Here is a 54,926-nt window from a genome sequence, read left to right on the forward strand (position 1 = left end):
CCGCCGGCTTCGAGCACCGCGTACGGCAGGGCGATCGCGGCCAGTTCGCGCTCCTCGGGCGGGCGCACGTCGACGATGGTGAGGCTGCCGTCGCGGACGCGTGCGGCGGCTTCGGCGGGGGACAGGTCGCGGGTTCCGGTCGTCATGCGGGCAGTCTATTGATTCACGAAGCATTTGTAATGAACGCGGCGAGCCCGTTTTCCGGCATTTCCCTTCCCGGCAATGCCGCGCAGGGCAACGGGAATGCACCCGAGCGCGCCGGGTCCCGTCGCCACGATGCCGCATGGCATCATGCCCGCATGCCTGCGATCCGCGCGCCGCTGCCGTCCCTGCACCGCGTCCCGCGCGCGTCTTCGGCGTGGCTCTGGGCGCTGCTCGCCGCGCACCTGGTGGTGTTCGCGGCGTGGTGGCAACTGGGCTGGCGGAGCGGGCTGCCGCTGCTGGTTGTGGTGCACCTGGGGTTCCTGTGCGGCGCGCTGCGACCGCGTTCGGCGATGTACGGCCCGGTGCTGTCGCACCTGCCGATCGACGACCGGCGCGTGTGGCTGACGATCGACGATGGTCCATCCGACGACACGCGTACGCTCCTCGACCTGCTCGACGCGCACGGCGCAAAGGCGACGTTCTTCCTGGTCGGCGAACGTGCCGCCGCGCGCCCTGACCTGGTCCGCGAGATCGCCGCGCGCGGCCATGGCGTCGGCAACCACAGCCAGGGGCATCCGCAGGCGCGCTTCTGGGCGCTGGGGCCGGCGCGGATGCGGCGCGAGATCGTGCAGTGCCAGGACACGCTGCGCGCGATTACCGGCGTCGCGCCGCGCTGGTTCCGGGCGGTGGTCGGCCACGCCAATCCGTTCGTGTCGGCACCGCTGCGCGATTGCGGGCTGGCGCGCGTGGCCTGGGATGCGCGCGCCTACGACGCGGTGCGCTCGGACCCCGCGGCGGTGGTCGCGCGGCTTGAACGCGAGCTGTCGCCCGGCGCGATCGTGTTGCTGCACGAAGGCGCGCGGCATGGCCGCAGCGTCGAGATGATCGCGCTGCTGCTGCAGCGGATGCAGGCGCTTGGTTACGCGACGGTGCTGCCGGAACAATTGTAGGCGCGCCCCATGGGCGCGGTCGGCTTGCCGGCAACGCCAATCGCTCATGGGGCGCTCCTACGCACCGTGTTGGACCGCGGGAAACACATCGGGGAAACGTGTATGACCACAAGAGCAGCGCAACGCCCCAAGTTCTTCATGTACATGGCATACGCATTCTTGGTCATTGCTCTTATCGGCTTCTCTACAACCTTTTTCATCCCTCTCGCACAGGGAACATTCAGTGCGCCCCCGATAATTCACATACACGGAGCACTTCTTTTTGGCTGGCTGCTCTTCTTTATCGTGCAAGCCTCACTCATTCAAAGGCGCAGCTTCCTTACTCACCGCCAACTTGGCGTCATTGGCGCGGCGCTCTGTATCGCCATCGTCGCTTCTGGCGTTCTTATCGGACTTCACGTCACCCGGAGGGACCTCGCGGCTGGAGGTGACGACTTTGTTCTCGGTCAGTTTGTAAATATTCTCATCGAGATGTTCTTGTTCGGATCCTTGGTGGGGGCAGCCATTGCCTTCCGTCGCGACAGCGAGAGCCATAAGCGGCTGCTTCTACTAGCTACCATTTCTGCGCTCGCGCCAGCTTGGCTAAGGATGCGCCACCTGCTTCCTGGAGTTCCCAACCCGTTCGTCACCTTCTCCCTACTTGCCGACTCACTCTTACTGGTTGCAATTGCCCGCGATTGGATCGCACTTAAGCGGGTTCATCCTGTCTATATCTGGGTTGGCGGGGCAATGGTGGCAGTACACATCACTGAGCTGTTGGCCATTACTAGCCAGCCGTGGCTGCGATTGTCTCGCTTTCTGCTAGGCGAGCCCGCGGTCTAACAATTCATTCAAACCGAACCCGCTTCGCGAGTCGGCTTAATTCAGGTGTTCTGCGACCACCAGCCAGTTGTTGAACGGGGTGCGCCCCCACAGCGGTTCGATCGTCACCTGCAGCCCGCTGCCTTCGAGGATCGCGCGCAGGCCGTCGGCGCTCGGGTAGCAGCGCGGGGTCGACTGCATCCAGCCGACGAGGTTTGCCGCCCGGTCGCCGATCCGCGACACCAGGCCGCGACGACTGCCATCGACCAGCCCGGTGCGGATCACCAGCCGTGCACCGGGCGTCAGCATGGCGATCACGTTCTCCAGCAACTGCCGCTGCGCGGGCGCGGGCAGGTACTGCAGCACGTCCAGGATCGCCACGCTGCCGGCGTGATCCGGCAAATGATGGGCGAGGTCGACGAAGGCGAAGCGCGCCGACGCCATCCCGGTGCGCCCGGCCGCGGCGATCGCGCGCCGGATCTTGGCCGCGTCGTTGTCCACGCCGAAATATTCCAGCGATTGCCCGTCCTGCCGCAGCGCATGCGCGAGCAGCCCCAGGCCGCAGCCCAGGTCCATCACCGGCGCAGTGCTGCCGCGCAGCGCGCGCAGTGCGCCGGGATAGAGGGGGTCCGTGGCCAGCTTGCTGCGCGCGTAGTAGTAGTCCCAGCGGTTGCCCAGCAGGCCCGGCGGCAGGTAGCCGCGTGCGATCGAGATCGCCTGCGCGCGCGGCAGCGGCTCGCCGCTCATCGCGCCAGCAGCCTGCGTGCCACCGGCAGGGCCAGCCGGGACCAGCGCGCGTACATCGCGGCGGAAGGATGCAGGCCGTCCTCGGCGAGCATGTCCGCCTCGTCGCCGCGGTCGCGGCTGGTGGTGGTGATGTCGACGAAGGCGACGTCGTGCCGGTCGCAGGTCTCGCGTGCGACGGCGTTGTAGAGGTCGAGCTCGCGTGCGACCTGCGCGCCGTCGCGGCCTTCGCGCGCCGCGTACGGGGTCACGCCCCAGTCCGGGATCGACAGCACCAGCACGCGGCCGGCGCGGCCGCCGGCGTAGCCGATCGCGCGCGCGAGCAGGCCGGCGAACTGCCCGCGATAGTCCTCCGCGCCGCGGCCGCGGTACTGGTTGTTGACGCCGATCAGCAGGCTGACGAAGTCCCAGCCACCTTTTGCCTTTGCAGGAGCGGCTTCAGCCGCGAGCTCCTCCCCTTCGGAAGGAGAATGGCTCGCGGCTGAAGCCGCTCCTGCAAAGGCGTTGGATGCATCAAAAGCATCCAGCGCAGCCGCCAGCTCGTCGGTGGTCCAGCCGGTGGCGGCAACGATCTGCGGGTCGCCCAGCATCACGCCTTCCGCGCGCAGCGCGTGCGCCAGCTGCACCGGCCAGCGTCCCTCGGGCGCCACGCCTTCGCCGATCGTGTAACTGTCACCCAGCGCCAGGTAGCGCAGCGCGCGCAGCGGCGGCAACGGGCCGCCCGTGGTGCGGGCCGCGGTCATGCCATCGCCGCTTGCGGCGCGCCGTCGCGGCGCCCCGCTTCGGCGCGCCGCGACAGCACCCGGTCGATGCGGCGGAACACCTCGCGCAGCGCATCGGGCTGCGGCAGCAGGGTGACGCGGAAATGGTTGCGGTACGGCACGTTGAAGCTTGAACCGGGCACGATCAGCACGTTCTCGTTTTCGAGCAGTTCCAGCGCGAAGGCGTGGTCGTCGAAGCCCTCGGCCGCGGCGCCGGTCACGCCCGGAAACGCGTACAGCGCCGCCTCGGGCGCCACCAGCTCCAGGTGCTCGCTGGCCGCGCAGCTTTCCACCACGGCGCGCCGCGCTTCGTACAGCCGCCCGCCCGGCGCGCACAGCGCGGAGATGGTATCGATGCCGTGCAGCGCCGCTTCGATCGCGAACTGTCCCGGCACGTTGGCGCACAGCCGCAGCGCGCCAAGCAGGTCCATGGCGTGGTGGAAGTCGCCGCTGCGCAGCGGATCGCCCGACAGCACCGCCCAGCCCACGCGCCAGCCGCAGGCGCGATGCACCTTGGACAGGCCGCCGAACGACAGGCACGGCACGTCGCCGGCCAGCGGCGCGACCGGCACGAACTTCGCGTCGTCGTAGAGGATGCCGTCGTAGATCTCGTCGCACATCAGCAGCAGGCCGTGCTTCGCGGCGATCGCGACGACGCGTTCGAGCAGCTCGCGCGGATAGTTGGCGCCGGTCGGGTTGTTGGGATTGATCAGCACGATGGCGCGGGTCCGCGACGACACCAGCGCCTCGATCTCGTCCGGATCGGGCAGGAAGTCGTTGGCGACCTTGCAGCGGTAATAGACCGGGCGGCCGTCGTTGAGGATGGTCGCCGCCGACCACAGCGGATAGTCGGGCGAGGGCAGCAGCACCTCGTCGCCGGGGTTGAGCAGCGCGCGCAGCGACAGGTCGATCAGCTCGCTGACGCCGTTGCCGATGAAGACCCGTTCGGGCATCGCGTTGGGCGTGCCGCGCGCCTTGTGGAACGCGGCGATCGCCTCGCGCGCGGCCGGCAGGCCCTGCTGGTGGGTGTAGGGATCGGTGTCGGCGATGCGGTCGGCGATCGCGTGCTGCAGGTGCTCCGGGGCGCGGAAGCCGAACGCGCCGGGGTTGCCGATGTTGAGCTTGATCAGGGTCCGGCCCTGGAGTTCCAGTTCGCGCGCCCGGCGGGCCAGTTCGCCGCGGATTTCATAACGGACTTCGGAGAGGCGTTCGCGGGTCTTCAGGCTGGGCGGCGACATCGGGCAACGGGAGGCGGAAGTGGCCGCAAAGCCTAGCGGAAAACCCTGCGCGGCGCGCCTCGCAAGGCACGATCGCATCCGCAGGAGCGCTCCATGGGGGCGATGGCTTTCCCCGCCAACGGCGATCGCGCCCATGGGGCGCTCCTGCCCGCTTAGAATCCCGCCCATGCACATGCACGCCTGCCACGCTTGAAATCCGACTTCACCGCCCTGCGCGTCATCGGCTGGCCCTGGGCCGGCGAACCGGACGATGCGGCATGGCGCGAGATGATGGCCGCGCACCCGCAGGCGCGCCCCGCGCGGGTGGTCGAACAGCACCGCTCCGGCTACATCGTCGCCGACGGCCCGGACGCCGGTTTCGCGGTCGAATCGCTGCCCGAATGGCAGCGGCCGGCGGGTTACCGCAAGGGCACCACCTCGGCCGAACAGCGCGCCGCGGTCGGCGACTGGGTGCTGCTCGAAGGCGGGCGCATCGTGGCGCTGCTGCCGCGGCGCAGCGCGATCAAGCGCGGCGCGGCCGGCGAGCACTACAGGCAGCAGGTCATCGCCGCCAACATCGACACGGTGCTGGTGGTCTGCGGCCTGGACGGCGACTTCAACCCGCGCCGGATCGAGCGCTACCTGCTCCTGGTCAACGGCGGCGGCGCGCAGCCGGCGGCTTCTCAACCGATCGTGGTACTGACCAAGGCCGACAAGGAGGACAGCGACGTGCAGGCCGCTGTCGATGCGCTGGCCGGCGTCGCCGGGCAGGACGTGCCGGTGTTCGCGGTCAACGCCAAGGATCGCGACAGCGTCGCGGCGCTGGATCCGTGGCTGCAGGCTGGCATGACCGCGGTGCTGGTCGGCAGCTCCGGCGCCGGCAAGTCGACCTTGACCAACACCTTGCTCGGCACCGAGAAGATGAAGACCGCCGGCGTGCGCGAAAGCGACGCACGCGGCCGCCACACCACCACCCACCGCGCGCTGATCCCGCTGCCGTCGGGCGCGTGCCTGATCGACACGCCCGGCATGCGCGAACTCAAGCCCACCGGCGAGGAAAACCTGGCCGAGGGCGGCTTCGCCGACATCGAGGCGCTGGCCGGACAGTGCCGGTTCCGCGACTGCAGGCACGCGCGCGAACCGGGCTGTGCGGTGCGCGCCGCGATCGAGGCCGGCACGCTCGATCCGCAGCGCTTCGCCAACTACCTCAAGCTGCGCGACGAAGTCGCCGGCGCCGCCGACAGGCTGGCCACGCGGCTGGCGCAGAAGGCCACGGCGAAAGTGCAGGGCAAGGCGCTGCACAAGCGCCTGGACGACAAATATGGCAAGGATTGATCGACTCCTCCCGCTGCGAATGCAGGGGGAGGTGGGGAGGGGGTGCGAGGCGCAAGGCGCCGAACCTCCACGGGCGAACACGCAACCCCTCCCCAGCCCGTCCGGCCCGCCAGCACAGCTGGCGTGCGTTCGTCGGCGCACGAGCCAATGGCTCGTGAACGCGCCTCCTCACCCCCTGCCTTCGCAGGGGAGGGCGTAAGCATGTCCACCCCCGACATGGCCCACCACGCAGCGCTCGACGCGCGCATGGTCGTGGCCGCGCGCGGGATCCGTTTGCTGACCCTGGTGAGCTGGCCGGCGGACGTGCAGCAGCGCTTCCTCGAAGGCCATGCGCGCGGCCACGACGTGCTGCCGGAGGTCGCCTATCCGAAACACGATTTCAGCGACGCGCGGCGTGAACTCGACGCCATCGCCGCCGCTGCCGATCCCGCGCATCCGATCGGGGCCTACCTCGTCGAATCCACGCGCAGCTGGTCGATCGCCGCGCAGCTGCTCGAATCGCTGGGAACGCCTGCGGTCGGCGCGCATTCGATCGCGCTGTTCGGCCGCCCCGACGAGCCGTTGCCCGGCAACGGCCCCACCGCGCGCGAGGCCGCGCGCCACTTCATCGACATCGCCAACGAGCTCGACCGCGAGCTGCTCTCGCCGGCCGAGCAGGTCACCATCTCCGCCACCGCGCTGCAGCTGCAGCTGCAGGCCGAGCTCGACCGCTACTTCGGCGAGCGGGTGATCGCGGTCGAACTCGACCCGGGCATGATCGCCAAGGCCGCCGCCGGCGCGCGCCGCATCCGCCTGCGCAGCAGCGCCGAATACACCGACTACGACCACCACCAGCTGCTGCAGCACGAGGCCTTCGTGCATTCGCTCACCGCGCTCAACGGCCGCGAACAGGTGGTGCTGGGGAGCCTCGGGCTGTCGTCGCCGCGCACCACCGCCACCCAGGAAGGCCTGGCGGTGTTCGCCGAGCAGATCACCGGCAACATCGACATCGAGCGGATGAAGCGGGTGAGCCTGCGGATCGAGGCGATCGCGATGGCGCTCGACGGCGCCGGCTTCATCGAGGTGTTCCGCTACTTCCTCGGCGCCGGGCAATCGGCGCAGGAAAGCTTCGCCTCCGCCCAGCGCGTGTTCCGCGGCGTGCCGCTGTCCGGCGGCCATGCCTTCACCAAGGATGCGGTGTACCTGCGCGGCCTGATCGGCGTGCATACGTTCTTCCGCTGGGCGCTGCGCCAGGGCCAGCTGCGGCTGTGCCGGCAGCTGTTCGCCGGCAAGATGACCCTGGGCGACGTGCAGCGCTTCGCGCCGCTGTTCGAGGCCGGCGTGCTGTCGCCGCCGCGCTGGCTGCCGCACTGGGTCTCGCGCGCGAACGGGCTGGCCGGGATGCTCGCGTTCTCGCTGTTCGCCAACCGGATCCGGCTGGACAGCGTGTCCGAGGACGCGCCGACGTTCGAGATCTGATCTTCGCAGGCGCGCCCGCTGGGCGCGAAGGTGTTGCCGGCGAAGCCCCATCGCGCGAAGGGGCGCTCCCGCGGATCAGGGCGCGGCCTCTTTCCCGGCCTCGGTGTCGGCGCCGCCACCTTGCGTCTTGGCAATGTCGTCGTCACCTGCCACCGCATTGATCCGGGCCAGCAGCGCCTGCGCACGCTGGGCGATGGAGTCGCCTTCCGGGGCATCGGCCGGCAGCGCCGCAACGGCTTCCTGCACCAGGGCGCGGGCGCTCGCGGGATCATCCAGCGACAGCCGGATGCGCGCGCAGTTGAGCAGGCCGTCGCCAAGATCGGCGTCCTTCGCTTCGCGATAGGTGGACAGTCCATCGTCGCAGGCGCGGATCGATTCTCCGCGCAGTGCCGGGTCACCGGTGTTGGCCAGGGCATCGCTCAGGCGCAGCCGGCGGCTGGCGACCAGGGCATGCGTGGGTGGGTATTTCGCCAGGGTGAGTCGCAGCGCGCTGCGGGCCAGGGTGACGGCTTCCAGGGACGGGCCCTTCTCCATCAGCGTGTCGATCAGTTCGTCCATCAGCAGTGCGTTCTGATAACCATCGGGGCCGAGGATCGCCTGCACGCGCTTGAGCGCGTCGCGCTGCACGGCTTCGGCCTGCTGCAGGTGGCCCTGCTTGCGCAATGCCATGCCCCACAGGCTGGCGCTGAACCAGGTCAGGCCGGCGTCGTCGCCCAGCATCTTGCGGCGCAGCTTGAACGCCTGCTCCAGGTCGCGCTCGCCTTCGTCGAAACGGTCCAGCCGCAGGTAGACGCGCCCGCGCGCGGCAAGCAGGTTGGCCTGCTGCGACAGGTCGCTTTCGGGCGTGGCCGCCTCGGACTGGCTGAACAGTGCCAGCGATTCCTCCAGCCGCCCCTGGCGCATGCGCAGGCTGGCCTGGGCATGCAGCAGGCTGGACAGGCCGGTATGCCGCTCGCCGAGCCAGCGCCGTGCCAGCGGGATGGCGCGTTCATAGGTTGCGTCGGCTTCGCTGATGCGCGAGTCCTGCTTGAGTGCGTTGCCCAGCACGGTCAACGCCGCGATCAGGCGCGGTGATTCGCTGCCTTGCGAACGTTCGATCCGTTCGACGGCATCGCGCGCGCTGGCTTCGGCTTCGGCGTCACGGCGCAACTGGGTCAGCACCTGCGCGGTTCGCAGCAAGGCCTGCGCGGTTTCCGGGTGGTCCCGGCCCAATGCCGCTTCCAGCGCGCGGGTGGCTTCGAGGTCGAGTTCCAGCGCACGCTCGCGGTCACCGCGCACCACCATCACCATGGACATCAGCAGCTTGGCGCGCGCGGCTTCCGCGGAATCGGCCAGGCCCAGGCCGTCCAGCGTGGCCAGCGCCCGGGTGGATTGGGCAAGCGCCTGGTCGTAATCGGCCTGCAGCAGGGAGATGCCGGCCAGCTTGCGCCGGGTTTCCGCGACATCGGCATGCTCATCGCCGAACAGCGACCTGCGTTCTTCGAGTGCGCGTTGCAGGGTGGCGGCGGCGCCGGTGATGTCGCCCAGGCTGCCCTGGATCTCGCCGAAATCGTCGAGCAGTTCGGCGTGCAAGGCGCGGTCCCGCGCCAGGTCGCGGTCGATGCCGGCGACGGCGTTGCCGATCAGTTGCGCCGGGGTCCGGCTGTCGCTGCCGGGCCGCGACAACGGATCCTGTTCGCGGAACGCGCTGAGTACCAGGTCCTTGACGTACTCGGCGCGCTGGGCGGCACGCTGCGCCTTCTGTGCCTGCCACAGGGCCAGGCCGAGGCCGCCGAGCAATGCCGCCAGCACCAGCGCCGCGGTCAGCGTGCCGACCCGGTGCCGGCGCAGCCAGCGCCGCAGCACGTAGCCGGAGTTGCCTTGCCGCGCCAGCACCGGCTGGTGTGCATCGCGCCGCTGCAGGTCCGCCAGCAAGGCTTCGACCGACGAGTAGCGGTCTCGCGGGGTCTTGCGCAGGCAGCGGGCGACGATGGCATCGAGGTCGCCGCGAAGCGCATCGGGCGGCAGCGGCGACTGCGCGGGATGCTCGGCGGCAACGCGGCTGGGCGGCGGCGGCTCCTGCCGCAACAGGCGATCCACCGCCTGCGAAACCGGCGTGTTGCCCAGCGACCACGGCCGTTGCCCGCACAGCAGCTCGTACAGCAGCACGCCGAGCGCGTAGATGTCCACGGCGGTGGTGGCCGGGCCGCCGTCGAGCTGTTCGGGCGCGGCGTGGTCGGGGGTGAACGGCGCCGCCTGGGTGGCATCGCCATCGCCGCCAAGCAGCTTGGCGATGCCGAAATCCAGCAGCTTCACCTGGCCCTGCGCCGTCACCAGGATGTTGGCCGGCTTGAGGTCGCGATGCACCACCAGGTTGGCGTGCGCGTAGGCGACCGCCGCGCAGACCTGCTCGAACAACGCCAGCCGTGCGCGCAGGTCCAGCGCATGGCGGCGGCAGTAGGCGCTGATGCTTTCGCCCTGCACGTGTTCCATCGCCATCCATGCCGAACCGTCCGCCTCGATGCCGCCGCCGAACAGGCGCGCGATGTTGGGGTGGTCCAGCTGCGCCAGGATGCTGCGTTCGGTGTCGAAGCGCTCGGCGTGCTGCAGGGCGTCGCGGCGCAGCAGCTTGATCGCGGCGTTCTGCGCGAACCCGCCGGCGACGCGTTCGGCCAGGTAGACCTCGCCCATGCCGCCGCGTCCGAGCAGGCGCACCACGCGCCAGTCGCCGATGCGGGTACCGGCCTGCAGCGGCGGATCGTCTTCATGGCCGGGGTCGCCGCCGCCGGTCAACGTCAGCACGGATGCCGCATCCAGTGGCGAGGGATGCCCGGACGCCGCCAGCAGTGATTCCAGCTCGGCGCGCAGCTGCGGTTGGCCGGCGCAGTGGCGCGACAGGAAGGCGTCGCGCGCATCGGCGTGCAGTGCAAGCAGGTCGGGGAACAGTGCTTCCACCTGCGCCCAGAGTTCCGCATCGGTGCTGGGTGTCTGCGGCTCCATGTCTCTCCCGGTTCCGGTGCGGGGCGGGGTGGGTGCGGTCCCGCGCAGTATGCACGGCTTGCCCACGCAACCGTTTCAGCCCGAGTATCGCCGTGACTGCAAGAATGCGGCCATCGCACGATGCAATCGCCGGTACCGTGCCCGCGGTTCTCGTGCACGGCGGTTATCGTCCACCAGCTGCCACGGTTGCCTCGACAGTCCCGCCGAAGCAGCCGCCATCGGGTTAGCGCGCAGGGAGATGCCGGGATGGCGCGGTATCCCGTGAGAAGAGCGTGCAAACCAGGATGACGACTGTTCGGCGACGTTGGCCGGGAAGCTTCGGCGTTGGACGGTGCAGGCGGCCGCGCAATCCGGGCAAGGATGCAAACGCCGTGGCTATCCCGCAGAATCGGGGCGACTCCTCGTGCGGGTGGGGCAATGGAAGAGTCTCAGGCGATGGCCGACATCGACGTGCTGGATGGCCAGCGTGCGCCGGAAGTGCTGGCTGCGGTTGATGAATTGCTGCCGCTGCTTTACGAGGAACTGCGTGCGAGCGCGCGCCGCGAGCGGCGGCGGATCTCGGCCGGCGACACCCTGGCGACCACCGCGCTGGTCAGCGAACTGTACCTGCGGCTGTCGCGCACCAGGGGCTTCGGCACCCGCGGACATTTCCTGGCGGTGGCGGCGATCGCGATGCGCCGCATCCTGATCGAGCGGGTGCGCGCGCAGTTACGGGCCAAGCGTGGCGCCGGTGCCACGCACCTGCAGGTCGATGACGAGATCCTCGCGGTTGCCGACGATACCCACGTGCTGGCCGTGCACGATGCGCTGCAGAAGCTGGCGCTGCGCTCGCCGCGGATGGCGCAGGTGGTGGAATGCCGCTACTTCGCCGGTTATACCGAGGCGGAGACCGCCGAGGCGCTGGGAATTTCCGAGCGCACCGTGCGCCGCGACTGGCTGACCGCGCGCGCCTGGCTGCAGCGCGAGCTGGATTAGCGGAGGAACCCGCGATCCGATATCGCGGCCGTGGCCGCGATGCGCCGGTTCCGGCGATACCTTGTCGGCGTCCCCGGAAATCAGGGCGCCCCGCGTTACGGCGACCCTGGACGCATTGCGCACGCTGATCACGCAGACCGACACGTCACCTTCAACCACGAAATCGTGACCGGGGCGGCGCGCGCGCAGGCGGCCGGCATCGCCACGCGGCTGCTCGACCTGGAATCCCTGCACGATCGCGGCCTGGTCACCATGCAGGAATACGAGGCGAAGAAGGCCGAGATCCTGTCACAGCGGTGACCGGTTCCAGCCGACGGCAGTCGCCGGCACGGTGGATTGGCCGGATCGCGCCGGATTGGTCGATTGCATCGGCGTGCGCTGCGTCCCGGCAGCCGACGCCACGCCATGGAGCCGCGACATGCCGTCGATCTTGACCAAGCCCCGCGTGCCACACGAATCATCGCGACATGGGCGCGGCGGCGTCTGCATCCTGACGCTTGCGGCATGCTGCGCGGTCCTGGCCGGATGCGAACGCGGCCCTGCGCAACAAGGCCAGGCGCAGCAGGAGCCGGCGCTTCCAGCTGCTCGCGCCGCACAGGCCGGCAACGCTGCGCAGGTCGCCGCCGGGGCATGGTCGCCGCCGGACAAGGGCTGCACGGCGTTGTCGCCCGGGTTCTCCTCGCAGCAGGGCAGTTTCCGCTTGCTGGAATGCCTGCCGAAGGTTGATCCGGACACGGTGTCCGGCTTCGATGCGATGTCGCCGCCGGTCGAACTGCGCTTCCAGCACCGCGGCCCGGACGGCGAGACCAGCGAAACCTACGCCGTCGATGCGGATGCATATTCTGCGATCGTCGACGACCGGCTGCGGCCGCAGTTCTGGGGCGGGCATCTGGTCACGCTGGACCTGCGATACGAGCGCGGCGGCCTGTGGCTGATCGGCAACTGGACCGGCAGCAGCTTCGTGGTCACGCCATACGCCTATGCCAGCGGCGACGAAGACGGCCTGGACGTGAAATGGGATCGCGATGCCTTCGTCGTCACCACCGTGCCGGAGGGCGAACGTCGCGTCACCGCGCATGACAGCGGCGGCGACGCCGAGCCGGGCTATTTCATGACCGAGTCCACGACCTGCACGATGGCGACCGATGCGGCAGTGACGCACAAGCTGCACCTTGGCCTCGGCACCGATGGCCGGGTGATCGAGCTGGAGTACGCAAGCGCAGTCCCGGTCGGCGATGGCACCCACGCGGCGTGCCTGATCCAGGCCGGCCGCGGCGATTACGCCAGCGACTGGACGCGGGCCGGCAATGGCGACACCACCGTCGACATTGCCAGCGAAGACGACGGCGTGCCCGGCAGCCAGCTGCGCATCCGCCGCAACGAGGCGGGCGACACGTACACGGTGGATTTCGACGGCGTCGCGCAGGCGTTCTGTGGCAACTCCGACGCAATCGCGCGCCAGGTGGTGCTGAAGCGCGATGCGCCAGCCTGCGTCGCGGTCCGCATGCCCGGCCCGGACGAGGAAGAATGAGGTGAGGGCAGGGATCGCGCTGCTCGCTGTCGTCCTCGGTGCCTGCTCCTGCGCGGCCTCGGCGCAGTCGTTCGATCCGCCCGCCGGGTTCGATTGCAGCAAGGCGGCAAGGCCGATGGAACGCATGATCTGCGCCGACGCGCGGATGCGCTGGCTCGACGGTTCGCTGTCGCAGGCGTACCGCGATGCAATGCAGGCCGCCACCGACGCGGGCGCGCGGGAAGCGCTGCGGGCGCAGCAGCGGCGCTGGATCGCCGAGCGCGACCGCGTATACGGCCCGCGCAAGCTGTTCGGTCCCGACGCGCCCCCGGAAGCGGAACTGTTCGAAGACTATCTGCGCCAGACGTATGTCAATCGCATCAGTGAGCTGCGCTATCTTGCGCACGGAGCGATCTGGTCGCGCGATCCGGTGCGCACGCTGGCCGACGATCCCCTGCGCAGCGCGCGCGTGGACCTGGATTTCTATCGCGCCGACGGCATCTACGCCGGGGTGTTGATGGGCGCCGACGGCAGGGCGGCGCCGCGCTCCCGGTTCTCGCCGGATGGCCGCTCGTTGGCAGTGGTCATCCAGAGACGCGACCGCGAGGTGCACGACCAGGCCTGGTGGTACCGGCTCGATGATGAGCGCCTGCTCCCGGCAACGCCGGCTCCGGCTGCCGGTGGCGGCCAGCCGAGGGGCACGATCCAGTCGTTGGCATGGGATGGCCCGCACACGCTGCTGGTACGCATGGCAGGCGGCGAAGGCCGGCCCGCGCGGGTGTTCGCGACAACCGGGGACGGCCGCCGTGAACTGCGTGATCCGCCTGCCCGCGTGCTTGCGCTGCTCGATGCCGCGCAGGCCGGCGGCGTACCCGTGTTTGCCAACGCCTCGGCACCGACGCGTTGCGACGATTGCGACGTGCTTGCAATGCGCGTCGGCGATGCGCATGCGCCGTGGCTGGAAAGCCGCAGTGGCACCGTATCGCTCAAAGCCAAGGCGGCCGGCGCCGGAGCGCCGCCGCGATTGCTGGCGTGGGGATCGTGGGAGGTGCTCAACGTGTTCTACGACCCGGCAACCAGGCAGGTGGTGTTCGCCGACGACACCGGCATCGTGCATGGCGACCTCGTGGGCAACGTGCAGCGACGGGTCGCCGCGAGCCGGCCCGGCGACCTGCCGCTGGCCTTCGATCCTGTCCACGGCCTGCTGGCCTGGCGGACCCGGGGTGGCTGCGACGTCGACCAGTCCGATCCGGACCGTCCACGGTGGACGCAGCTGTGCATTGCGCAGCTGTCGATCACGCCGGCCCCCGCCGCGGATTGAAGGGCGGGCCGTTGCGGCGCGCACCGGGTCGGGACCGGTGAATGCCGAAACTCGATGGCGGGTTTGGCTGCCGTTCGGCGATTGCATTCATGGACGAGGCGCATGCGGTGCCATCGGGGAGGAGCAGGGGATGCATCTGTGGATCGTGATCGTCATCGGCGGCGTGGTGCTGGCGGCCTTGATGTCGGGCATCGCCCTGCGTGCCACCCGTGCAGTCATCCATGCCGCGAATGCTGGCGCCCGCGCAGGTGCGGCGGGTGCGATCAAACCGCATTCTTGGGCGATGACGGTGCGGTGCTGCCTGCGTCCACGCGGCCTGCCTGCAGCCACCACCATGGCGGTGATGTGCCTGCTGATCGCCGGGTGCCGATCAGCGGACGACGCAGCCGGCGTAGCCTCCGTGCCGTCCGGAACGCCGGGTGCGATGGTTCCCGCCGTCGACATCCACGAATGGTTCGCGGCGTACTACGCCTACGCGAAAGCCGATCTCCAGGCCCATCCGCAGCGCTACCTGCCGGTCATCTTCAACGCGGTGGACGCCGGCGCCGATGCCGACCGCCTGCTGGCCGATGGGCAGCTTGCGCGGGTCGAGGCGATCGACCACCGGGTCGGCTTCCTCGCCCTGGGCGGCGCGCTCGACGATAGCGAACTGACCATGGCCGTGTACCTGCCGGCACACGGTACGCCGCGGCTGCTGGTATCCAGCTCGATCTGCGTGGACGGATGCGACCAGCACGTGGAAGTGTTCACGCGCGAAGCCAGCGGGCAGCTGGCGCTGTTGCCTGGCCACGGCATGCTGCCGACGATCGCGCCGGAAGAATTCCTCAGGCCCGGCGTGGCCATGCCGCTGCAATTCCAGGGCGTCACGCCTTCGGTTGACTATCGCCCGCAGGCCGATGGCCGCGGCCTGGTGGCAAGCGCATGGTTTGGCGACGAGGCCGAGGATGCGGTGCGGCAGTCGCAGGAAACCGCCGATGGCGTGACCCGGCCGCTGGCGCTGCGCTGGGATGCTGCAAGCGGAGTGTTCGCCCGCCCATGAGCATCGCCTGCGTGCATCGCGTGATCCTCGTGCCGGCATTGGCTGCCGCGGCCGCAACCGCTGCTGCGCCGCCCGCTGACATCGGCGGCGTGTATTCCAGCCTGCGGACGTCGGAGGAAACCGGCGACACCGGCGGGATGCGGATCATCCTGCTGGCGAGCGATCGCGCCGAGTACGCGGTGCTGCAGTGCGCCGGCTCGGTGCTCGACAAGCCGGTGCTGGTGCGGGTGGACGTGGACAGGGCGGCGGGCACCCTCGCGTTCGCGGCGCACGACGACCCCGACAACGAATGCCCGATGGAGGCGTTCACCGCGAAGTCCGGCAAGCACGGGTTGCGGGTGGCTTACCCCGGCAATTACGACCCGGGTTTGCTTGAACCCACGCGAGGGTTCGAGCCATGAGCCCCGCCTGCGGCCATGCACCGCGCCTTGCCGTCGCCTGCCTGGTGGACGATGCGCGGGGAGCGACGGCATGAACGCCGACATCCTGATCCTGGTGCTGGCGGCCTTGATGCTGTCGTGGGGCCTGCTGTACGCCTTCGTGGTCGTGCGCGCGCGCCCGGCCGCGGTGCCGGTGCAGGGCTGGCGCGCGCTGCTGCAGTCGCTGTCGATGCCGCTGCTGGGCATGGGGCTGTGGATCGGATTGCTTCTGTCGTCGGCGGGCGCCGTCGTCTATCCCGGCCTGCTGGGCGTCACGGGTGCGAAACCGGATTTCAACTGCGCAAGGGCCACCACGGAGGTCGAGCACCTGCTGTGCAGCGATGAGCGCATGGGCGACGCCGATCGCCTGCTGGCCGCGCAGTACCAGCAGGCGCTGGCCGCGAATCCCGGGGCTGCCGCGCGCGATGCCCTGCGCGCAGACCAGTTGCGCTGGCTGCACCAGCGCGACCAGCAGTGCGGGGTCGCGCCGCGTGCGTGGCGCAGTGACCGGAAAATCCGTGCCGATGCACTCCACTGCCTCGGCAAGTCGCTGGCGGTGCAGCGCTGAGCGCCACGTGCAACTCGGGAACAGGCCATGCCAAAACCCCTGCGGGTCCTGATGTTCTTCCTGTATTTCTTCGGTCTCGGCATCGGATTGCCGGCGCTGGTCGGACTGGTGGTGCAACATTTCCACGGCGCGTTGAACGTGCCGCCGCCCAGCGCGTCCAACTGGGGCGTCGCCGATGGCCGCTTCGTCAACGCAGCCCGGCTGCTGGCGGCGGATGGGATGCCGACGGTGTCGCTGGGCGTGCAGTTCCCGTCCGCGCGTGCGGTGTCGCTGCTCACCGGGCGCGACGGCAGCATGAGCATGGCGGTGCTGGCCGATTCACCCGCGCAGCTGCAGCAGGCCGCGCGGCAGCTGGCGCAACGCTTCGGCCTGGAGCTGGCGGCGGATGCGCACGACCAGCGCCTGCACGCCGAAAACAGCTACCACGGCCACGTGCGACGCAGCGGCAACCGGCTGCTGCTGGTGGTCGGCATGGATCCCGCCGCGGTCGAACGCCAGCTGGCGGCATTGCCCGGCCTCGGCGACGGCCCCGACGGCGACTGGCGGGTGGCGCCCGCGCCGGTCCGCCACGCGTTGCTGGCCGGAGTATTCCTCTGGGCTGGCCTGCAGTTCCTGCTGTTCGGGCGGATCGCCTCGTGGGCCGGGGGCGAACCCGCGAAGCCGGGCGTGGCGGCGGTGTCTGCTGCCGAACTGGGCAACCGCCTGATGGCGCTGAACCAGCTCGACGTGCCCTGGGCCGTGACCCGCGGCACGCATCCGGACGAGTACGTGATCGACTGGCGTTACGCCGACGCCAGGTGGATGAACCTCGCGCGACAGGGCGGGATGTCCCGGGGCTACCGGCTGGTGCTGCGGCTGGATCCGGGCCAGCACAGTGCCCGCGCACAGGACCGCTTCGCATCGCTGGACTGGGCGGCCGGGGTGGAGGGTGCCGCGCTCAAGTGGAAGGCCAGCCGGGGCATCAGCTTCTTCGAATACCAGCATGAGCGGACCTACGGCCTGCAGTTCCGCGACGGCAGGCCGGTCATGGCGCTGCAGTACGCCTACACCTTCGATTCGCGCGAGGTGAAGGGCCCGGTCATGCGGGTGGTGCGCGATGCCGGCTGGAACTACCGCCCGGTGATCAGCTTCTTCCGCCTGGTCGGTGGCTGAGCGCGCCGCCTCGCACCGGGAGGGAAATCGAAAGCGGCTAGAATCGAAGGCCCGCCAGCCGCGCGAAGCAAAATGTCCGACCAGAAGCCTGCCACCCCCGAATCCGCCGAAGATTTCCGCCAGGCAGCACTGGATTACCACCGCCTGGCCCCGGCCGGGAAGATCAAGGTCGCGGCGACCAAGCCGATGGTCACCCAGCGCGAACTGGCGCTGGCGTACTCGCCCGGCGTGGCCTATGCCTGCGAGGAGATCGCCGCCGACCCCGCCGCCGCCTACGACTACACCGCGCGCGGCAACCTGGTGGCGGTGATTTCCAACGGCACCGCGGTGCTCGGCCTGGGCGACATCGGCCCGCTTGCCGGCAAGCCGGTGATGGAGGGCAAGGGCATCCTGTTCCAGAAGTTCGCCGGCATCGACGTGTTTGACATCGAGGTGGACGAGCGCGACCCCGACAGGCTGGTCGAGATCATCGCCTCGCTGGAGCCCACCTTCGGCGGCATCAACCTCGAGGACATCAAGGCGCCGGAGTGCTTCATCGTCGAGCGCAAGCTGCGCGAGCGGATGAAGATCCCGGTGTTCCACGACGACCAGCACGGCACCGCGATCATCGTCGGCGCGGCGATGCTCAACGCGCTGCAGGTGGCCGGCAAGGACATCGCCACGGTCAAGGTCGCCACCACCGGCGCCGGCGCGGCGGGCATCGCCTGCCTCGACATGCTGGTGGCGCTGGGCGTGCGCAAGGACAACATCCTGGCGTTCGACCGCGACGGCGTGATCTACACCGGCCGCCCCGGCCTGGATCCCGACAAGGCCCGCTACGCCAGCGACACCGGCAAGCGCACGCTGGCCGAGATCGTGGACGGAGCCGACGTGTTCCTCGGCCTCTCGGCCGGCGGCATCCTGACGCCTGCGATGGTCGCGACGATGGCCGACAAGCCGATCATCCTCGCGCTTGCCAACCCGTACCCGGAAATCCTTCCCGAGGACGCGAAGAAGGTGCGCCCGGACTGCATCATCGCCACCGGCCGGTCGGACTACCCCAACCAGGTCAACAACGCGCTGTGCTTCCCGTACATCTTCCGCGGCGCGCTGGACGTGGGCGCCACCGAGATCAACGAGGCGATGAAGCTGGCCTGCGTGCGCGCGATCGCGCGGCTGGCACAGATGGAATCGTCCGACCTGGGCAGCGCCTACGGCGGCGACGTCACCTCGTTCGGCGCCGACTACATCATCCCGCGCCCGTTCGACCCGCGCCTGCTGACGATCCTGGCGCCGTGCGTGGCCGAGGCGGCGATGGCGTCTGGCGTCGCGCTGCGCCCGATCGCCGACATGGGCGCCTATCGCGAGAAGCTCGGCCAGTTCATCCACCGCACCGGCCTGATGATGAAGCCGGTGTACGAGCGCGCGCGCGCCGACATCCAGCGCGTGGTCTACGCCGAGGGCGAGGAAGAAAACGTGCTGCGCGCGGTGCAGACGGTGGTCGACGAGCAGCTGGCGCGGCCGATCCTGATCGGCCGCCCGGACGTGATCGAAAGCCGCATCGCGCGCCTGGGCCTGCGCCTGCGCGCAGGCGAGGATTTCGACCTCACCAACATCAACGACGACCCGCGCTTCCACGAGTACTGGACCCAGTACCACGCGCTGACCGAACGCCGCGGCGTGACCCCGGACGCGGCCAAGAACCTGCTGCGCTCGCGCCCGTCGCTGATCGGTGCGCTGATGGTCGAGCGCGGCGAAGCCGACGGCCTGATCTGCGGCATGGTCGGCCGCTACCACAAGAAGCTGGGCTACCTGCGCAGCGTGTTCGACCTCGATCCAGGCGTCACCAGCACCTCGGCGATGACTGGCGTGATCAACGACCGCGGCCTCTGGTTCTTCCTCGACACCCACGTCCAGCTCGACCCCACCGCCGAGCAGATCGCCGAGAGCACGCTGCAGGCGACCTACCGGCTGAAGCTGTTCGGGGTCGAACCGCGGGTGGCGCTGCTGTCGCACTCCAACTTCGGCAGCCACGACAACGCCTCGGCGGCGAAGATGCGCAAGGTGCGCGAGATCCTCGCCCGCCGCGCCCCGCGCCTGGACATGGACGGCGAAATGCAGGGCGACACCGCCTGGCACGCCGACCTGCGCGAGCGCATGTTCCCCAACACCACGCTCAAGGGCCGCGCCAACCTGTTCGTGATGCCCAACCTCGACGCGGCCAACATCGCCTACAACCTGATCCGGGTGATGACCGACGGCGTGGCCATCGGTCCGATCCTGATGGGCATCGACCAGCCCGCGCACGTGCTGACCCCGGCCAGCACCCCGCGCCGCGTGGTCAACATGACCGCGATCGTGGCGGTGGAAGCGCAGATCAGGAAGCTGCAGCGCGAGGGCGCATAGCCCCGCACTCCCACACCCCCGCACTTGTAGGAACGGCTTCAGCCGCGAGCTTTCTCCCGTTCAACAAAAAGCTCGCGGCTGAAGCCGTTCCTGCAAGAGGTCGCGGGGCTTTCCTACCCGGCAACGCGGAGCCAGCCGATACCGGCAAGCAAGTCCGCGGCACACGCTGTTGCCATGGGACCAGGACATCACGCGCTGCGTCGGGGACGGTGGTCGGAAGCGGGGCGGATCTACCTGTTGACGTTCACGACTGCCAACCGGACGCCGCATTTTCGTGAATGGCCGGCAGCCGCCGAGGCATCGCGGTTGATGGCCGGATCGCCGGCCTGGCAGGCGAGTACGCTGCTGGCCTGGGTGCTGATGCCCGACCACTGGCATGGCCTGGTCGAGCTTGGTTGTGATGTCACGCTTGCTGATTGCGTGCGCAGATTGAAAGGCGGAAGTGCACGCGCATTGCGACAACACCACCAAGTGCTCGGTCGGATCTGGGCGCCGGGCTATCACGACCATGCGATCCGCAGGGAAGAGAACCTGCTTCCAGTTGCCCGCTATCTGGTAATGAATCCGGTTCGCGCGAATCTCGTTCCGCGCGCTGGGGACTACCCCTATTGGGATGCCATCTGGCTTGGATAACTTCCCGGCCAACCTGTAGGAGCGGCTTCAGCCGCGAGCTGTTGCTTCTTGTTCCCGTCATCGAAAAGCTCGCGGCTGAAGCCGCTCCTACAAGGTCGTGGACAAGGCCGGGGCACGCCTAGCAACCCAACAGCTCCCGCACCAGCCCCGGCAGCGCATGCAGCTCATGTTTCAGCAGTACCGCGTCGACGGAAGGCAGGGCTGCGTCTTCCTCGAGTGCGCCGGTCAGCAGCACGAAGCGGGCCGAAGGCGCGCGTTCGCGCACGATGGCGAAGGCGTGCTCGCCGCTGAAGCCCGGCATGTTGAGGTCCGACAGCACCAGCTGCGGCGCGAACTCCAGCAGCGTGGCGAGCAGCGACGCCTCGCTGTCCGCGCGCCGGCACTCGGCGGCAATGCCGGCGCCGTGCAGTTCGATGCGCGCGAGTTCGGCGTCATCCGCGCTGTCGTCGACGATCAGCACGCGCCATTGCGTCGACGCCGCGGGTCGCGACGCAGCGGCGCCGGCGCTTCCTCCTTCGTTCGGGAAGGCGGGCCGAGGGGAACCTGTTCCCGACGTTGCCATTGCGCCTCAGATGTCCTGCGGCGCCTCGTTGAACACCGCCCAGAACCGGCCGAGCGTCTTCACCGCCTCGAAGAACTGGTCCACGTCCACCGGCTTGACCACGTAGGCGTTCACGCCCAGGTCCCAGCTGCGCGCCAGGTCGCTTTCCTCGCGCGAAGACGACAGGATCACCACCGGCAGGCGCTTGAGGTGGTCCTGCTGGCGCAGCTGCGTCAGCACTTCCAGTCCATCCATGCGCGGCATCTTGATGTCCAGCAGCAATACTGCCGGATCGCCCTCGGGGCGGTCGGCGAAGCGGCCGCGGCGCAGCAGGTAGTCGAGCGCCTCGACGCCGTCCTCCACGTGCACGATCGGGTTGACCAGGTTGGCGTCGCGCAGCGCGTCGATCGCCATCTCGGCGTCGTTCGGGCTGTCTTCGGCAAGCAGGATGGTGCGGATGGTGCTCATGCGATCGGCGTGCCCTTGCTGATGGGTTCGAGGTTGGCTGGCAGGGTGAAGTGGAAGGTGGCGCCCCGGCCGGGTTCGGATTCTGCCCAGACGCGGCCGTCATGTCGCGTGATGACGCGCTTGACGCTGGCCAGGCCAATGCCGGTGCCGGAGAATTCGGAGGCCGCATGCAGCCGCTGGAACACGCCGAACAGCTTGCCCGCGTAGGCCATGTCGAAACCGGCGCCGTTGTCGCGGATGCTGAACCGATGGCTACCGTCGGTTTCGCGGGCGTGGCTGACCTCGATCACCGCCGGCTCGCTGTGCGCGCTGTACTTCACCGCGTTGCCCAGCAGGTTCAGCCACACCTGCCGCAGCATGTTGTCATCGGCGACCAGCACCGGCATCGGCCCGATCTTCCAGTGGATCACGTGGCCCGGGTTGTCGGCCTGGGCGTTGGCATCGAGCATCGAGCGGGTGTCGTGGATCATCGACTGCAGGTCCACCACCTGCGGACGCAGCGCGCTGCGGCCCAGGCGCGAGTAGACCAGCAGGTCGTCGATCAGCGCCGACATGCGCCGCGCCGAGCCCGAGATCACGTCCAGGTAATGGCGACTCTTGTCGTCGATGTCGTCGCCCAGCTGCCGCCCCAGCTTGTCGGCGAAGCCGGCGATGTGGCGCAGCGGCGCACGCAGGTCGTGCGAGACCGAATAGCTGAAAGCCTCCAGCTCGCGGTTCACGTCCGACACCAGTTCCACCTTGCCTTCCAGCTGGCGGTTGAGTTCGCGGATCTGGTGTTCGCTGGCCTTCTGCGTGGTGATGTCGCTGGCGGTCACCAGCACCGCGTCGTCCTCGCTGTCGGGCAGCGACATGCGGCGCGCATTGATGAGCATGATCCGCTCGAAGCCGTCGGCGGTTTCCTGGCGACGCTGGAAATCCCACAGCTCGCGGTCGCGCGCAATCACGTCGCCGAGCCGGCGCAGGGTTTCCTCGTCGTTCCAGGCGCCGCTGCCGACCTCGGCCAGCGGTTGCCCCGCCGCGTCGCCTTGGACCCCGAACATTTCGGCGAACGCCGCGTTGTGCATCACCACGCGCAGGTTCGCGTCGGCCAGCACGATCGGCTCGCGCACGGTGTCCAGCACCACCGCGGCGCGCGCGCTGGCGCGGCGGGTGGATTGCTCCGCGAGCACCCGCCCGGCCATCTGCCGGGTGGCGAAGAACATCACCGTCCCCAGCAGCGACAGCTGCGCCAGCATTGCGCCCCAGCGCAGCAACTCGGCGCGACTGCGGGTGCGGTCTGCCGCCGCAACGCGCCGTGCCAGCAGCTTGCGTTCCTCGGCGACCATTTCGGAGACGATGCCGCGGATCGGGAAGCGCGTCACGAGTGCCTCCAGGCTCGCCGCGGAAAACGCGCCCTCGCCGCTGCGCGCGATTTCGTTCATGCGCTGGTCGACGTTGGCGCGCAGGTGGCCGATCCGCACCTGTTGCGCGGCGTTGTCGCGGGTCAGCGCCTGCAGCGTGTCCAGCGCCGGGGCGATCCGCGCGCGGCTTTCCTCGAGCCGCACCCGCAGTTCAGCGTTGTCGACGCCGGCGGCGGTCGCCAGCACCGCCGACTCCACGTTGCGCACGTCGTAGGCCAGCGCGTAGGCCTGCGCCTCCACCTGTTGCGAGTGGTTGACCTGCTCCATCGCGGCCACTGTGTCGGTGGCGGCGTTGCGCAGCAGCACCGCCGGCACCACCACGATCAGCGCGACTGCCAGCAGCAGCAGCGCGAGGCGCCACTTCGGGGTCGGTTCGGGTTGACGGCTGGTGGGCATGCGTTTCGCCTGGACAAGGAAAGAGGCGAACGCCCACGCGTCCACGGCCCCCCGGAGCGTGATGATGGCCGGCGCGCCCGCCGATCGCAACCGAGCCGCAGGCCCGGTGCTGCACGCGCGACGGCGTTGCCGGCCGCCGCCGCGGGAACGCTGCGTGCCGGCCGGCCGCGACAGTCCCCCGGTAGGCCCCCTGATAGAATGGAAGCTCGATTCCACGACCACTGCGCGGCCAGCAGGCCGCGGCGGAGCACGCACCATGAACTGGCTCAACGAAGTCCTCGTCAACGATCCCGATCCGGCCGAATCCCAGGAGTGGCTCGAGTCGCTCAAGGCCGTCATCGACCGCGAGGGCCCGGCGCGCGCGCACCAGTTGCTCAACGGCATGGTCGAACTCACCCGCCGAGCCGGCGCCCACCTGCCGTTCGCGCCGACCACCGAGTACATCAACACCATCCCGCCGGGCCAGGAAGCCAAGTCGCCCGGCGATGCGCAGATGGAATGGCGCATCCGTTCGCTGATCCGCTGGAACGCGATGGCGATGGTGGTGCGCGCCAACCGCAAGCCCGGCGACCTCGGCGGCCACATCGCCACGTTCGGCTCGTCCGCGACGCTCTACGACGTCGGCTTCAACCATTTCTGGCGCGCGCCCAGCGCCGACCACCCCGGCGACCTGCTCTACATCCAGGGCCACGGCTCGCCGGGCATCTACGCGCGCTCGTTCATGGAAGGCCGCATCAGCGAATCCCAGCTCGACAACTTCCGCATGGAAGTCGACGGCCGCGGCATCAGTTCCTACCCGCACCCGTGGCTGATGCCCGAGTACTGGCAGACGCCCACCGTGAGCATGGGCCTGGGCCCGATCGCGGCGATCTACCAGGCGCGCAACTTCAAGTACCTCGAAAGCCGCGGCCTGATGCCGAAGACCGACCGCAAGGTCTGGTGCTTCCTCGGCGACGGCGAGACCGACGAGCCCGAGAGCCTGGGCGCGATTTCGGTCGCCGGCCGCGAGGGCCTCGACAACCTGGTGTTCGTCATCAATTGCAACCTGCAGCGCCTCGACGGCCCGGTGCGCGGCAACGGCAAGATCATCCAGGAGCTGGAAGGCAACTTCCGCGGCGCAGGCTGGAACGTGATCAAGACCATCTGGGGCAGCTACTGGGATCCGCTGCTGGCCCGCGACACCTCCGGCGCGCTGCGCCGGGTGATGATGGAAACCGTCGACGGCGAGTACCAGAACTGCAAGGCCTTCGGCGGCGCCTACACGCGCGAGCATTTCTTCGGCAAGACCCCGGAGACCGCCGCGCTGGTGGCCAACCTGTCCGACGACGACATCTGGCGCCTCAACCGCGGCGGCCACGACCCGCACAAGGTCTACGCCGCCTACCACGAGGCCGTGCACAGCGAAGGCATGCCCACCGTGATCCTGGCCAAGACGGTCAAGGGCTACGGCATGGGCGCGGCCGGCGAGTCGCTCAACCCGACCCACGGCACCAAGAAGATGGACGACGAGGACGTCAAGGCGTTCCGCGACCGCTTCCAGATCCCGGTCACCGACGACCAGCTCAAGGACGGCCAGATCCCGTTCTACCACCCCGGCGAGAAGTCGCCGGAAATCGAATACATGCAGGAGCGCCGCCGCGCGCTGGGCGGCTACCTGCCGCAGCGCCGGCGCAAGGCCGGCACCTCGCTCGAAGTGCCGAAGCTCGAAACCTTCGACCGCCTGCTCAAGTCCACCGGCGAGCGCGAGATCAGCACCACGATGGCGTTCGTGCAGATGTTGAACATCGCCCTGCGCGACAAGCAGGTCGGCCCGCGGCTGGTGCCGATCGTCGCCGACGAGGCGCGCACGTTCGGCATGGAAGGCCTGTTCCGCCAGATCGGCATCTACGCCCCGCACGGGCAGAAGTACAAGCCGGTCGACGCCGACCAGCTGATGTACTACCGCGAGGACGCCGCGGGCCAGGTGCTGCAGGAAGGCATCACCGAGGCCGGCGCGTTCGCGTCGTGGCTCGCCTGCGCCACCAGCTACAGCACCAACGACCTGCAGCTGCTGCCGTTCTACATCTACTACTCGATGTTCGGATTCCAGCGCGTCGGCGACGCCGCCTGGCAGGCCGGCGACATGCGCGCGCGCGGCTTCCTGCTGGGCGCCACCGCCGGCCGTACCACGCTCAACGGCGAAGGCCTGCAGCACGAGGACGGTCACAGCCTGGTGCAGGCCGGGCTGATCCCCAACGTGCGCAGCTACGACCCCACCTTCAGCTATGAAGTGGTGACCCTGGTCCAGCACGGCATGCAGCGCATGCTCGCCGAGCAGCACGACGAGTACTGGTACATCACCCTGATGAACGAGAACTACGTGCACCCGGAGATGCCCGCGGGCAGCGCCGAGGGGATCATCAAGGGCATGTACCTGTTCAAGGACGCCGGCAAGCCGAAGAAGGGCGAGCACCGCGTGCAGCTGATGGGCTCCGGAACCATCCTGCGCGAAGTCATCGCCGCGGCCGAACTGCTCGACAAGGATTTCGGCGTCACCGCCGACATCTGGTCGTGCCCGAGCTTCAACGAGCTGGCCCGCGACGGCCAGGACGCCGAGCGCCACAACCGCTTCCACCCCGAAGCCAAGACCCCGCGCAAGGCCTATGTCACCCAGCAGCTCGAAGGCCGCCAGGGCCCGGCCATCGTCGCCACCGACTACATCCGCGCCTACCCCGAACAGGTCCGCGCCTTCGTCCCCATGCACTACACCGTGTTGGGCACCGACGGCTTCGGCCGCAGCGACACCCGCGACAACCTGCGCCGGCACTTCGAGGTCGACCGCTACCACGTCGCCCAGGCCGCGATCGCGGCGCTGGCGGCGGAAGGCAAGATGACGGCGAAGGACGTTTCGCGGGCGATCAAGCTTTACAAGATCGATGTGGAGAGGCCGAATCCGCTGCATGCGTGAGGCATGGATGGACCAGGAAGGGCGGCCGAACGGGCCGCCCTTCTCATTTTCGGGTCTGGATCGTTGCTTCCACCGCTACAAGCCCTTACCAATCTTCTTTCGGGTTCAACCACAGAGGTGGTTGCCGAACGGGCCCACCGTAACAGGACAAGGATTGCCGATGAAGATCAGATATTTCGGTTGGCTCATGGTGGCCGCAGCTGCGGGTTGCACTACCGTCGAGGCCAGCCAAGCAGCGTCCGCCTCGCTCTGCGAGGAAGCTCGCGGCTGGAGTTCGGCCGCATCTGAAGACGCGACGCGGATCCTTCCAAGCGAAACTTCGGAAGAAGGCGGACGCACCTATCGGTTTGACCTTGCAGGGCGTGGTGGGCTCCGAGTCCTGCATGCAGAGTGCGGATGGGCGTCCTACTCGGAATGCGCATTCCAGGTCACGCGAATCGATGGCTCGCAGTACGCGTTCTCGGATCTCTCCACGTTCGGCCTGTGGGAATACCAAGGCGCGCTCTATCTCCTCTACGGCATAGTCGACCCGAAAACAGAAGTCGATGCCGGCAAGCACAGGATCACGAAGGTCAGCAATCCGCCCACCGAGGTGTGCAACGAAATCGGGGACTACTCCGACCTGATGTAGACGCCGTCCGTTTCAAAGGGAGCTTCATGTCATGGAATACAACACGCTCACCCAAGATCAGTACAACGAGCTGGTCGGTGATCTGATCAAGCTTACGGAAAGCCTGCACACGCGCGCACAAGACATCGGTGATGGCCGTGCCACCATCGGCTACGGCTATACCTTCAACCGCGACAACAATGTTGATCTCTGGAGGGACTCCGGCATTCACCTCGCGGAATCCGAATGGCGGCAGCTTGCCGAGATCGATGCTGGCAGGCCGCGTGACCGCACGGGATTGGGGCTCGCATTCAATCGCACGCTCACTGCCGCGGAGAGCGATCAGCTTCTCGTGGCTTCGCTGCCAGAGTATGAGCGTCCCATCGAGGGGCTCGACATGCCGGTGTCACAGGAGCGCGCGGCACTTGTGTCGCTGGTCTACAACCGCGGCGCGGGCGCATATCGTGCTTCCATGCAGCCGTTTCGTGATGCTGTTGCGGCCGGTGATCGCAGCGAGGCCTGGTTTGAATTGCGCTACAACGCGTGGGGAAGCAATGCCATGTATGAGGCAGGCCTGCGCAAGCGCCGCTATATGGAATCGGAACTCTTCGGCCTTTACGACGACCCGAACAATGTTTCCACCGAAGAAGCAGTTTCAAGCTATCGGATGTATCAACTGCATCGCGAGCGCATCAATGATGACGAGCAGCGTTGGGGTGTCGACATCGACGGAAACCCCGGCCAGCGCAATCTCATCGCTGAGGCCAACCGCGACTATGCCGGTATCCTGGACACACATGGAAGCGTCAAAACGGTAGCCGAAGCACTTGAGCCCGCAAGGATACGGCTGCTATCCGATCTGAGAACCAGGTATCCAGAGATTGCGGGGCAGCTTGGCGACGAAGCTTTCAACGCTGGCGCCATCCATATTGACCCGGGCCGCGATTCCGCGAACGTTGCCGTCGCCCCGACTCATGCCGCCACACTTGATGCCACACGCAGTAATGATCGTGAAGTCGATAGCAACGACCTTCTTCTCGGGGAGGGTGGAAGTGACACGCTGATCGGCGGTCGTGGCGACGACGTGCTCATCGGCGGGGCCGGCCGCGACAGGCTGCGAGGCGGCGAAGGTGACGACACCTACGTGGTGGATGATGGCGACATCATTCGAGACGACGATCTGCGCGGCGGGATCATCTGGCATGGTCAGCGCCTCACCGGCGGCTCACACCATGAGAATGACCCCGCAGACGTGTTTCGCAGCGAAGATGGGCAGCATAGCTATCGCATGGATGGCACCCGTCTGGTGATCAGTGACGGCCGAGGACAGTCGGTGATCGTGCAGGACTATCGGCCCGGCAGCCTCGGCATCACGTTAGCTGAGGCGCCCCATCGTGATCATGATCAGGTGCCGGGCCGCTCCATCGGTGAAGCCGGGCGAACACACGTCCCGACAGGCGCGCCGGATGATCATCCGCTGCTGCGGCAGGCACGCGAAGCGGTCGCGCGTCTTGACGGAACACTCGGTCGGGCTTTCGACGATGCAAGTGAACGAATGAGTGCCAGCCTCGCCGTTCTTGCGCATCGGAAGGGCATGGAGCGCATTGATCATGTCGTGCTGAGTCAGCAAACCAGCACAGCGCGCGCAGGGGAGGCTGTGTTCATTGTGCAAGGCCGGCTGGACGATCCGGCACATCTACGGGCCCATGCGACAACCGCAACTGCCGTCGAAACGCCGGTGCGGGAGTCGCTGGCGCACCTTGAATCCCTCGAGCGCCATGATCCGGCGTTGCAGCAGAGGCCGTTCGAACAGGAGCAAGCCCAGAGGCAGGTGCGCATCATTTGATTGATCAGCCCCTATGCGCACCGCTGGCATGGGAAAACGCCAGCGCGAGAACGGGTCGGGTTCACTTACGAGATCATAGAAAGTGAACCCGACTCCTCTTTTCCCATTGAGGGAAATTGAGTCCGCCTTATTCTACGGTCCCGATTCTTATAAGGCTTGGTTTGCGACAGTGCAGGATTCAAGTGCTGCCACAGAGGTGGTTTTGAACGATGAAGAGTCGGCGGTGCCGGAAGAACGCGAGGTTCCGTAGAATGGGTTGAGCACAGCGATACCCACCCTACGAGTTGATTCCAGTGGCCAGCTTCGTACTCCGTTGAACGTGGCAGGGTCAAATCCTGATCAGTAGCTCTGTAGTTCTCTTTTGACGGCCAGGCTCACTGGTGAGGGTTTGATGAGAGTAGCGGAAGTGTTCTCGCTCAATGAGAGTGGGGCATGCGCAAACCACGGGGTCAGCCGCGGGATGTCGTGAGCAGATCGAGCAAGGGGTCCGTGAGTTTCTTGAAAGCATTCTCGAATACGGCATTCCGGTGATATTCGAGATAGGTCTTTTGGTTGGTACTGAAGGACCCGCACTTCCGGCCTTGGCCCAAGTCAATGCCGATCCGGCTGATGACGTCACTGGGCAAATGTTGGGAACGAACAAGCGCGCCGTTATCCTCGAAGGTAATCCAGCCTCGATCGAACAGATGGTCTGCAGTAGGGCTCAGCAGAAGCCCGTTATTTCCGTCGACCCGCTCATCTCCAGATGCGCACTTCGACCATGGTTTGATGTGGCTCGCTCGCAGGAAGCGAAGGTCTGCGATGCGAGTGAGTCGGCACTCCTTCTCCACGATCAGCAATCGCCGTTTGAAGAGGGACTGTTTGGTTCTAACTTCCATGATTTGGCTGTTGGCAGTGGCTGCCAACTCAATTTCCGGCGCCGCTGCGTCGGTGATTGACCTCTGGAACGGCTCGAAAGCTGATTCAAGAGGCTGCAACTTGAAGACGAGTGCTTTGCGAGGCATGCCATTGGTATCGGGAACGCCGACTTGCTGATAGGTGCTCAGGAACTGGAATTCCCCCAGAAAACGATATGGGCGGCCATGCCCCATCATCTGGAAGAGAAGGAGACGCTTGCCGCTCCGTAGATGTTCGCGAATAGCCAAGTTTCCGCCAGAGAACGTCATGTCCCCGCGTTGGCCTTCGCCGTAGTAATGCAGAACGTTCTCTTCGTCCCAGAAGTCGTGATAGCCGTGCTGCTTGCCGGCCTCTCCGGTAAACAGGATCACGTATGGACTGGTGGCAGGTGTCGAGATGCCACCTTGTCGCTGGCCGCCCAAAAGACCATGGATCTGTTCGCGTCGGTTGTAGAGCGCACCGACTTCAAAAGGCAGACTGGTCGAGGGCAGCAAGCGCTCCATGGGCGCCAGGATAACCACTGGCGACACGCTTTATAACTTTCTAATGCGCACCTGATCAGCACGGGCCAGAACCGGGATCAGAGGAACTCCCGTGCGTTGATGCAGGGGTCCGGGCCGCAAGGCCGCCCCAGGATTCGCCTCCAGTGACGCAAAAAGCGCCATCACTGTCGCCGCAAGTGTCGTCGCAGTCGCTCCCGGCGGCTCCGTTGCCCCAAAAAGCGTCAGTCGCGGCACTTGTTGACTCGAGCTTGAGCCAGGAAGCGCCTCGCGTGGCGCTTTTTGCGCCAATGCTGGCAACTGGAGCGCCGCGACCGGCGCGGGAAGGGTCGGCGCTGGCGCTTTTTTCGCCTGCCCCATGACCGGAAAGCGCCATCCGTGGCGCTTTTTGCGCCAGCGGCGAGGCTTTCCGGGCCGTGACCGGCGTGGATCGGGCTTCCGGAAGGACAAAAAGGGTGTCGCGAAGCGCTTTGCGCGCGCCGATGGAACCCTTCCGCGCGGCAGCCGGGCGGGGTTTGTCGATCCCGGCCGCGCCGGTTCGTCGTCCCTGTAAGCGCGCCATGCCGGCGCCGCCATTCCGTCCCCCAAGCGAGGCTCCCCATGTCCGTCCAGTCCTACCTGTTCTTCGAAGGTCGCGCCGACGAAGCGATCGCGTTCTACGGCAAGGCGCTCGATGCCGAGCTCCTGATGCGCATGACCTACGGCGATTCGCCGGAGGGCGACGGGGAGTGCCCGGGCGGGTTCAAGCCGCCGGCCGACAAGGTGATGCACGCCGGCCTGCGCATCGGGGGCACCGAGCTGGGGCTGTCGGACGGCATGTGCAGCGGCAAGCCGGAGTTCAAGGGCATCTCGCTGACGCTGGTGTGCGCCGACGATGCCGAGGCCAGGCGCCGCTTCGATGCGCTGGCCGACGGTGGCGAGGTGAACATGCCGCTGGGCGAGAGTTTCTTCGCCACCGCGTTCGGCATGCTGGTCGACCGCTTCGGCGTGGGCTGGATGGTGATGGTGCCGAAGGCGATGGCGGGCTGAGCCCGTGCTGCGGGCGGCCGGGGCCGGGACGGCACGGCGGCCTGCCCGCCGGGCTTTGCGCCGATGCAGCCCGCAGCGCATCGGCTTGACCCGGATCAATACGGACACGCACGGTCGCGCTAGCGTAGGCGTCAGCCAAGCCCGGAGACATCGTGATGACTGCCATGCGCCCACGCTATTCCCCCGCGCTGCGGCGCCTGCACTGGCTGATGGCACTGCTGGTGGCCGCGGCCTACCTGTTGATCGAGCAGCGCGGCCTGTTCCCGCGCGGGAGTGCGCCGCGCGCGGCGATGGTGCAGGGGCACTTCTGGGTCGGGCTGTCGGTCCTGCTGCTGGTGGTGTGGCGACTGCGGCTGCGCCTGCGCGACGGCGCGCCGCCGGTCACGCCCGCGCTGGCCAGGTGGAATGCGTGGGCCGGCGGGCTGCTGCACGTGGCGCTGTACCTGTTCTTCGTGGTCCAGCCGCTGCTGGGGCTGGCCACGGCCTGGAGCGACGGCAAGGACGTGCTCGTGCCGTTCACGCAGATCGCACTGCCGGCGCTGCTGCCCGAGAACGAGGCGCTGGCGCATACGCTCGAAGACCTGCACGAGACGATCGGCACGATCTTCTACTGGGTGATCGGCGCGCACATCCTCGCCGCGCTGTGGCACCACTGGCTGCGCAGGGACGACACCCTGCGGCGGATGCTGTGATGGGTGGCGTCCACCCGCGCTGACGCGTCCTGCCCGGCGTGCCGGCGGCGGCCTGCAACGGCCGCGCCGGCACCCGACGCGGGCTGGCCGGCCGGGGCCGTGCCCGATCAGGCCTGCGCCGGATCCTTCGGCGCCCGATCCTTCGGCCCCTGGTCCATCAGCACCCGCTCGCTGGCCGTCCTTGCTTCGCCGGCATAGGGCCGCCCGTGTCCGGTCGCGACCAGGTCGTGCAGGCTCGCGATGTACGTGTTCCAGCCGTCGCTGCAGACGTCATGGCACTCGTACTCGGGAACCAGGCCGAGGTGGGTGAAGCGCAGTTCGGTCCGGCCGTCGGCCGTCGCGATCTCGAACACGAGGTCGGTGCCGGTCCATTCGGTCGTGTCTCTGGTGAAGCTGAAATGGTTGTCGAGCACGGTCCACGCGATCCTGCTGCTGGGAACCATCTGCGTGACCTCGATCTCGCAGCGGTGCAGGTCGCGCACGCGGTGGACGAAGCGGTCGCCGACGCGGTCGGCGCTGCCGGTGATGTCGGCCGACCACCAGCGGCGCACGTCGCAGATGGCGGCGAAGACGGCGTCCGGTGACTGGTCGACGGTGAAGCGGGCGGTGAAGTCGCGGCTGTCCATCAGGGTCTCCTTCAGGCGGGGAGTCGCGCGTCGTAATCGGCCTTGAGGGCGATCCAGCTGTCCCAGAACGGTTCGGGCCGCCGTCCGCTGATGCGGTCGACGAGCAGGTCGAGGTGTGCGTGCCAGCCGGCGCCGTGCATCAGCACGCGGTTGCGGCTGCCGAGGTGGCGGTGGACGAGGGTGAGCAGCACCTTGTCGCCGCGCGGTTCGAGGTCGATGGCCACGTCGCTGCCGCCGTCCCAGGTGAAGGCGAGGCGGCGCGGCGGATCGCATTCGGTGACGCGGCTTTGCAGGCGATGTTCGTCGCCGAAGCCGTCGGGATGCTTGCCCGGCGGATCGGTGAGCTCGTCGTTGCGCCAGACCAGTTCGAACGACGTGCCGGCCCGCGGCTGCACGTCGTCGCCGCCGGCCAGCCACTGGCGGCGCAGCCCGGCGTCGGTGAGGTGCTGCCAGACGCGCTCGATGGGGCCGGGCAGCACGCGCTGCAGGCGCACGGTGTCGGTGTCGCTGACGGCGGCGTAGTCGGCTTCGGCGGGGGAGGTGGTTGCGTTCACTTCTTCTTCCTCTTGTCGTGCACGGGGGAGGCGGCGCGCTTGCCGGGCTTGCCGGGGCCGTCGTCGTTGGTGCGAAGCAGGACCTCGAGGGCGTCGAGCTTCCGGTTCCAGAAGCGTTCGTAGTGGCGGATCCATTCCGCGCCGGCGTGCAGTGCGTGTGCGTCGAGATGGCAGGTATGCACGCGGCCCTGCACCTCGCGCTGGATCAGGCCGGCGCGTTCGAGCACCTGGATGTGCTTGGAGGCGCCGGCGAGCGAGATCTCGAACGGCGCGGCGAGCTCCCCGACCGTGCGGGGCTGCCGCGCCAGGTCGCGCAGCATCGCGCGCCGCGTCGGATCTGAGAGTGCCTTGAACAGGTTGTCCAAGAGCGGGCTGTCCGGGGCGTCCGGAACGTCGGATTTATTGTCAACCATAAAGTTGAATATATCCTGCTCGGTGGAATTGTCAACCGTTTGGTGAAATATATTTACGCGGGGTGGCACAGGGCATGTCCTGCCCTTCTTCAGCGGTGAGCTCCTGATTCCGGAAGCGACTCTCCGAGAAGCTCGCGGCTGAAGCCGCTCCTACAGGACGGGGCATTGACGTGCGTTGCTGCGTTTGTCGAAGACTGCAACCGCTGCGGCGGTGCGCGCATCTTTGGTTGGACATTCCCGACTGCCGCGTGCCGCCATGACCCGATGCCTCGCTTTGTTCCTGGGCTGCTGCCTGTCTTGTTCCGCCCTGGCGCAGTCCACGGCGTCGCCCGCTCCCGCCTCCACGGCGCAGGCCGTGGCGCCCGAGTCCGACCCCGCCCGCCAGGCGCTGGACGCATGGCTGGCGGCGTTCAACGCCAACGACCGCAAGCAGCTCGAAGCCTTCCGCGACCGCTACAAGCCGACGCTGGACGTCGACGGCATGCTCGGGTTCCACCGGCAGACCGGCGGCTTCCGGCTGCTCCGGCGCGAGCCGGCGGATGCCGGTTCGGCACAGGCGCTGGTACAGGAGCGCGACTCCGACACCGTGGCCCGGATCACGGCCACGGTGCAGGCGGGCAAGCCCCTTGCGCTCGCCATCGAAGCCATCGAACGTCCTGCGGACCTGCGCATCCCGCGCCTGGACCAGGCCGCGGCAATCGATGCGCTCGCGGACAAGGCCGATGCGGCGGCGAAGCGCGATGCCTTCGCTGGCGTGCTGCTGGTGGCACGTGGCGACAAGATCATGCTGCAGCGCGCCTGGGGCCTGGCCGATCGCAAGGCCGGCACGCCGGTGACGCTGGATACGAAATTCCGGCTGGGATCGATGAACAAGATGTTCACCGCGGTTGCCACGCTGCAATTGGTGCAGGCCGGCAAGCTGTCGCTCGACGGCACCGTGGGGCAGTACCTTCCGGGGTATCCGAATGCGGAGATTGCGAAGGTGAGGATCCGCCAGTTGCTCACGCACTCGGGCGGCACCGGCGACATCTTCGGGCCGGAGTTCGACAAGCAGCGGCTGGCGTTGAAGACCCACGACGACTACGTGCGCCTGTACGGCGCGCGCGGGCCCGACCATCCGCCCGGCAAGGAACACCGCTACAGCAACTACGGCTTCGTGCTGCTGGGCGACATCATCGAACATGTCAGCGGGCAGTCGTACTACGACTATGTCGACCAGCACGTTTTCGCGCCGGCCGGGATGCGCGACAGCGGCTCGCTGCCAGAGGACGTGGCCGTGCCCGGACGTGCGCATGCCTACACGCGGGAGGACGATGCCGCGCCGTGGGCCGACGCCGCCGATACGTTGCCCTACCGCGGCACCGCGGCCGGCGGCGGCTACAGCACAGCGGGCGACCTGTTGAAGTTCGCGCGCGCGCTGCAGTCGGGCAAGCTGCTGTCGCCCGCGCTGCTGGCCGAGGCAACCCGCAAGCAGAGCCCGTGGTACGGCTACGGCTTCATGGTGGCGGAGTTGGAGGGCGTGCCCGCCTACGGCCACGGCGGTGGCGCGCAAGGCATGAACGGCGAGCTGCGGATCTTCCCGACGCTCGATGAAGTCGTCGTCGCGCTGGCCAATGTCGACCCGCAGGCGGCGACGCGCCTGGTCGAGTTCTACCAGCTGCGCATGCCGCTGGCGGAATAGGCTGGAGCCGCTCCTCCAGGTTGCGTCCGGCGCTACCCGGGCGCCTGCTCGTCGCCGGCGTACTTCTCGTGCAGCTTCACCGGCGCCACCGCGCGTTCGGCGCGGCGGCGGATCCACAGGTTGATCATCTCGACGAACACCGAGAACGCCATCGCCGCGTAGATGTAGCCCTTCGGGATGTGCTGGCCGAAGCCGTCGGCGACCAGCACCAGGCCGATCATGATCAGGAAGCTCAGCGCGAGCACCTTCACCGTGGGGTGGCGCTCGACGAACTCGCCGATGGGCCGCGCGAACACGAGCATGAACACGATCGAGGCGACGATCGCGGTGACCATCACCCAGCGCTCATCGACCATGCCGACGGCGGTGATGATCGAGTCCAGCGAGAACACGATGTCGAGCACCATGATCTGCGCGATCACCGTGCCGAATGTCATGCCGGCCGCCGTTGCGGCGGCGCCCGCGGTGGAGATCGGTTCGACGGGCCCCTCGAGCTTCTGGTGGATTTCGTGGGTGGCCTTGCCGATCAGGAACAGGCCGCCGCCGATCAGGATCACGTCGCGCCACGAGAACGCATGCCCGAACAGCGAGAACAGCGGCGCGGTCAGGCCGACGATCCAGGCGATCGCCATCAGCAGGCCCAGTCGCGTGACCGCGGCGAGGAGGATGCCCACCTTGCGCGCCTTGTTGCGCTGCGCCGGCGGCAGCTTCGCGGCGAGGATGGAGATGAAGATGATGTTGTCGATGCCCAGCACCAGTTCGAGCGCGGTGAGGGTGGCCAGGGCGATCCAGATTTCCGGGTTCGCGAGTTGATCCATTGGGAGTTGTTCCGGGGGATTGGTCGATGGGGTCGGGTGGCGTCATGCGCCCGGGTCGGGCGCGGGCGGGCCGGTCAGAAGTCGAACAGTTCGCCAAGCAGCGACTGCGGTCGCTTCTTGCGGTAGTCGGGCTGGTAGCCGTGGTGGCGATCGCCGTCGTGGCGCGCGTGGCGTGCAGGTGCGTCGCGACAAGCCGGCGGCGGGCCTGGCATCGCGGACGCGGTGGCCTGTTCGGCGCGTTCGATGAGGCGGTCGAGCTCGCCGCGGTCAAGCCAGATGCCGCGGCACTGCGGGCAGTAGTCGATCTCGATGCCGTGGCGGTCGGCCATGGCCAGGTTCACGTTGTCGCAGGTGGGACACTGCATGGGAATCTCCGTCGATGGTGGGGAAGTCGCCGGACCCCCATGCCATCGCCGGGCGCATGAAGACGCGCTTCGGTACTCGACGGTTGGTTCAGGGGGTGCGGAGACTCGGCGCCACGGCCGGATTGCATCGGGCTGATGCACCTTCGCCGTGGACGGCGAAGGTCTCGCTCACAGGCCTGGGATGGCCTGCTGCCGCACCGGAGCCGAAGCTCGTAATGACGGTGGCGGCAATTGGGAGCTACTCCCCTTCGACGGCGAGACTAGCATGGGGAAAGCGCATGGATGTGACGGATCCGCGTTCATTTCCAGCTTCGGGCAAGCGCATGCGCCGATGCCCTGCCGGGCCTGCTTTCGAACCAGCCAGGCGGCCCCCATATGACAGCCATTCCCTTCCGGAGATGCGCCATGACCGCCTATCGCAAGACCCCCGAAGCCGTCGCACGCCTCACCGCCGAGCAATACCGGGTCACCCAGGAAGGCGCCACCGAGCGCCCCGGCACCGGCGAGTACCTGCACAACGCCGATCCGGGGATCTACGTCGACATCGTCTCGGGCGAGCCGCTGTTCGCGTCGTCGGCGAAGTTCGAGTCCGGCTGCGGCTGGCCGAGTTTCACCCGGCCGATCGAACCGGCGCATGTTGCCGAACTGCGTGACACCTCGCACGGGATGATCCGCACCGAGGTGCGCTCCGCGCATGGCGACAGCCACCTGGGGCACGTGTTCGACGATGGCCCGCGCGACCAGGGCGGACTGCGCTACTGCATCAACTCGGCGGCGCTGCGGTTCGTTCCGCGCGGCGAGATGGAGGCGGCCGGGTACGGGGCGTATCTCGACCAGGTGGAGGCGCCGGGAAAGCGCGCGACTGAAGCCGCGCCTGCACGATCCGGGGGTGCGTGATGGCGACCGAGCGGGCGATCCTGGCAGGTGGCTGTTTCTGGGGCGTGCAGGAGCTGCTGCGCAAGATGGATGGCGTGGTCTCCACGCGCGTGGGCTACAGCGGCGGCGACGTGCCCAACGCGACCTATCGCAACCACGGCAGCCATGCCGAGGCGGTGGAGATCGTGTTCGACCCGGCGCGCATCAGCTATCGCGAGCTGCTGGAGTTCTTCTTCCAGATCCATGACCCGTCGACGCCGGACCGCCAGGGCAACGACCGCGGTGCGTCGTATCGTTCGGCGATTTTCTTCACCACGCCGGAGCAGGCGCGCGTGGCGCGCGACACGATCGCCGACGTCGACGCCTCCGGCCTGTGGCCGGGCAAGGTGGTGACCGAAGTCGAACCGGCGGGCGACTTCTGGGAAGCCGAGCCCGAGCACCAGGACTACCTGCAGCACTATCCCACCGGCTACACCTGCCACTTCGTGCGTCCCGGCTGGAAGCTGCCGCGCCGCGCCGGGGCCGGCTGACACGCGATCCCGCTGCACGGGCCAATGCCGGGCCTTCGGTTACATTCCAGCGCGTCGATACAGTTTGGGGAGGCGATGAGGATCATCCGGCCGCGCGCCATGGTCGCCTGTGGCCTGGCCGCGGGGTTCGTCCTGTTGCACCTGCTCGCGGTGTCGCAGCAGCGGTTCGATCCCATGGTGCTGTCCTACGGCATGCAGGTGCTGGCGCCGCTGGTGGCGGCGTCGGTGGCGTGGTGGCAGGGACGCGATCCGGGCATGGTGACCCGCACGCGTTGGCGCCTGGTCGCGCTGGCGTTCGTGCTCTGGGCCGCGGGCATGGCGACGAGCCTGTGCATCGACCTTGCGGCATGCGATCCGGATTCGGGGATCGACATCGCCGCCTACGTGCTCTATGGCGTGCCGATGCTGCTGGTGCTCGCGACCTCGCCGACCGAATGGGCGTCGCCGCTGATCCGGGTGATCGACGCGGCAATGGTCGTGCTGCTGACGGTGCTGATCCTGGTCAATACCTTCCAGCTGTCGAACATGGGCGGCGACGCGCTGCTGTCGGGCTACATCACCATGTTCGACGCGGAGAACTTCCTGCTGTTCCTGTTCGCGTCCCTCCGGCTGCTGGCCGCGGCCGACAGCCGCAGCCGCGCGCTGTACGCCGCATTGACGATCTACACGGGCATCTACATGGCGGTCGCGGTGTACTACAACCACCAGGTCGTGGTCGCGCAGGGGATTGCCGCGGGCACCCGGTACGACGTGATGGTGGGGGTGCCGTTCATGGCGTTCGTGCTGGTGGCGCTGCTGGTCGATCCGGACGCGCCCGCACCGCGCCCGGCGGCACCGCGCCTGCTGCGCTTCGCCGCCGCCGTGCCGCCGTTCTTCCTGACCATCACCGTGGTCGTGGTGGCGGCGCTGGCGGCGCGGAACACCTTCCAGCTGGGGATCGCGTGCACGATATTGACCATCCTCGGCTACGGCATCCGCAGCACGCTGCAGCAGGTGCACCACATCGGCGCCGCGCGCCTGGCCGAACGCGACCGCGACGCGATGGCCGACCTGGCCTGGCGCGATCCGCTGACCGGCATCGGCAACCGCCGCGCATTCGACGCGGCGCTGCACCTGGAGTGGGATCGCGCGCGGCTGACCGAGCACAGCCTGGGCCTGCTGATGATCGACATCGACCACTTCAAGGCCGTCAACGACAACCTCGGGCACATTGCCGGCGACGAGGTGATCAATGCGGTGGGCAAGGCGCTGCAGTCATCGGCCAGCCTGTCGAGCGACGTGCTGGCGCGCTACGGCGGCGAGGAATTCGCATGCCTGCTGCCCGATACGCCGCTGCGCAAGGCGCACGTGATCGCCGAGCGCATGCGCGCGACGATCCAGGCGCTGGCGATCGCCCATCCTGCGAGCCCCGACGGGGTGGTCACGATCAGCGTCGGCGTGGCGAGCATGGTGCCGGACGGAGCGGCTTCGGCCGGGCAGCTTGTCCACGCGGCCGACCGCGCGCTGTACGCCGCCAAGGCCGCGGGGCGCAACCGAGTCGCCGATTGATCGCATCCGGCGCGGGTGCCTGCGTCCGGCGCGGCGTGCGCGGGCGCAGGGCCTGGCATTGCGGCATCGCGTGGCAGGCTATTGCGCGAGCGGTTCGGAGTATCGCAATCCGCGCCCGGCGCGGGCGGAGGAATTCTTCGCCAACGACGTCGTCCAGCCGCGCGCGTGACAGGCGCTGCTGCATCCGCGCATCGCGCGTGAAGCGTGGGCGCCGGTGCGCCGGAAGCGCCCGTTCATGTCGCCAGCATCGCCCGCACCGCGCGTGCGAACCCCGAGCCGGCGCCCGGGCCCTGGCCAGGTAGAAGTCCGGTTCGATGCGCAAGCCGTTGCGCTGCCGCCGTGCCCGGGTCGCGCTACGCGGATCGATCCTCCACGCAGGCCGCATCACTCGTCGCGGCCACTCGCGTACGCGCATCGAACCACGGCAGCATCGCCTGGATCAGCGGCCCGATCAGCAGCATGTAGGCCACCGTGCCCACGCCCAGCGTGCCGCCGAGCAGGAAGCCGGACACCAGCACGCTGCCTTCGATGATCGTGCGCACCAGGCGCACGGAGCGGCCGGTGCGTCGCACCAGGCCGGTCATCAGTCCGTCGCGCGGGCCGGGGCCGAAGTGCGCGCCCAGGTAGGCAGCCGTCGCGGCGCCGTTGAGCACGATGCCGCCGAGCAGCAGCACCGCGCGCGACGCGAGCGATGTATCGAGCAGACGATCGCCGACCCAGCCGTTGACGAGGTCGAACACCAGCCCGATCACCACCGCGTTGCACACGGTGCCGAAGCCCGGCTTCTGCCGGATCGGGATCCACATCAGCAGCACCGCGAAGCTCACCGCGATGGCGACGCGGCCCATCGGCCAGCCGCCCTGCAGCGCGATGCCCTGGTGCAGCACGTCCCACGGCATCAGCCCGAGGCCGGACTGCAGCATCATCACCATCGACACGCCGTAGGCGATCAGTCCGAGGAACAGCTTGAGCAGGCGACGCGGCATTGCACGGCCGGGGTGGAGGCGGTCGCGCATTCTAGGGCCTCGCATCGTTGCCTGCCGGCGACAGTGCTTTCCGTGCTGGCATTCGGGCTGGAATGCGCCCGCATTCATCCGTTGGAGCCCGCTTCGTTGCAGTCGCCATGCACGCTTCGCGAATCCGCGGGTGCCTGTTCGCGGTCGCGCATGCCGTAGTCGCGCAGCACCCGGGCCACGCGCAGGCGATAGTCGGCGAAGATCGCGCGGCGGCCGGCATCCTGGACCTGCCGGTGCGCTTCGGCGTTGCGCCATCGGCTGACCGCCTCCTCGTCGCGCCAGCACGAAAGCGACAGCAGCCTGCCGGGTTCGGACAGGCTCTCGAAGCGCTCGATCGAGATGAAGCCGTCGATGTCCGCCAGCAGCGGCCGCAGGCGTTCGGCTGCACCAAGGTAATCGTGCTGGCGTCCTGGTTGCAGGATCAGCTCGAAAATCACCACGATCACGACCGCACCTCCGCGCGCGCCGGCAGGGCGAATGCGCCGTCGACGATTTCCAGCCAGCTGCGCTGCTCGCGCAGGATGAAGCGCTGCTCGCGTGCGAAGCGCAGGTTGTCGCGACCGGCGGGGTCGGACTTGAGCCGCGTCCGGTAGGCTTCGTAGTCGGCAAGGCTGTCGAACGCGACCACGCCCCAGGCGACGTCGTTGCGGCCTTCGTGCGGCAGGAAATAGCCGACCAGATCGCCGCCGCAGCGAGGGATGATGCTGCCCCAGTTGGCTGCGTAGGTGGCGAAGGCGTCGCGCTGGAATGGGTCGATCCGGTACTCGATGAAGCAGGCAATGCGCATGGGTTGTGGTTCGAAGCGCGTTTGCCCGGGGCGTCGATCCCGTCCGTCATCCCGGTCTTGGCGGGAATGGCAGGCGGCGCGTTCACACCAGGCGAATGCGGTTCGTTCCTGGCTCCTGTGTCGGGGAAGCAGTCGTGGCGCATGCCGCCGCGAACCGCGGGGCAGGCAGGTGGCAGGACTGCAGGAAGTGTCGAGCGAGTCCGTGGTGCCATGGTCGCGTTTGCCCGCGGCCGATGCTTCGGCCAGGATCGAAGCATCGCGCATCGGCCAGGGCCCAGGATCGCGGCATGGACACCACCGCCAGCTTCAACCGCATCGCGGCGCTGATCGGCGACCGCGCGCGCGTCGACATGCTCACCGCGCTGATGGCCGGGCGCGCGTTGACCGCGACCGAACTGGCCGACCACGCCGGCGTCGCGCGGCCGACCGCCAGCGCGCACCTGGCGGCGCTCACCGGCGCCGGCCTGCTCGAGGTGGAGAAGCAGGGCAGGCACCGCTATTTCCGCCTCGCCAACGAGGACGTCGCGGGCCTGCTGGAAGGCCTGATGGGCGTGGCCCATCGCATCGCCAGCGCCCCGGTGTCGACCGGGCCGGTCGATCCGGCGCTGCGGCAGGCGCGCGCCTGCTACGACCACCTGGCCGGCGAATGGGGCGTGCGCATCCATGACAGCTTCGTGCGCCGCGGCTTCCTGCGACTGGAGGCCGATGCGCTGCAGCTGACCTACGCCGGCCGCGGCTTCATCGCAGGCACCGGCATCGATCTCGATGCGCTGGCACGCTCGCGCCGCCCGCTGTGCCGTGCCTGCCTGGACTGGAGCGAGCGGCGGCACCACCTGGCCGGCGCCCTGGGTGCGGCACTGCTGGAACGCTATCTTGAACTCGGCTGGCTGCGTCGCAGGCAGCACTCGCGCGCGCTGGCCGTGACCGCGCGCGGGCAGCGCGAACTGGCCGCATTCACGGAATGATGCGCCGGGCCGAGGCGTTGATCGCCCTGTTGCCGGCGGCATTGCCAGGCGTGACTGCCGCGCGTCCGCGCCAGCTTGCATCGGGCTTCCGCCCGGATGCCGGCCTAGCGTGATTGCAACGGCGCGCCGGGATCCCGATCGTCACTTGCGTCGCGCACGATGATCTCGCCGTCCGGCATCACGATCTCCGCATCCGCCGCGCCGGCATGCGTTCGTTCGTACTTCATCTGGCCGTTGCGAAAAAGCTGCGCCTGGATCGGGCTGGCGGCGCACGGCCTGCGCCCGGCGGTGATGGCGAAGCGCAGGTGGTCGAACGAAGGGGGCGAGGACGCCATGCTGACTCCGGGTCTGATCGGCCGGGGGGAGCCGTCGATGTGAAGTGTGCCCGCTCACACGTTTCGTTCTTGCGAAGACTTGCAGCGCCCGCGCAGGCGATGTGCGGCGGTACCAATGGCACTGACCGCTCCGGCAGGGGCTGTTAACTTGCCGGTGAAGTGCCGGCGCCCGCGTGCGGCGCCTGCATGCCATCGACGGAGCCGAATTCATGAAAAAGACCGCCATCGTGCTGTTGTTGATCGCCGCGCTGTGCCCGGCGGCCCATGCGGGGGAGGCGCCGCGCGACGACGCGTCGTACGCCAAAGCGAGGGACGTCGTCCGCGACCTCGAACGCATCGTCGCGCCGGAGGGGATCCAGGAAAGCTACAAGGCGCGGATCGGCGGCATCGACCAGTGGATCAACGTCCGCGGCCAGGACAAGGCGAATCCGGTCATCGTGTTCATCCACGGCGGCCCCGCATCGCCGCTGACGCCGACGACCTGGGAGTTCCAGCGGCCGATCGAGGAATACTTCACGGTCGTCAACTACGACCAGCGCGGCGCCGGCAAGACCTTCCTCGCCAACGATCCGGATGCGGTCGCCGACACCCTGCACATCGACCGCTACGTCGATGACGCGATCGAGATCGCCGAGTACGTACGCAAGCGCTACCACAAGGACAAGGTGATCCTGATGGGGCACAGCTGGGGTACGGTGGTGGGCATGGGCGCGGCGCTCAAGCGCCCGGACCTGTTCCACGCCTACGTCGGCATCGGCCAGGTGATCAACGTGCGCGACAACGAACGCATCAGCGTCGAGTACGGGCTGGCGCAGGCCAGGCAGCACGGCAACGCGGAAGCGGTTGCCGAACTCGAATCGATCTCGCCGTATCCCGGCGACCGGCCGATCACCCGCGAGCGGATCATCATCGCCAGGAAGTGGCCGCAGTTCTACGGCGGCATGAGTGCGTACCGCGACGGTTCGGCGAAGTACTTCTTCGGCGCGGCGCTGCTGTCGCCGGAGTACGACGCCGCGGACGTGAAGGCGATCGACGCGGGCAACGTGTTCACGCTCGGCAGGATCCTGCCGGAGTTCCTCGAGGTCGATTACAAGGACGTGCGCGAGTTCCCGGTCCCGGTGGTGATGTTCATGGGCCGCCACGACTACACCACGCCGTCCGCGCCGACCGCGCAGTGGCTTGAACGCGTGAAGGCGCCGTACAAGCGCGGCGTCTGGTTCGAGCGCTCGGCGCACATGATCCCGTGGGAGGAGCCGGGCAAGCTGCTGGTGAGCCTGCTGGCCGAGGTGCGGCCGCTGGCGAGCGGCACCGACGCCCCGCCGCCGCGCTGAATCGCCGTCGCGGTGCCCACGCGCCAGCCGCGCACCGCGGCGTTCGGCCACTGGTTGGCCGGGCTTATGGCACGGACGCATGTTGCGGCGCACAATATGCGGCATGTCTTCTTCCGGTTCCCCTGGCGCGGCCGCATCCGTCCCGCCTGCGGCGCGTCCGCTGTCGCCGCGCACGGTCAAGCTGATCCTGTTCGCGCTGGGCGTGGGCGGATTCGCGATCGGGACCAGCGAGTTCGCGGTGATGGGCCTGATGCCGGAGATCGCGCGCGGGCTGGGCATCAACGAGCCGCAGGTCGGCCACGTGATCAGCGCCTATGCGCTGGGGGTGGTGGTGGGAGCGCCGCTGCTGGCGATCCTCGGCGCGCGCTTGCCGCGGCGCACGCTGCTGCTGGCGCTGATGGGGTTCTATGCGCTGGGCAACCTCGCCAGCGCGCTATCGCCGGGCTACCACGCAATGCTGCTGTTCCGCTTCATCGCCGGACTGCCGCACGGCGCGTACTTCGGCGTGGCGGCACTGGTGGCGGCGTCGATCAGCCCGCCGGAGCAGCGCGGACAGGCGGTCGGGCGGGTGATGCTCGGCCTGGCCATCGCGCTGCTGGCCGGCAATCCGCTGGCGACCTGGCTCGGACAGGTGCTGGAGTGGCGTTACGCCTTCGGCCTGGTGGCGCTGATCGCGCTGATGACCGTGGCGATGGTGGCGCGCTCGCTGCCGCCCGATCCCGACGAGCCGCACCAGGACCCGATCCGGGAACTGCGCGACTTCAACCGCAAGCCGGTGTGGCTGGCGCTGGGTATCGGCGCGATCGGCTTCGCGGGCATGTTCTGCGTGTTCAGCTACTTGGCGCCGACCATGACCCAGGTGACCGGATTGCCGGAATCGTGGATCCCGCTGGGCCTGGTCGCATTCGGCGTGGGCGGCATCATCGGCACGCTCGGCGGCGGCTGGCTGTACGACCGTCTGCAGTTCAGCGCGGTGGCGCTGCTGCTGGCGTGGTCGACGGCGGTGCTGCTGGTGTTCCCGCTGGCGGCGCATGCGGCCTGGTCGCTGCTGCTGGTGGTGGTCGCGGTGGGCACGATGGGCGCGCTGGCGACAGTGCTGCAGGCGCACCTGATGGAGGTCGCCGGCGACGCGCAGACGCTGGCGGCGGCGTCCAACCACTCCGCGTTCAACGCCGCCAATGCGCTGGGGCCGTGGCTCGGCGGCATGGCGATCAGCGCCGGCCTGGGCTGGACCTCGACCGGCTACGTCGGCGCTGCCACCGCGGTCGCCGGCCTGCTGGTGTACGCGTGGGCGCGGCACGACGCCCGTCTTTCCAAGGTTCCGCTGCTCGCCGACTGAGCCGGAACGCACGCGGCATTGCATGGTGAACTGCGCTTGCACGTTCATCGCCTGCACGCGCATCCATCGCCCATCTCCACACGCACCCGCGGCAGCCGGACGCAAATAACCGGAACCCCGCCGCAGCGGGGTCCGGGGTTGCTTGTGGGAGCGGCTTCAGCCGCGAGATTCCCGATCGTGGATCGGATGAGCAGGCGAATCAGCGCCCGTCGCGATCGGCGTCACCCGGCAGCGCGCGCTCCACTCCGTGCCAGGCGTCGCGCACGGCGTGCTTTGCATCTTCCCATCCCATGCGCGACTGGCCCTTGGCGTTTTCCCAGTTGCGGCCCAGGTCGGCCTCAAGGTTGTCGTCCCATTCGCGGCCGGCATGCGCGCTGCGCGCGTATGCGCCGTAGCGATACGCCGGACGGTAGTCACTGTCGTAGTCGTACTCTGACTTGTAGTAGTCGGTGTTGCGATGCTGGTCGCGATAGTAGCTGTCCGTTGCTTCGTAGGTCCGGTAGGTGCGGTCGCTGCGATCGAAGGCATCGCGTACCGCGCCCTTGGCCTGCTCCCAGGTCAGTTGCGACTTGTCCTTCGCCTTTTCCCAGCCCGCCCGAACGTCGTTCTCCAGCGACTCGTCCCAGTTGCGCCCGATGTACTGCTCGCGCACGTTGTTGCCATAGGCGTAGGCCGGTGCGTAGTCGTCGTAGCCGTACTTGCGGTCGACGTAGGGTCGGTTCTCGTACTCGCCGCGCCAGTATTCGGCTTCGCCCGTCGGGTCGACGCGCTCGGCCACGCGCTTGCCTGCCGCGGCGCCGGCGATCGTGCCCGCTGCGCCCCCGACCAGCATGCCGATCGGTCCGGCCAATGCGCCGATCACGGCGCCTGCTGCGGCACCTCCGACGCCGCCCACGCCGACACCGACCGGATGAGATCCCGGCGCGTCGCTGATCGGGTCGCGGTTCATGTCGCGGTCTTGGCTTGTCATCTTGGTGCTCCTCGTGCGTGGGGAGTCCAACATGACAGCAACAACGTTCAAGCTGCGTGCTTGCAGCGTCATGCCGGCGCGAACGCCACGCATCGCGCGCAGTGCCAGCCGGCCGCAAGCTGAAGCGTTCAGGATGTCGCGCTCCTGCAACGTAGCCGGTCGCTGCGAAAGCAGCGCCACGCGCGCCCTTCACATCGGCGCTCGCGGCGCGCCAGCGAAACTCCGGTTCCTTCCTCTGGTCTTGCAAGATGTCGCCCGTCACCCGTTCCCCGCAAGTACCGCGCATCGGTTGCGCCGGCTGGTCGATCCCCGGCGTTCACGCACGACTGTTCGGCGCCGGCGACAACGTGCTTGCGCGCTACGCCACGCGCTTCAACGCGGTTGAGATCAATTCCTCCTTCTACCGCCCGCACCGGCACGCCACTTATGCGCGCTGGGCTGCAACCGTGCCGCCTGGCTTCCGATTCTCGGTCAAGCTGCCGCGGTCGATCACCCACGATGCGCGCCTGCGCGGGGCCGGGGCGCTGCTGGATCGGTTCGAGAGCGAGGTGTGCGGCCTGGGGCGCAAGCTGGGCGGCGTGCTGGTGCAGCTGCCGCCGAGCCTGGTGTTCGACGCGCGCGTGGCCGCGACGTTTTTCGCCATGCTGCGGCGGCGCTTCACCGTGCCGATCGCGTGCGAGCCGCGTCATGCGAGCTGGTTCGATGCGGCCGCGGACCGGCTGTGGGCACGGCATCGAATCGCGAGGGTGGCGGTCGACCCTTCCCCGCTGCCCGCTTCGGATGTCGCCTCCGGTGCGGGGCCGTGGCGCTACTGGCGCTGGCATGGCGCGCCGCGCATGTATTACAGCGCCTACGACGACGAGGCGCTGGCCGCGCTGGCAGCGGCGGTGCGTGCCGGTACGCCGGTGCGCACCACGCCATGGATCATCTTCGACAACACCGCATACGGGCACGCGATCGCCGACGCCGCGAGACTGCAGGCGCTGCTCGTGGCGGCCGGGATTGCGCGACGCTAGGGTGCGGCGTCGCGCGAGGCGAGCGCGTCCTGGATGTCTTCCAGCCCCTGCCCGCGGGTCTCGATGCCGCTGCGCAACAGCATCACCGCCGAAACCGCCATCGGCACCGCGATCAGCAGCGCCGAGAGCATGAAGTGTTCGAGCAGCCCCACCACGCCGAACGCCGCGCCGAGGATGCCGCCGAACTTGGAGCTGGCCGCGATCACGCCCGAGCCGGTGCCGCGCAGCTGCACGGGGTAGATTTCCGCGGCGTAGGGGATCAGCGTGGCGATCACGCCGCTGACGCTGACCAGCAGCGCGACCGTCGCCAGCGTGGTGGCCAGCGCCGACTGCAGCCCGGACAGCGCGATGGCGAAGAACGCGAGCAGCGACGCCGTGGTCAGGGCGATGAACAACACCAGCGTGCGCACGGAGCTCCAGCGGTGGTACAGCCACACCACCAGCGCGATGCCGGGCAGTGCGAGCAATGCCGATTCGGCCAGCACTGCGTTGACGCCGGCGGGATCGACGCCGAACTGCACCAGGTTGACCGGCAGCCACAGCACGAAGCCGAAGTTCACCAGCCCCCAGGCCACGCCGCAGACCACCAGCCCCCAGGTGATGCCGGCGTGGCGGCCGCGCAGCAGCGCGCGCATGCCGGTGAGTACGCGTGGATCGTCCAGCACCGGCGGGCCGGGATGGTGGCTGTCGTCGTGCTCGACCGCGGCGGCGGTGCCGGAGAACTTGCGCAGCACCGCGTGCGCCTGGCGTTCGAGTCCGGCGTTGGACAGGAAGCGCGGCGACTCGGGGATGTAGCGGTTGAGGAGCAGGATCAGCAGTCCGGTGGGCAGGTTGAGCAGCCACAGCACGCGCCAGCTGAACAGCGGTTCGAGCGTCGCCGCCGCGCCCGCCGCGAGCAGGTAGCCGGCCGACGTGCCGACTCCGCCCAGCGCCACCAGCAGCCAGCCGCGATGCGCTGCCGGTACCGTCTCGGCCATCAGCGTGAATGCGATTGGCAACATGCCGCCGGCCGACGCGCCCATCAGGAAGCACATCACCAGGTTCCATTCGAACGTCGGCATCGCGCCGCAGATCGCGGTGCCGATGAACATCAGCGCCGAGAGCAGGATGCCGGCGCGGCGCCCGAACACGTCCGCCAGCCGGCCCCAGACGATCGAGCCGACCGTGGTGCCGATCAGCGCCACCAGTGCCAGCACGCTGGCGGTGGGCTTGGTGATCGAATACTCCGCGCTCATCCCCGGCATGACGAAGCCGAGCGTCGCCGGCTTCATCACGTCGACCGCCAGTGCCACCACCAGCACGACCACCAGCTTCCAGTGCTCGCGGTTGAGCGGTACGCCGTCTGCGACATGGAAATGCGCGTGGCGCCCGGGAAGCTGGCCGCTGCCAAGCAGCGATTCACGCAGCTGGTCCAGGCGCGGCATCAGGCCGAAACCGGCCAGCAGCACGCCGGCCGGGATCATCGCCATGCCCCACAGCATCCACGCGTCCATCGGCATGCCCACCATCTGCCAGTGCGTGTGCTGGCCCATCATGAACATGGGCATGTGCGAGGCGACGCCGGCGATGATCAGCGCGCAACCGGCCCAGAACGCGAGCGGGTGGTGGAAGGCCAGTCCCTGGCGATCGTCGCTGCGTTGCGCGCGCAGCCTGGGGGCTTCGGTCATCGAATCACTGGCGGGCGGCGTGAGCGCCGGAGTTGCATAGCATGGCGGCCGCGATGGGGTGCCGTAAACCAGCCGCCACACCGATCTCGCCCGTGGAGCGACTTGTGGCTTTCTGTAGGAGCGGCTTCAGCCCCGAGCTTTGGCTCCCTCCCCTGCCGTCGCAGGGGGAGTGGCCGAAGCAGAGAGCTCGCGGTTGAAGCCGCTCCCCCAAAATTCGCTTCCACATGCGGAGCAGCTCACCCACGAGCCCCACCCGCGGACGGATTGCCGGTGTCGCGCGACGGCCGCGTTACTTGCGCTCGTCCGCCGTGGCGTCGCGCGCAGCGCGGAACTCGGACGCCTTGTCCCAGTTCGGCCAGCGGTCGGAGTTGGCCAGGTCGCTGCCCACCGTGTAGAGCAGCTGCAGGTCGCGCGCCATGCCGGTGAAGGCCCAGCCCGCTTCCCATTCGTCCGCCGGCTGGTGGTAGCGGTTCGCGGTGTATTCCGCTGCCGCTGCCTTGCCCGCGGCGACGCCGCCGTCGACCATGTCCTCGCCCGACCCGAACGACACCGCCGGCACGCCGCGCTTGGCAAACGGGAAGTGGTCGGAGCGGAAGAAGTAGCCGGCCTCGGGCTTGGAATCGGTGGCGTAGCGCAGGTTCCACAGCTTCGCCGTCTCGACCAGCTGGTCGAGCAGGTCCTGCTTCGCGCTGCCGGAAGTGGAGAAGTCGTGCGCCGGGCCGTGCGGGTCGAGCGCATCCATGTTGAGTACCGCGACCGTCTTGCCAAGCGGGTACAGCGGCTTCGACGCGTAGTACTCGGAGCCGAGCAGGCCCTTCTCCTCGGCGGTGACGTTGAGGAACACCAGCGAGCGCTTCGGCTTTTCCGCGGCATTCGCGAACGCGCGCCCCATCTCGATCAGCGCCACGGTGCCGGTGGCGTTGTCGACCGCGCCGTTGTAGATGCGGTCGCCCCTGGCGTCGGGCTCGCCCACGCCCAGGTGGTCCCAGTGGGCGCTGTAGACAACGGTCTCGTCGGGGCGTTCGCTGCCGTCGATGCGGCCGACGATGTTGTACGAGGTGATGACCTGCGAATCCACCGCGTACTTCGCCGAGAACGTCTGGCCTTTGAGCTCCACCGGCTTGAAGTCGCGAGTCTGCGCCTGCTTCTTCAGCGCCTCGAAGTCGAGGCCGGCGTCCTTGAACAGCTGGACCGCGAGGTCGCGCTGGATCCAGCCTTCCATCTGCGGATGCGTGTCCGATGGCTTTTCGCGCACGACGTCGAACATGGTGTTGGTGTTGGAATTCTTCACCGTCGCCCAGCCGTAGGACGCCGGTTCGGTTTCGTGGATCACCAGCATGCCGGTCGCGCCCTGGCGCGCGGCTTCCTCGTACTTGTAGGTCCAGCGGCCGTAGTAGGTCATCGCCTTGCCGCCGAAATCGCCGTCGCCGGTTTCGAAGTCCGGGTCGTTGACCAGCACCAGCGCGACCTTGCCCTTCAGGTCGACGCCCTTGAAGTCGTCCCAGTCGCGTTCCGGGGCGGTGACGCCGTAGCCGACGAAGACGATCGGCGCGTCCTTGATCTCCACCGACGTCGAGCCGTCCATCGCCGCGCGGATCGCGACCTGTTCGCCCTGCGAAAGCGGCTGCGGCTTGCCGTCGATGGTGACCGACAGCGCCGGCTCGCCGCTGATCTGCGCGCGCAGCAGCGGCACCGCCTGGGTCCAGCTGCGCTTGCCGTCGACCAGGTCGCCACCCGGCTGCAGCCCGGCGGCCTGCATCTGCGCCACCACATAGTCGATGGTCTTCTTCTCGCCCGCGGTCGCCGGGCCGCGGCCCTCGAATGCGTCGGACGACAGTGTCTTGACCATGTCGGACATGCGCTGCGGATCGAACGTAGGCGCGTCCGCGGGAGGCGCGGCGATCGCCGGCGACAGCACCAGCGTGATCGAGAGGGACAGCAGCGAGGCGGCAAGGCGTGTCATGGCGTACCCGTGGAGAGAGCCCGTTCGGCTGGTGCCGATGGTAGCAGCGACGGCGATTGCGGCTCATCCGGTCGGCGCGGCCCATCCGCGCGTGCAGGCTCGACGCCCCGTCAGCGCGGATCCGGAGGCGGCATCTCGTGGCGCACGTGCAGGAACCGGGCAAAGCGCGGCACGCCCCTGGCCGATACGCCGTTGTAGCGGTAGGTGACGAAGCTGCCGACCGGCGGCGGCGCGGCGCGCTGGGCGTCGCTGAACCCGGAGCCGATGCGGAAGCGCAGCCCGTCCGCGCGTTCGACCACCAGCGCGCCGAGCATGCCGCGGTATTTGCCCTTGCCCGGCGTATGCGCGACCACCCGCGCCTCGGCATCGCTGTACGGCTTGTACTTGAGCAGGTCGTCGCTGCGGCCGATCCGGTAGCGGGCATCGCGACGGTGCAGCATCAACCCTTCGCCTCCGCCGGCCACCACCGCTGCCAGGCGCGCGTCGAGCGCGTCGGCGTCGCGGACGCGGAACTGTTCCACCGGACGCAGCCAGGCGATGTCCGCCTTATCCAGCAGCGTGCGCATGTGCCGTACGCGCGATTCGAACCGGCCCGGGTCGTCCGGCAGGTCGAAGACCATGAAGCGCATCCGCCGCCAGTCGCGGTCGACGGCGCGCTGCGCGCGCACGATGCCGCTGGCCTCCTCGAAATGCCCGCGGCCGATCCACAGCTCGCCGTCCATCGCCACCGGTGGCCAGCCCGCGGTGAACCACGCCGGCGCATCGATCCGCTGGCCGCCGCGCGTCCACAGCGCGCGACCGTCCCAGCGCCCGCGCACGCCGTCGAGCTTCTCGCTGACGAAATAGTCGCCGACGTCGAGCCCGGCGTGGTAGCCCGTAGCAAGCATCAGTCGGGGCGGCGCCGCACCTTCGGCGAACGCGGCCGCTGGCGCCAGCCAGGGCAGCAGCACGAGCAGCAGGAAACAGGTCAGGCGCATGGTTCCTTCCTTGGAATGCGGGAGGTGGTCGCGCCGCCGCGGGCGCAGCAACAAGGCTATCCGGGCGGCCGCCAGCAGACAGTCGGCCCATGGCGCTGCGCATGCCGGCGATCGCCGCAATCGGGGGTCGGGAAATCCCCACCTGCGCCCCGCGTTCACGCCGCGTCCATGACCCGGAACCGCGCGTGACCATGGATGCCCCGCTTCATCCGAGGTTGCCGCGGCGGCGCCAACACTGCAGTTCCCTCCACAGGAGCCGAACGACATGAAACCTGCATCGCTGCTTGGCATCGCGCTGGTGTGCGCCACCGGATTCGCGCTCGCGCAGGACGGCCTGACCGAGGCCCAGGTCCGCGCGAAGCTCGAAGCGCAGGGCTATACCAAGGTCAACGACATCAAGTTCGAGGACGGCGTGTGGAAGGCAGACGCCCGCAGCGCCGACGGCAACCGGGTCGACGTGCGCATCGACGCCGAGACCGGCACGATCCGCCCCGACGAGCTGGTCGCCAACCTGACCGAAGCCGACGTGCGCGCAAAACTCGCGACCGCCGGTTACATCAACGTCCATGACGTCGACTACGAGGACGGCATCTGGAATGCCGAAGCCGACGACCCGGCCGGCAGGGACGTGGAACTCAAGATCGATCCCGTCACCGGCGCGGTGATGGGCAAGGAAAAGGACTGACGCACCAGGGGCGCGCCCCGCGGGGCGCGCCTCGTTCGCGGTTCGACGCGCGGCAGGCCGCGTTGCGCTTGCCGCGCGGCTTTGCGCAGCGCGACGCGCATGTTCCTGGCGCGCGCGTCATCGATGCATTGCGCTGGCCGCTTCGTAAGGCAGCTGCTCGGCGCCGGCTTCGCGCAGCGCCGCTTCGGCCGCGGCCATCACCCGGGGCGTCTCGTCGACGACGAGCAGGACGCGCCCGGCGCGGATCTCGGATTCGAAGCGGCGATGCACTTCGTCCGGCACCATCGAACCGATCAGCGCCGTGACCCAGCTGCCGACCGCCGCGCCGATCAGCGTGGTGATCGCGACACCGGCGATGGTCAGGCCGATCGCCGGCACCACCACGCCGACCAAGCCGCCGACCAGGCCGAGCGAACCGCCGGCCATCGCCCCGCGCGCCGCCGCAGGCATGAAGTCGTTCTCGGCGTTGCGCAGGTCGGCGGGGACTTCTTCCATCTCGATGGCCGAGTCGGCGATCAGCGAGATGTCGTGCTCGCCGATGCCGGCGCGCCGGGCGGCGGCGATCGCGGCGGTGGCCTGCGCGACCGAGCCGGTCACGAATACGTGTCGCGTCTTCATCGATTCCTCCTGGCCAAGGCCGGTGGGAGATGCAAGATGAAATCGGCTGTGGCGAGGCTAGGCGCCGGCATGGAAAGGACGCGTGATGCGGCTCGCCGGTGCCGGCGCCAAGCCGCGCATTCGCGCATTCAGGGGCCTCGATGCGCGTCGTGCGCGGGGGCCGGTTGCCGCATCAGGCGCCGACGCGGCGCCGCACCGCGTCCACGTCGCGCACTGCGCGCACTTCCAAGCAACCCACGCGCGCCCACGGGAACTGCGAGGCGATCTGCACGGCTTCGTCCATGCTGTCTGCCTCGATCAGGTTGAAGCCTCCGAGGATTTCCTTGGTCTCGGCGAACGGGCCGTCGACCACGCTGGTGCGGCCGTTGCGGATGCGCACCGACTTCGCGGTCGACGCGTCCTCGAGCTGCTGGAAGCCGAGCAGCTTGCCGTCCGCCTTCAGTTCGTCGGCATGGCCGAGGCAGGTGCGCATCATCGCGTCGGGTTCGCCGGCGGGCAGGGCTTCGAGCAGTGCGTTGTCGATGTAGACCAGGGCCAGGAACTGCATGCCGTGCTCCGGGGTTGGGAGAGGGTGCATTATGGCGTCCGCGCGCGGGCCGCGCCGGTTGGACCGGATCTTCCCGCATTCGGGACAGTCGCGGCGCGCGCGCTCCGGTAGGATTCGTGTCCCCCTGACGGCTCGCTCCCGCATGCAACCCATCATCTCGATCGAGCAACTCGGCAAGACCTACGCTTCGGGCTTCCAGGCACTCAAGTCGATCGACCTGGAGATCCGCCGCGGCGAGATCTTCGCCCTGCTCGGGCCCAACGGCGCCGGCAAGACCACGTTGATCAGCATCGTGTGCGGGATCGTCAACGCGAGTAGCGGCCGGGTGACGGCGGATGGCCACGACATCGTCCGCGACTACCGCGCCGCGCGGGCGAAGATCGGGCTGGTGCCGCAGGAGCTGTCGACCGACGCGTTCGAGAGCGTGTGGGCGACGGTGCGTTTCTCGCGCGGCCTGTACGGCAAGCCGCGCAACGACGCCTACCTGGAGAAGCTGCTGCGCGACCTGTCGCTGTGGGACAAGCGCGACAGCAAGATCCTCGCGCTGTCGGGCGGCATGAAGCGGCGCGTGCTGATCGCCAAGGCGCTGTCGCACGAGCCTTCGATCCTGTTCCTCGACGAACCCACCGCCGGCGTCGACGTCGAACTGCGCCACGACATGTGGCAGATGGTGCGCGACCTGCGCGGGCGCGGCGTCACCGTCATCCTGACCACGCACTACATCGAGGAGGCCGAGGACATGGCCGACCGCATCGGCGTGATCAACAAGGGCGAGCTGGTGGTGGTCGAGGACAAGGACGTGCTGATGCGCAAGCTGGGCAAGAAGCAGCTGACGCTGACCTTGCAGGCGCCGCTTGAACGCGTTCCGGCTGAACTTTCGGGGCTGCCGCTGGAGCTGTCCGAAGACCGCCAGTCGCTGGTCTATACCTTCGACACCCAGACCGACGAGACCGGCATCGCCGCGCTGCTGCGGCAGCTGGGCGCGCACGGGATCGACTTCAAGGACCTGCATTCGAGCGAGAGTTCGCTGGAGGAGATCTTCGTGAGCCTGGTGCACGGCAGCCGTGCCGACGCCTCGGCACTGAAGCCCTCCCCTTCAAGGGGAGGGTTGGGTGGGGATGGGTTTCCCCCAAGCCCCATCGAAACCCATCCCCATCCCCGCCTTCCCCTTGAAGGGGAAGGAGACAAGCAGGGGAGCCAGCAATGAGAATGAACTGGCCCGCCATCCGCGCCATCTACCGCTTCGAAATGGCGCGCACCTTCCGCACCATCACCCAGTCGATCGCATCCCCGGTGCTGTCGACCTCGCTGTACTTCGTGGTGTTCGGCGCGGCGATCGGCTCGCGCATGGGCGACATCGACGGCGTGAGCTACGGCGCCTTCATCATCCCCGGCCTGATCATGCTGTCGCTGCTCAACGAGAGCATCTCCAACGCGTCGTTCGGCATCTACATGCCGAAATGGTCGGGCACCATCTACGAGCTGCTGTCGGCGCCGGTGTCGTTCATCGAGGTCATCATCGGCTACGTTGGCGCGGCCACCACCAAGTCGGTGATGCTCGGCGTGCTGATCCTGGCCACGG

55 protein-coding genes and 1 pseudogene (2 of these 56 cut by a window edge) are annotated in these 54,926 nt (G+C 68.5%); 31 read left to right on the forward strand and 25 right to left on the reverse strand.

Features of this window, described 5'->3' with window-relative positions; translation table 11 throughout:
* Window positions 1–146 carry the start of a rhodanese-like domain-containing protein gene (locus H570_RS0104310; RefSeq protein WP_027079668.1) on the reverse strand. Its footprint begins 181 nt before the window's first position, so only the first 146 of its 327 coding nucleotides appear in the window; its start codon is at window positions 144–146; the stop codon falls past the left edge of the window.
* Window positions 147–299: 153 nt separating this feature from the next.
* Between H570_RS0104310 and H570_RS0104315 the strand changes: the two genes are divergently transcribed.
* Both H570_RS0104315 and H570_RS0104320 read left to right on the forward strand, forming a co-directional pair.
* A complete protein-coding gene (locus H570_RS0104315; RefSeq protein WP_027079669.1) occupies window positions 300–1,094 on the forward strand; it encodes a polysaccharide deacetylase family protein in 795 nt (264 codons plus the stop codon).
* Between the two features lie 102 nt (window positions 1,095–1,196).
* Window positions 1,197–1,916, forward strand: coding sequence for a hypothetical protein (locus H570_RS0104320; protein ID WP_156899827.1), 720 nt, complete (start codon window positions 1,197–1,199; stop codon window positions 1,914–1,916).
* 36 nt (window positions 1,917–1,952) lie between these two features.
* Here H570_RS0104320 and H570_RS0104325 read toward each other — a convergent pair whose 3' ends face one another.
* Genes H570_RS0104325 through H570_RS0104335 form a run of 3 tightly spaced genes read right to left on the reverse strand, consistent with a single transcriptional unit; the run spans window position 1,953 to window position 4,638 of the window.
* Window positions 1,953–2,627: a class I SAM-dependent methyltransferase gene (locus tag H570_RS0104325; protein WP_027079671.1), complete on the reverse strand. Its 675-nt coding sequence runs from the start codon at window positions 2,625–2,627 to the stop codon at window positions 1,953–1,955.
* Window positions 2,628–2,638: 11 nt separating this feature from the next.
* Complete coding sequence (locus H570_RS0104330) at window positions 2,639–3,382, reverse strand: SGNH/GDSL hydrolase family protein (RefSeq protein ID WP_051176106.1); 744 nt, start codon at window positions 3,380–3,382, stop codon at window positions 2,639–2,641.
* Window positions 3,379–4,638, reverse strand: a complete 1,260-nt coding sequence (locus H570_RS0104335; protein WP_027079673.1) for an aminotransferase class I/II-fold pyridoxal phosphate-dependent enzyme — start codon at window positions 4,636–4,638, stop codon at window positions 3,379–3,381. Before H570_RS0104335 ends, H570_RS0104330 begins: the two co-directional genes overlap by 4 nt.
* 180 nt (window positions 4,639–4,818) lie before the next feature.
* On the opposite strand from H570_RS0104335, the gene rsgA reads away from it, so the two are divergent.
* Both rsgA and H570_RS0104345 read left to right on the forward strand, forming a co-directional pair.
* A complete protein-coding gene (rsgA, locus tag H570_RS16360) occupies window positions 4,819–5,952 on the forward strand; it encodes a ribosome small subunit-dependent GTPase A (RefSeq protein WP_036135075.1) in 1,134 nt (377 codons plus the stop codon).
* A 201-nt stretch (window positions 5,953–6,153) separates the two neighbouring features.
* Complete coding sequence (locus tag H570_RS0104345; RefSeq protein WP_027079674.1) at window positions 6,154–7,410, forward strand: flavohemoglobin expression-modulating QEGLA motif protein; 1,257 nt, start codon at window positions 6,154–6,156, stop codon at window positions 7,408–7,410.
* A 75-nt stretch (window positions 7,411–7,485) separates the two neighbouring features.
* Here the strand turns inward: H570_RS0104345 and H570_RS0104350 are convergent, their stop codons facing one another.
* Window positions 7,486–10,389, reverse strand: coding sequence for a serine/threonine-protein kinase (locus H570_RS0104350; RefSeq protein ID WP_027079675.1), 2,904 nt, complete (start codon window positions 10,387–10,389; stop codon window positions 7,486–7,488).
* Between the two features lie 417 nt (window positions 10,390–10,806).
* Here H570_RS0104350 and H570_RS0104355 point away from each other — a divergent pair, with 417 nt between their 5' ends.
* Together H570_RS0104355 and H570_RS18795 are read left to right on the forward strand one after the other, a co-directional pair.
* Window positions 10,807–11,364, forward strand: a complete 558-nt coding sequence (locus tag H570_RS0104355; protein ID WP_027079676.1) for an ECF-type sigma factor — start codon at window positions 10,807–10,809, stop codon at window positions 11,362–11,364.
* A gap of 30 nt (window positions 11,365–11,394) precedes the next feature.
* A complete protein-coding gene (locus H570_RS18795) occupies window positions 11,395–11,664 on the forward strand; it encodes an SHOCT domain-containing protein (RefSeq protein ID WP_156899828.1) in 270 nt (89 codons plus the stop codon).
* Here H570_RS18795 and H570_RS18800 read toward each other — a convergent pair.
* The gene (locus tag H570_RS18800; protein WP_156899829.1) at window positions 11,653–11,802 is read right to left on the reverse strand and encodes a hypothetical protein; all 150 of its coding nucleotides are present in this window, start codon (window positions 11,800–11,802) and stop codon (window positions 11,653–11,655) included. The genes H570_RS18795 and H570_RS18800 overlap by 12 nt on opposite strands.
* Window positions 11,803–11,809: 7 nt before the next feature.
* On the opposite strand from H570_RS18800, the gene H570_RS0104365 reads away from it, so the two are divergent.
* From H570_RS0104365 to H570_RS18455, 8 genes are all read left to right on the forward strand, one after another.
* Window positions 11,810–12,895: a hypothetical protein gene (locus H570_RS0104365; protein ID WP_156899830.1), complete on the forward strand. Its 1,086-nt coding sequence runs from the start codon at window positions 11,810–11,812 to the stop codon at window positions 12,893–12,895.
* Between the two features lies 1 nt (window position 12,896).
* Window positions 12,897–14,195 carry a lysozyme inhibitor LprI family protein gene (locus H570_RS0104370; protein ID WP_036135080.1) on the forward strand — a complete coding sequence of 433 codons (1,299 nt, stop codon included), beginning with the start codon at window positions 12,897–12,899 and terminating at the stop codon, window positions 14,193–14,195.
* Window positions 14,155–15,234 carry a hypothetical protein gene (locus H570_RS0104375; protein WP_156899831.1) on the forward strand — a complete coding sequence of 360 codons (1,080 nt, stop codon included), beginning with the start codon at window positions 14,155–14,157 and terminating at the stop codon, window positions 15,232–15,234. The genes H570_RS0104370 and H570_RS0104375 overlap by 41 nt, the downstream gene beginning before the upstream one ends.
* The gene (locus H570_RS0104380) at window positions 15,231–15,635 is read left to right on the forward strand and encodes a hypothetical protein (RefSeq protein WP_027079680.1); all 405 of its coding nucleotides are present in this window, start codon (window positions 15,231–15,233) and stop codon (window positions 15,633–15,635) included. Before H570_RS0104375 ends, H570_RS0104380 begins: the two co-directional genes overlap by 4 nt.
* Before the next feature lie 70 nt (window positions 15,636–15,705).
* The gene (locus H570_RS18070; RefSeq protein ID WP_027079681.1) at window positions 15,706–16,221 is read left to right on the forward strand and encodes a lysozyme inhibitor LprI family protein; all 516 of its coding nucleotides are present in this window, start codon (window positions 15,706–15,708) and stop codon (window positions 16,219–16,221) included.
* 27 nt (window positions 16,222–16,248) lie between these two features.
* On the forward strand, window positions 16,249–17,373 hold the full coding sequence (locus H570_RS0104390) for a hypothetical protein (protein ID WP_156899832.1): 1,125 nt from the start codon (window positions 16,249–16,251) through the stop codon (window positions 17,371–17,373).
* A 72-nt stretch (window positions 17,374–17,445) separates the two neighbouring features.
* Window positions 17,446–19,758, forward strand: coding sequence for an NADP-dependent malic enzyme (locus H570_RS0104395; protein ID WP_027079683.1), 2,313 nt, complete (start codon window positions 17,446–17,448; stop codon window positions 19,756–19,758).
* 174 nt (window positions 19,759–19,932) lie between these two features.
* Window positions 19,933–20,391 carry an REP-associated tyrosine transposase gene (locus tag H570_RS18455; RefSeq protein WP_084499731.1) on the forward strand — a complete coding sequence of 153 codons (459 nt, stop codon included), beginning with the start codon at window positions 19,933–19,935 and terminating at the stop codon, window positions 20,389–20,391.
* A 118-nt stretch (window positions 20,392–20,509) separates the two neighbouring features.
* Here H570_RS18455 and H570_RS0104400 read toward each other — a convergent pair whose 3' ends face one another.
* From H570_RS0104400 to H570_RS0104410, 3 genes are all read right to left on the reverse strand, one after another.
* Window positions 20,510–20,851: a response regulator gene (locus tag H570_RS0104400; RefSeq protein ID WP_027079684.1), complete on the reverse strand. Its 342-nt coding sequence runs from the start codon at window positions 20,849–20,851 to the stop codon at window positions 20,510–20,512.
* Window positions 20,852–20,959: 108 nt separating this feature from the next.
* On the reverse strand, window positions 20,960–21,400 hold the full coding sequence (locus H570_RS0104405; RefSeq protein ID WP_027079685.1) for a response regulator: 441 nt from the start codon (window positions 21,398–21,400) through the stop codon (window positions 20,960–20,962).
* On the reverse strand, window positions 21,397–23,196 hold the full coding sequence (locus tag H570_RS0104410; protein WP_027079686.1) for a sensor histidine kinase: 1,800 nt from the start codon (window positions 23,194–23,196) through the stop codon (window positions 21,397–21,399). Before H570_RS0104410 ends, H570_RS0104405 begins: the two co-directional genes overlap by 4 nt.
* A gap of 256 nt (window positions 23,197–23,452) precedes the next feature.
* Here H570_RS0104410 and aceE point away from each other — a divergent pair, with 256 nt between their 5' ends.
* The 3 genes from aceE (at window position 23,453) to H570_RS18075 (ending at window position 28,599) form a co-directional block, all read left to right on the forward strand.
* Window positions 23,453–26,143 carry a pyruvate dehydrogenase (acetyl-transferring), homodimeric type gene (aceE, locus tag H570_RS0104415; protein ID WP_027079687.1) on the forward strand — a complete coding sequence of 897 codons (2,691 nt, stop codon included), beginning with the start codon at window positions 23,453–23,455 and terminating at the stop codon, window positions 26,141–26,143.
* A gap of 160 nt (window positions 26,144–26,303) precedes the next feature.
* Window positions 26,304–26,774, forward strand: a complete 471-nt coding sequence (locus H570_RS19330) for a hypothetical protein (protein WP_245559533.1) — start codon at window positions 26,304–26,306, stop codon at window positions 26,772–26,774.
* A 31-nt stretch (window positions 26,775–26,805) separates the two neighbouring features.
* Window positions 26,806–28,599, forward strand: a complete 1,794-nt coding sequence (locus H570_RS18075; RefSeq protein ID WP_027079689.1) for an XVIPCD domain-containing protein — start codon at window positions 26,806–26,808, stop codon at window positions 28,597–28,599.
* 449 nt (window positions 28,600–29,048) lie between these two features.
* Here H570_RS18075 and H570_RS18080 read toward each other — a convergent pair whose 3' ends face one another.
* Window positions 29,049–29,999 (reverse strand): HNH endonuclease, encoded by a 951-nt coding sequence (locus H570_RS18080; RefSeq protein WP_156899833.1) that lies wholly within the window; start codon window positions 29,997–29,999, stop codon window positions 29,049–29,051.
* Window positions 30,000–30,354: 355 nt separating this feature from the next.
* On the opposite strand from H570_RS18080, the gene H570_RS19070 reads away from it, so the two are divergent.
* The 3 genes from H570_RS19070 (at window position 30,355) to H570_RS0104445 (ending at window position 31,717) form a co-directional block, all read left to right on the forward strand.
* Window positions 30,355–30,549, forward strand: a complete 195-nt coding sequence (locus tag H570_RS19070) for a hypothetical protein (protein ID WP_169447732.1) — start codon at window positions 30,355–30,357, stop codon at window positions 30,547–30,549.
* Window positions 30,550–30,596: 47 nt separating this feature from the next.
* On the forward strand, window positions 30,597–31,025 hold the full coding sequence (locus H570_RS0104440; protein WP_027079690.1) for a VOC family protein: 429 nt from the start codon (window positions 30,597–30,599) through the stop codon (window positions 31,023–31,025).
* 155 nt (window positions 31,026–31,180) lie between these two features.
* The gene (locus tag H570_RS0104445; RefSeq protein WP_027079691.1) at window positions 31,181–31,717 is read left to right on the forward strand and encodes a cytochrome b; all 537 of its coding nucleotides are present in this window, start codon (window positions 31,181–31,183) and stop codon (window positions 31,715–31,717) included.
* 107 nt (window positions 31,718–31,824) lie between these two features.
* On the opposite strand, the gene H570_RS16385 is transcribed toward H570_RS0104445, so the two are convergent.
* Genes H570_RS16385 through H570_RS16390 form a run of 3 tightly spaced genes read right to left on the reverse strand, consistent with a single transcriptional unit; the run spans window position 31,825 to window position 33,310 of the window.
* Entirely contained in the window at window positions 31,825–32,343 is a 519-nt protein-coding gene (locus tag H570_RS16385; RefSeq protein WP_084499735.1) for an SRPBCC family protein, read from the reverse strand.
* A gap of 11 nt (window positions 32,344–32,354) precedes the next feature.
* A complete protein-coding gene (locus tag H570_RS0104455) occupies window positions 32,355–32,897 on the reverse strand; it encodes an SRPBCC family protein (RefSeq protein ID WP_027079692.1) in 543 nt (180 codons plus the stop codon).
* Window positions 32,894–33,310 (reverse strand): ArsR/SmtB family transcription factor, encoded by a 417-nt coding sequence (locus H570_RS16390; protein WP_051176108.1) that lies wholly within the window; start codon window positions 33,308–33,310, stop codon window positions 32,894–32,896. Before H570_RS16390 ends, H570_RS0104455 begins: the two co-directional genes overlap by 4 nt.
* 355 nt (window positions 33,311–33,665) lie before the next feature.
* On the opposite strand from H570_RS16390, the gene H570_RS0104465 reads away from it, so the two are divergent.
* Entirely contained in the window at window positions 33,666–34,991 is a 1,326-nt protein-coding gene (locus H570_RS0104465; protein WP_051176109.1) for a serine hydrolase domain-containing protein, read from the forward strand.
* Between the two features lie 32 nt (window positions 34,992–35,023).
* Here the strand turns inward: H570_RS0104465 and H570_RS0104470 are convergent, their stop codons facing one another.
* Together H570_RS0104470 and H570_RS0104475 are read right to left on the reverse strand one after the other, a co-directional pair.
* The gene (locus tag H570_RS0104470) at window positions 35,024–35,809 is read right to left on the reverse strand and encodes a TerC family protein (protein ID WP_027079694.1); all 786 of its coding nucleotides are present in this window, start codon (window positions 35,807–35,809) and stop codon (window positions 35,024–35,026) included.
* 74 nt (window positions 35,810–35,883) lie between these two features.
* A complete protein-coding gene (locus H570_RS0104475; RefSeq protein ID WP_027079695.1) occupies window positions 35,884–36,174 on the reverse strand; it encodes a TFIIB-type zinc ribbon-containing protein in 291 nt (96 codons plus the stop codon).
* 405 nt (window positions 36,175–36,579) lie between these two features.
* Between H570_RS0104475 and msrB the strand changes: the two genes are divergently transcribed.
* From msrB to H570_RS16400, 3 genes are all read left to right on the forward strand, one after another.
* Window positions 36,580–37,071: a peptide-methionine (R)-S-oxide reductase MsrB gene (gene msrB, locus H570_RS16395; protein WP_051176110.1), complete on the forward strand. Its 492-nt coding sequence runs from the start codon at window positions 36,580–36,582 to the stop codon at window positions 37,069–37,071.
* Complete coding sequence (gene msrA, locus H570_RS0104485; RefSeq protein ID WP_027079696.1) at window positions 37,071–37,580, forward strand: peptide-methionine (S)-S-oxide reductase MsrA; 510 nt, start codon at window positions 37,071–37,073, stop codon at window positions 37,578–37,580. The genes msrB and msrA overlap by 1 nt, the downstream gene beginning before the upstream one ends.
* Before the next feature lie 75 nt (window positions 37,581–37,655).
* Window positions 37,656–39,128 carry a diguanylate cyclase gene (locus H570_RS16400; RefSeq protein WP_051176111.1) on the forward strand — a complete coding sequence of 491 codons (1,473 nt, stop codon included), beginning with the start codon at window positions 37,656–37,658 and terminating at the stop codon, window positions 39,126–39,128.
* 353 nt (window positions 39,129–39,481) lie between these two features.
* Here the strand turns inward: H570_RS16400 and yczE are convergent, their stop codons facing one another.
* The 3 genes from yczE to H570_RS0104510 all read right to left on the reverse strand — a co-directional run bounded on the left by yczE (window position 39,482) and on the right by H570_RS0104510 (window position 40,931).
* Window positions 39,482–40,144: a membrane protein YczE gene (gene yczE, locus H570_RS0104500; protein ID WP_156899835.1), complete on the reverse strand. Its 663-nt coding sequence runs from the start codon at window positions 40,142–40,144 to the stop codon at window positions 39,482–39,484.
* Between the two features lie 74 nt (window positions 40,145–40,218).
* On the reverse strand, window positions 40,219–40,590 hold the full coding sequence (locus tag H570_RS0104505) for an antibiotic biosynthesis monooxygenase family protein (protein WP_027079698.1): 372 nt from the start codon (window positions 40,588–40,590) through the stop codon (window positions 40,219–40,221).
* Complete coding sequence (locus H570_RS0104510) at window positions 40,587–40,931, reverse strand: NIPSNAP family protein (RefSeq protein ID WP_027079699.1); 345 nt, start codon at window positions 40,929–40,931, stop codon at window positions 40,587–40,589. Before H570_RS0104510 ends, H570_RS0104505 begins: the two co-directional genes overlap by 4 nt.
* A 287-nt stretch (window positions 40,932–41,218) precedes the next feature.
* Here H570_RS0104510 and H570_RS16405 point away from each other — a divergent pair, with 287 nt between their 5' ends.
* Entirely contained in the window at window positions 41,219–41,896 is a 678-nt protein-coding gene (locus tag H570_RS16405) for an ArsR/SmtB family transcription factor (protein ID WP_036135084.1), read from the forward strand.
* Between the two features lie 104 nt (window positions 41,897–42,000).
* Here H570_RS16405 and H570_RS0104520 read toward each other — a convergent pair whose 3' ends face one another.
* Window positions 42,001–42,231: a hypothetical protein gene (locus H570_RS0104520; protein ID WP_027079700.1), complete on the reverse strand. Its 231-nt coding sequence runs from the start codon at window positions 42,229–42,231 to the stop codon at window positions 42,001–42,003.
* Window positions 42,232–42,440: 209 nt separating this feature from the next.
* Between H570_RS0104520 and H570_RS0104525 the strand changes: the two genes are divergently transcribed.
* Window positions 42,441–43,562 (forward strand): alpha/beta hydrolase, encoded by a 1,122-nt coding sequence (locus H570_RS0104525; RefSeq protein ID WP_027079701.1) that lies wholly within the window; start codon window positions 42,441–42,443, stop codon window positions 43,560–43,562.
* 103 nt (window positions 43,563–43,665) lie between these two features.
* Window positions 43,666–44,901, forward strand: coding sequence for an MFS transporter (locus tag H570_RS0104530; RefSeq protein ID WP_051176112.1), 1,236 nt, complete (start codon window positions 43,666–43,668; stop codon window positions 44,899–44,901).
* Window positions 44,902–45,100: 199 nt separating this feature from the next.
* Here the strand turns inward: H570_RS0104530 and H570_RS0104535 are convergent, their stop codons facing one another.
* Window positions 45,101–45,871, reverse strand: a complete 771-nt coding sequence (locus H570_RS0104535; protein ID WP_027079703.1) for a hypothetical protein — start codon at window positions 45,869–45,871, stop codon at window positions 45,101–45,103.
* A gap of 248 nt (window positions 45,872–46,119) precedes the next feature.
* On the opposite strand from H570_RS0104535, the gene H570_RS0104540 reads away from it, so the two are divergent.
* A complete protein-coding gene (locus H570_RS0104540) occupies window positions 46,120–46,887 on the forward strand; it encodes a DUF72 domain-containing protein (RefSeq protein WP_027079704.1) in 768 nt (255 codons plus the stop codon).
* On the opposite strand, the gene H570_RS0104545 is transcribed toward H570_RS0104540, so the two are convergent.
* The 3 genes from H570_RS0104545 to H570_RS0104555 all read right to left on the reverse strand — a co-directional run bounded on the left by H570_RS0104545 (window position 46,884) and on the right by H570_RS0104555 (window position 51,494).
* Window positions 46,884–48,554 (reverse strand): MFS transporter, encoded by a 1,671-nt coding sequence (locus tag H570_RS0104545; RefSeq protein WP_036135087.1) that lies wholly within the window; start codon window positions 48,552–48,554, stop codon window positions 46,884–46,886. The two genes, H570_RS0104540 and H570_RS0104545, sit on opposite strands and share 4 nt — an antisense overlap.
* A 289-nt stretch (window positions 48,555–48,843) precedes the next feature.
* Window positions 48,844–50,517, reverse strand: coding sequence for a M28 family metallopeptidase (locus H570_RS0104550; RefSeq protein WP_027079706.1), 1,674 nt, complete (start codon window positions 50,515–50,517; stop codon window positions 48,844–48,846).
* A 110-nt stretch (window positions 50,518–50,627) separates the two neighbouring features.
* On the reverse strand, window positions 50,628–51,494 hold the full coding sequence (locus tag H570_RS0104555; protein ID WP_036135090.1) for a DNA ligase: 867 nt from the start codon (window positions 51,492–51,494) through the stop codon (window positions 50,628–50,630).
* Window positions 51,495–51,759: 265 nt separating this feature from the next.
* Between H570_RS0104555 and H570_RS0104560 the strand changes: the two genes are divergently transcribed.
* Window positions 51,760–52,179 (forward strand): PepSY domain-containing protein, encoded by a 420-nt coding sequence (locus tag H570_RS0104560; protein WP_027079708.1) that lies wholly within the window; start codon window positions 51,760–51,762, stop codon window positions 52,177–52,179.
* A gap of 117 nt (window positions 52,180–52,296) precedes the next feature.
* Here H570_RS0104560 and H570_RS0104565 read toward each other — a convergent pair whose 3' ends face one another.
* Both H570_RS0104565 and H570_RS0104570 read right to left on the reverse strand, forming a co-directional pair.
* The gene (locus tag H570_RS0104565) at window positions 52,297–52,797 is read right to left on the reverse strand and encodes a hypothetical protein (RefSeq protein WP_027079709.1); all 501 of its coding nucleotides are present in this window, start codon (window positions 52,795–52,797) and stop codon (window positions 52,297–52,299) included.
* 172 nt (window positions 52,798–52,969) lie between these two features.
* Entirely contained in the window at window positions 52,970–53,344 is a 375-nt protein-coding gene (locus H570_RS0104570) for a YciI family protein (protein WP_027079710.1), read from the reverse strand.
* Between the two features lie 142 nt (window positions 53,345–53,486).
* Here H570_RS0104570 and H570_RS16410 point away from each other — a divergent pair.
* Both H570_RS16410 and H570_RS0104580 read left to right on the forward strand, forming a co-directional pair.
* Window positions 53,487–54,410, forward strand: a pseudogene (locus tag H570_RS16410) (ABC transporter ATP-binding protein); the annotation flags it as partial.
* Between the two features lie 143 nt (window positions 54,411–54,553).
* Window positions 54,554–54,926 carry the beginning of an ABC transporter permease gene (locus H570_RS0104580; RefSeq protein ID WP_027079711.1) on the forward strand. 389 nt of this gene lie beyond the right edge of the window, so only the first 373 of its 762 coding nucleotides appear in the window; its start codon is at window positions 54,554–54,556; its stop codon lies beyond the right edge, outside the window.

The sequence above is a fragment of the Luteimonas mephitis DSM 12574 genome, from assembly GCF_000422305.1.
Classification (GTDB): Bacteria; Pseudomonadota; Gammaproteobacteria; order Xanthomonadales; family Xanthomonadaceae; genus Luteimonas; species Luteimonas mephitis.

Coding starts and splice junctions, on each gene's coding strand:
- H570_RS0104315 (WP_027079669.1), top strand. CDS start 300: ATGCCTGCGATCCGCGCGCCGCTGCCGTCCCTGCACCGCGTCCCGCGC.
- H570_RS0104320 (WP_156899827.1), top strand. CDS start 1,197: ATGACCACAAGAGCAGCGCAACGCCCCAAGTTCTTCATGTACATGGCA.
- H570_RS0104330 (WP_051176106.1), bottom strand. CDS start 3,382: ATGACCGCGGCCCGCACCACGGGCGGCCCGTTGCCGCCGCTGCGCGCG.
- H570_RS0104335 (WP_027079673.1), bottom strand. CDS start 4,638: ATGTCGCCGCCCAGCCTGAAGACCCGCGAACGCCTCTCCGAAGTCCGT.
- H570_RS0104345 (WP_027079674.1), top strand. CDS start 6,154: ATGTCCACCCCCGACATGGCCCACCACGCAGCGCTCGACGCGCGCATG.
- H570_RS0104350 (WP_027079675.1), bottom strand. CDS start 10,389: ATGGAGCCGCAGACACCCAGCACCGATGCGGAACTCTGGGCGCAGGTG.
- H570_RS0104355 (WP_027079676.1), top strand. CDS start 10,807: ATGGAAGAGTCTCAGGCGATGGCCGACATCGACGTGCTGGATGGCCAG.
- H570_RS0104380 (WP_027079680.1), top strand. CDS start 15,231: ATGAGCATCGCCTGCGTGCATCGCGTGATCCTCGTGCCGGCATTGGCT.
- H570_RS18070 (WP_027079681.1), top strand. CDS start 15,706: ATGAACGCCGACATCCTGATCCTGGTGCTGGCGGCCTTGATGCTGTCG.
- H570_RS0104390 (WP_156899832.1), top strand. CDS start 16,249: ATGCCAAAACCCCTGCGGGTCCTGATGTTCTTCCTGTATTTCTTCGGT.
- H570_RS0104395 (WP_027079683.1), top strand. CDS start 17,446: ATGTCCGACCAGAAGCCTGCCACCCCCGAATCCGCCGAAGATTTCCGC.
- H570_RS18455 (WP_084499731.1), top strand. CDS start 19,933: ATGGGACCAGGACATCACGCGCTGCGTCGGGGACGGTGGTCGGAAGCG.
- H570_RS0104405 (WP_027079685.1), bottom strand. CDS start 21,400: ATGAGCACCATCCGCACCATCCTGCTTGCCGAAGACAGCCCGAACGAC.
- H570_RS0104410 (WP_027079686.1), bottom strand. CDS start 23,196: ATGCCCACCAGCCGTCAACCCGAACCGACCCCGAAGTGGCGCCTCGCG.
- aceE (WP_027079687.1), top strand. CDS start 23,453: ATGAACTGGCTCAACGAAGTCCTCGTCAACGATCCCGATCCGGCCGAA.
- H570_RS19330 (WP_245559533.1), top strand. CDS start 26,304: ATGAAGATCAGATATTTCGGTTGGCTCATGGTGGCCGCAGCTGCGGGT.
- H570_RS18075 (WP_027079689.1), top strand. CDS start 26,806: ATGGAATACAACACGCTCACCCAAGATCAGTACAACGAGCTGGTCGGT.
- H570_RS18080 (WP_156899833.1), bottom strand. CDS start 29,999: ATGGAGCGCTTGCTGCCCTCGACCAGTCTGCCTTTTGAAGTCGGTGCG.
- H570_RS19070 (WP_169447732.1), top strand. CDS start 30,355: ATGACCGGAAAGCGCCATCCGTGGCGCTTTTTGCGCCAGCGGCGAGGC.
- H570_RS0104440 (WP_027079690.1), top strand. CDS start 30,597: ATGTCCGTCCAGTCCTACCTGTTCTTCGAAGGTCGCGCCGACGAAGCG.
- H570_RS0104445 (WP_027079691.1), top strand. CDS start 31,181: ATGACTGCCATGCGCCCACGCTATTCCCCCGCGCTGCGGCGCCTGCAC.
- H570_RS16385 (WP_084499735.1), bottom strand. CDS start 32,343: ATGGACAGCCGCGACTTCACCGCCCGCTTCACCGTCGACCAGTCACCG.
- H570_RS16390 (WP_051176108.1), bottom strand. CDS start 33,310: ATGGTTGACAATAAATCCGACGTTCCGGACGCCCCGGACAGCCCGCTC.
- H570_RS0104470 (WP_027079694.1), bottom strand. CDS start 35,809: ATGGATCAACTCGCGAACCCGGAAATCTGGATCGCCCTGGCCACCCTC.
- H570_RS0104475 (WP_027079695.1), bottom strand. CDS start 36,174: ATGCAGTGTCCCACCTGCGACAACGTGAACCTGGCCATGGCCGACCGC.
- msrB (WP_051176110.1), top strand. CDS start 36,580: ATGACCGCCTATCGCAAGACCCCCGAAGCCGTCGCACGCCTCACCGCC.
- msrA (WP_027079696.1), top strand. CDS start 37,071: ATGGCGACCGAGCGGGCGATCCTGGCAGGTGGCTGTTTCTGGGGCGTG.
- H570_RS16400 (WP_051176111.1), top strand. CDS start 37,656: ATGAGGATCATCCGGCCGCGCGCCATGGTCGCCTGTGGCCTGGCCGCG.
- yczE (WP_156899835.1), bottom strand. CDS start 40,144: ATGCGCGACCGCCTCCACCCCGGCCGTGCAATGCCGCGTCGCCTGCTC.
- H570_RS0104510 (WP_027079699.1), bottom strand. CDS start 40,931: ATGCGCATTGCCTGCTTCATCGAGTACCGGATCGACCCATTCCAGCGC.
- H570_RS16405 (WP_036135084.1), top strand. CDS start 41,219: ATGGACACCACCGCCAGCTTCAACCGCATCGCGGCGCTGATCGGCGAC.
- H570_RS0104520 (WP_027079700.1), bottom strand. CDS start 42,231: ATGGCGTCCTCGCCCCCTTCGTTCGACCACCTGCGCTTCGCCATCACC.
- H570_RS0104525 (WP_027079701.1), top strand. CDS start 42,441: ATGAAAAAGACCGCCATCGTGCTGTTGTTGATCGCCGCGCTGTGCCCG.
- H570_RS0104530 (WP_051176112.1), top strand. CDS start 43,666: ATGTCTTCTTCCGGTTCCCCTGGCGCGGCCGCATCCGTCCCGCCTGCG.
- H570_RS0104535 (WP_027079703.1), bottom strand. CDS start 45,871: ATGACAAGCCAAGACCGCGACATGAACCGCGACCCGATCAGCGACGCG.
- H570_RS0104540 (WP_027079704.1), top strand. CDS start 46,120: ATGTCGCCCGTCACCCGTTCCCCGCAAGTACCGCGCATCGGTTGCGCC.
- H570_RS0104545 (WP_036135087.1), bottom strand. CDS start 48,554: ATGACCGAAGCCCCCAGGCTGCGCGCGCAACGCAGCGACGATCGCCAG.
- H570_RS0104550 (WP_027079706.1), bottom strand. CDS start 50,517: ATGACACGCCTTGCCGCCTCGCTGCTGTCCCTCTCGATCACGCTGGTG.
- H570_RS0104555 (WP_036135090.1), bottom strand. CDS start 51,494: ATGCGCCTGACCTGTTTCCTGCTGCTCGTGCTGCTGCCCTGGCTGGCG.
- H570_RS0104560 (WP_027079708.1), top strand. CDS start 51,760: ATGAAACCTGCATCGCTGCTTGGCATCGCGCTGGTGTGCGCCACCGGA.
- H570_RS0104565 (WP_027079709.1), bottom strand. CDS start 52,797: ATGAAGACGCGACACGTATTCGTGACCGGCTCGGTCGCGCAGGCCACC.
- H570_RS0104570 (WP_027079710.1), bottom strand. CDS start 53,344: ATGCAGTTCCTGGCCCTGGTCTACATCGACAACGCACTGCTCGAAGCC.